This is a genomic window from Flavobacterium anseongense (assembly GCF_021608185.1).
GTDB classification, from domain to species: domain Bacteria; phylum Bacteroidota; class Bacteroidia; order Flavobacteriales; family Flavobacteriaceae; genus Flavobacterium; species Flavobacterium anseongense.
Window position 1 is genome coordinate 115,343 of sequence record NZ_JAKIHN010000006.1, and the last position, 57,671, is coordinate 173,013.

Below are 57,671 nucleotides of genomic sequence, written 5' to 3' on the forward strand. Positions count from 1 at the left end.
ATTGACGATGTATGATATGTTGAAACCTATTGATAAAAATGTTGAAATTTCAACCGTAAAATTGCTTCACAAAAAAGGAGGGAAATCAGATTATAGCGTCAAAGAAAATCTTAATCTGAATATGGCTGTTTTAGTCTGTTCCGACAGCGTTTCATCTGGAAAAAAGAAAGACAGCGCAGGCAAAATCATTACCGAAAAGCTAGAGAAATTTGGACTTACGATTTCCAACTACGATATCATTCCTGATGAAATAAGCGAAATCCAAAAAACAGTAAATCAGCTTTGCAAAATGAAAGCAGATTTAATTATCCTAACCGGCGGAACGGGTTTGTCTAAAAGAGATAATACTCCGGAAGCCATTATTCCTTTGATAGACAGAAGAATTCCTGGAATAGAAGAAGCCATTCGCTCCTACGGACAGGAACGTACGCCATTTGCCATGTTGTCCAGAAGTGTTGTTGGTTTCAAAGGCAATACGTTGCTTATGGCTTTGCCTGGCTCAACTAATGGCGCAGCAGAGTCTATAGATGCTGTTTTTCCGTCTGTATTGCATTTATTTCAATTGTTGAACGGATTTGATCATGGAAGGTAAAAATCTTTTGCAGGATGCGTTTGAGCGCAAACACGACTATTTGCGTATTTCAATTACTGAACATTGCAACTTGCGATGTACTTATTGCATGCCCGAAGACGGAATAAAGCTCACGCCCAAGGCACATTTAATGACAGCAGATGAAATTGTCTCTATAGCGCAAACCTTTGTCAATCTTGGCGTAACAAAGATTCGATTAACTGGTGGTGAGCCTTTGGTTCGAAAAGATGCAAAGGATATTATTTTGCGATTAGGTAAACTTGAAGTAAATTTATCCATAACAACTAACGGAATTTTAGTTGACAGATTCATCGAAACGTTTAAAGAAGCCGGAATTAAAACGGTAAACATCAGCATTGACAGTTTGGTAAAAGACAAGTTTAACTTAATTACCCGACGTGAATATTTTGATGTCGTTCAGAAAAATATCGATTTGTTATTACTGAAGAAATTTAATGTTAAACTTAATGTAGTTTTAATTAAGTCGTTTAATGACAATGAAATACTTGATTTTATTTCAATAACAAAAAATAAAAATATCCAAATTCGTTTTATCGAATTCATGCCTTTCAGCGGCAACCAATGGGACAAATCAAAATTGGTTTCCTATGCCGAAATCATGGAAACAATTCAGTCAGAATATAAACTTAGTGAGATTGAACGTTTACAGGACGCACCAAATGATACCGCAAAAAATTTCAAAATAAGTTCTCATTTAGGAAGCTTTGCCATCATCAGTTCAGTTACCAATCCGTTTTGCAGCACTTGCAACCGTATTCGTTTAACGGCCGACGGAAAGCTAAAAAACTGTTTATTCTCCAACTCTGAAACACCATTGCTCGAAACGTTACGCACAGGCGAATCTATCATTCCGTTAATCAAACAAAACCTGCTTTCCAAAAAAGCTGTACGCGCTGGAATGGATGATGATCTAAAATTCCAAAATCCGGAACTGTTTTCTCAAAACAGAAGCATGATTGCCATTGGAGGATAGACTTACTTCGTACTTCTAATTTCGTACATCGTACTTACATAATTAGTTCAGAACCTTGTTGATAAGTTTGCTTCAACTCATTTTTTACCAAGTAATTTCCTTTATAATTTTAGTTAACTAACCAATCGTGTTTTTCACGACTTAAAACTAAATTTATGAAAAAATTATTCGCAGAATTTTTTGGTACGTACTGGCTTGTCTTTGGCGGTTGCGGAAGCGCCTTGTTTGCAGCCGGAATTCCTGATTTAGGAATCGGATTTGCCGGTGTTTCTTTAGCCTTTGGATTAACTGTTTTGACAATGGCTTATGCTGTGGGTCATATTTCAGGAGGTCATTTCAATCCGGCTGTTTCATTCGGACTTTGGGCTGGAGGAAGATTTTCAGCAAAAGAATTGTTGCCTTACATTGTTGCTCAATGTGCCGGAGCGATTGCAGCCGCAGGAACACTTTTCTTCATCTGGTCCGGAAAATCCGGAAATGTTATCGACAATACCAAAGCCGGTGCTTTTGCCTCTAACGGTTTTGACGCTTTTTCTCCCGATGGCTATTCAATGATTTCCTGCTTTGCGGCCGAATTCGTTTTAACAGCATTCTTTTTACTTATAATTTTGGGAGCAACCGATAAATTTGCCAACGGAAAATTTGCCGGAGTTGCAATTGGTTTGGGCTTAACATTAATTCACTTAGTAAGTATTCCAATCACAAATACCTCTGTAAATCCGGCTCGTTCGTTGTCACAGGCTGTTTTTGCTGGTGGTGAACCATTAAATCAGGTTTGGTTGTTTTGGGTTGCACCAATTGCCGGAGCACTAGTTGGTGGTTTTATCTATAAAATGTTATTGCAAAAATCAGAATAAACCAATCAATAACTATTTTAAGTAAAAACGATGGAGTAATCTGTCGTTTTTTTGTTGGAAGAGGGAAGCGGCAAGATGGAAGTTAAAGAAGTTGAAGCACAACCACAGCTGTTTTCAGGAAGTATTGTCCCGCTGTCCGCACTACGCGGTAGTTTGCTACCATCGGGGCTATTAATCAAGTTTTCCTGTTTTCAGGACGAATAAATCTTCCAACTTCCATCTTCCAGCTTCCCAACTATTTTTTACTTTTGTGCTATGAATTCACTTTTCTCAAAAGAACCGTTACATTTTTCCTTGCCGGATGCCGACATTGAATATTATCCAAATTTCTTTGAAAGCAGTACAGCGAACGAACTTTTCGAGAAACTAAAAAACGAAATTCCGTGGCAGCAGGATAACATTACAGTTTTTGGGAAAACACATCCGCAACCCAGATTAACGGCGCTTTTTGGTAATGAAGGAAAGCCATACAGCTATTCCAATATTGTGATGCAACCCAATGCATGGAATCCGTTATTAATGTTCATCAAAAATGAAATAGAAGAAATTTGCAAAGAATATTTCACCACGGTTTTACTAAATTATTACCGCGATGGCAAAGACAGCAATGGTTGGCATGCCGATAACGAAAAGGAATTAGGAAGAAATCCGGTTATCGCTTCGGTGAGTTTTGGTGCCGAAAGATTTTTTCATTTGCAGCACAATGCCATCAAAGAACAAAAACTGAAAATCAAATTAGAACACGGAAGTCTGCTTATTATGAAAGGCACAACTCAGCATTTCTGGAAACATCAAATACCAAAAACGACTGCGGTTATTGGTCCAAGAATAAATCTCACTTTCCGGATTATCAAATAAGTTGTTTTAGTATATTTGAACTAAATACTTTAGCAATGAACGAGATAATCAATTACTTTTCCACGATTCCGTCTTCGCACCGAGCTTTGATTTTAGCTGGTGGAATTTCTTTTTTCTGGTTGGTAGAAACTGCCGTTCCGCTTTTTAAATTCAATTATAACAAATGGCAACACGCCGGAATTAATATCTTTTTTACGATTACTACAATGATTGTTAATTTCTGTTTAGCTTTGATATTATTAAAAGCAGCTGAGTGGGCAACTCAAAATCAGTTTGGACTTTTAAACTGGTTACCCGAATTTAATATCTGGATTTATACCATCATCGGTTTGTTGCTTTTAGATTTAATTGGCGCATATGTAATTCATCTAATCGAGCATAAAGTCAAATTTTTATGGCGCTTTCATCTGATACATCATACTGATACATGGATAGACACGACTTCGGCCAACAGGCATCATCCGGGCGAAAGCGTGTTACGGTTTATTTTTACAACTCTTGGTGTTTTGATTGTCGGTAGTCCAATGTGGATGGTTTTTTTATACCAAACCTTATCCGTTGTAGCGACACAATTCAATCATGCCAATATCACACTACCCAAAAAACTTGATAGAATTTTAAGTTATTTTATCGTTTCTCCCGATATGCATAAAGTCCATCATCATTATGTTTTACCATATACCGATAGCAATTATGGTAATATTTTTTCGGTTTGGGACCGATTGTTCGGCACCTTCAAAACACTCGACAGAGAGAAACTGGTTTACGGAGTTGATACCCATATGAAACCGGAAGAAAACAACAAACTGTCAAATTTATTGGTAATACCTTTTCAAAAAAGGCGTTCACCGAATTCTTAAGTTTTTAAAAAAATAATATTGAAGTTTGTAAACTAATTATTTTTTTTACTAATATTGAAATACGAATTAACCATTAACATTCATAGAATTTAAATGCTTTTACAGAAATGAAAAAAAGTAGACTAGTTGAACTTGACAATGAAGAATTAGAACGAGTTGTCAGCATGGCTCAAGATGAAAGGAAACCTTTTGAAGTAATTAAAGAGGAATTTGGACTTACAGAAAATGAAGTTACCGAATTAATGCGCAAACGATTACCCAAAGATAAATTTGAACTTTGGAAAAAGAAAGCTGCCGGAAGTAAGCCAAAACCAAAACCAATCATTGATGACTTTGATGATTTAGACAGTAAGTATTATATCAAAAATAAATTTGACTAATAATTAAACTCTTGCTTAGCGAGAGTTTTTTATTTAATACCATCCCTTTTAGTTAATCATATCTAAAAAAATAAAAAGGATTGTAACTAATGGTTACTTTTGGGGACATATTTCAAAAATAAATTTCTAGTAATGAACAAACTAATTGTAAGTGCCATTTTTGCTTTAACTGCTTTAGGTTATACTGCAAATGCTCAAAAGAAAGCAACGGTAAAAAAACTACCTGTTAAAGAACAAGTAAAAACGAATGTAAATTTAAATCAGATACAAGCTGTTATCGATTTAAATAAAATAAAAGACGATAAGGTTAATGTTACCATTACACCGCCAAAGTTCAGCTCTAACGAAATTGTTTTTCACTTTCCTAAAACCGTTCCGGGAACTTATTCTGCAGATAATTACGGAAAACTAGTCGATGAATTTAAAGCGTTAGATAAAAACGGAAAAGAGTTAACCGTTACCAAAGCGGATGATAATTCATGGAAAATTTCGAATGCAAAATCGTTAGCAAAAGTTACTTATTATGTAAACGATACTTACGATTCCGAAGTGGGGAAAGGCTTCATGAAAGAAGATATCTTTTCGCCATCAGGAACAAATATTTTAGAGGGTAAAAATTTCATGGTAAACAACCATGCTTTTGTGGGTTATTTTGAAGACAAAACGCAACTAACCGAAATCCCATACAAACTTACCATTCTTCATCCAAAGGATCTTACCGGTGCTACTTCTTTAGTCGATACCAATCCAAGCGATACCGAAGATACCTTTATGGCAAGCCGTTATTTTGATTTGACAGATAATCCGATTATGTATGCTAAAGCCGATATAGAAACCTTCAATGTTGACGGAATGGAGATTGTTTTTAGTGTGTATTCTCCAAATAATGTACATACGGCAAAGGAATTATTGCCAAGCTTAGAGAAAACAATGCGAGCTCAAAAAAAATTCTTGGGCTCTATCAATAACAACAAAAGATATACAGTTTTGTTATACTTATCGGATGTTGAAAAAAATGACGCTAAAGGTTTCGGAGCATTAGAACACCATACATCAACTACAGTGGTTTTCCCTGAAGCAATGGATGCAGCATCATTGGAAGAGCAAATGAAAGATGTAGTTTCGCACGAGTTTTTTCACATCGTAACGCCACTTTCTATTCATTCAAAAGAAATTCATGATTTTGATTACAGCAACCCAAAAATGTCAAAACATTTATGGATGTACGAAGGTGTAACCGAATATTTTGCCAATTTATTCCAGGTAAATCAAGGCTTAATTGATGCTGACGAGTTTTACCAAAGAATGGTTGAAAAAATTAGTCGAGCTGCTACATTAAACGATACCATGCCATTTACCGAAATGAGCGCCAATGTTTTGGTTGAACCTTATAAAGACCAGTACTTAAATGTTTACGAAAAAGGAGCCTTAATCGGAATGTGTATAGATATTATCATCCGTGAACAAAGCGGCGGACAAAAAGGAATTTTAAGTCTGATGAAAGATTTATCAAATCTGTATGGTGTTGATAAATCATTTGATGATGAAGAACTTTTTGGTAAAATAACCAAGTTGACTTATCCTGAAGTAGGAGCGTTTTTGAATACTTACGTTGCCGGAAAAACACCAATTCCGTATGATGAGTATTTTGCTAAAGTAGGTGTTACCAAAGCTAAAGTTCAGGTAGAAGCTAATCCGTTTTTGAAAGATCAAAAAATACCATTCATAACCGTGAATCCTTCTACAAAAGAAATCATGGTAGTTCCCGGCGGACAGTTAAATAGTTTTATGAATACTTTAGGGTTAAAAGGAGGTGATATTATCACATCATTTAACGACAAACCATATAATCTTGATAATATTTACGACCTTATAATGGTAAGCCAAGGTTGGAAAACAGATGATGCTATCAGCGTTAAAATTAAAAGAAACGGTGTAGAACAAACCATCACCGGAAAAGTAAAATTAGATTTTGATGAAGTCGAAGGATATACATTTACAGACGAATCAAAAAAAGCAATAAATAAATATTGGTTAAAGGGATAATTAACTTCGTTCCGTTCGTCTCGTCTTTAGGACGAGACTCGGGTCAAAATAAAAGCACTTTCAAATCCTCAATTTGTTCATCAGATTGAGGATTTTTTTTAGTATTATTGCCAAAAATTTAAAACATGCGTAGAATAATCATTGCCTTTTTTTCAATCCTAATTTTAGTAAGCTGTTCCGAAAAAGAATCAACCAAAGACGTTGTCTTAACAGGGAACATTAAAGGATTAAAAAGCGGTACTTTATACATTCAAAGATTCAAAGATTCACTTTTGGTCGCTATCGACACCATAAAAATAAACGGTGATTCTCATTTTACCAGTGAGTTTGATTTGCAGTCACCTGAAATGCTTTATTTGTTTTTAGACCGAGGTGTGACAAATTCATTAGACAATAACATTGCGTTCTTTGCCGAAAAAGGAAAGATGAATATCGAAACATCATTAGATTTTTTTACTGCCGATGTTAAAATCACAGGCTCTAAAAATCAGGAACTTTATGACGAATACAGAAAAGTGGTATCGAGATTTGTCGATCAGGATTTAGACTTGATTGAGAAAAAATACAATGCGATAATTGCCAAAAAGACAGATGAAGTCAATAAAATCGAGGAAGAGCAAAAAAGCGTTTTAAAAAGAAAATACCTGTACACTACCAATTTTGCTGTAAACCACGCTGATTATGAAGTAGCACCTTATGTGGCTTTGGCTGAGATTTACGACATCAATTTAAAGTTTATGGATACCATCCAAAAATCGATGACACCAAAAGTTTCTAAATCATTGTATGGTAAAAAGCTAAACGAATTTATTGCTGCCAGAAAAAAGGAAGAGAATGAATAAGTTTCCGGCAGCAATTTTTTGCTGTTAGTGTTGTGATAAGCTTGCAAATAATTCATCCAGACTGTTCAGTGTCATAGTAAATCCTTCTTTGAAGCCCATTTCAATCATTTTCTCCATGCGTTCAAGCGATTCATTGTAAATACTAATACTGACTTTTGTCTTTCCGTTTTGTTCGCTAAAATTTAAATCCCATTCCGAACCCGGTAATTGTGGATTTTCTGCTGCGTCTGCAAAAGCATTCAACATTTTGAAATTGGTTTTCGGACTGATAGAAGTATATTTCTGGATAGACCACATCTCATGTCCTTCCGGACTTACCATAGCATAAAATCTACGGCCGCCAACTTCAAAATTCATAACTTTTGTTTTGGATGCCCAAGGTTTTGGTGCCCACCATTGGTCAAGAATTTCTTGTGTGGTAAAAGCATCCCAAACCAACGAAAGGTCGGCAGCAAATTCTCTGTCAATACTTACCGTTTTTGTTGCTTTGTCAACGGTAAAATCAAATAGCAAATTGTTCATTTTTTCTGTTCTTTAATGGCCTGCCTGTCGGCAGACATGGTTGATAATACTTTGTCGAGTTGATTGAAACGGGTTTCCCAAATTTCCCTGAATTGGGTTAACCATTTATCAATCTCTTTCATTTTTTCAATTTCGAGTGAGTAGAAAATTTCCCTGCCTTGTTGTTCTTGTTTTACAATTTCGCATTCTGTTAGTATGCGAAGGTGTTTGGAAACCGCTTGTCGTGTGGTGTTGAAATTTTCAGCAATGGCGTTTGGAGTCATTGCCTGCATTGCAATTAAGGTGATAATGCCACGTCTTGTTGGGTCGGATATCGCCTGAAAAATATCTCTTCTCATAGTGTTTCGTTTTTAATTATGAAACCAATCAGTTGCAAATATATGTGCAACTATTCGGTTTCGCAAATTTTTTGCCATAAATTTTTCAAATTGTTGAAAAGTTCGATGAAATTGTGGGATTGGATGGCTATTTTTCTATTTGGTCAATCCAGTTATTTATGGCTTTTAGTAACAGGATTTCTTTTTTATTTACGTCTTCTACGCTAGTAATTTCAACAATCTTTCTGCCGTCGGGATAGTCTTTTCCGCCTAAGCCAATAGTGGCATCAATTTTATTTCCGGTTGGAAAAACAATTAGAATTTTGCCGCGATGCAAATTGATAACAGCCAAATCGCGTTTGTATTCTTTTGGATTAAACTCTTTCATTTCACCACCATAGAAGAAGCTGGGCGAATTCCATTTGATATGTTCCGCAATTTCCGGATTTGCATTAATAAAGATATCCCTTAGCTTTTGAACAATAGCCCGACTTGAAATATCTATTCCATTTATATGTTCGGTAACGGTTTGCGATTTTCTGTCTGACATTGTGTTGCTGATTTAGTGGTTCGCAGTTTACTATCGTTTCGGCTCGTAATAGAGTAAGATTGCCCCTGAACCAAAAATTTTGGTATCTGAAAGCCTGAAAATTGTTCTGTCGTTTATTTTGTCAAACAACGGCAGGCCTTTTCCTTCTATCATCGGATAAATACAAATCTGAAACTCATCAATTAAATTAAGGTTTAAGAGCTGAATGATTAAACTCCGGCTGCCAACTAAAATATCTTTACCTGATTGTTGTTTGAGTTCTAAAACTTCCTTTTCAAGTTCTTTTGTTGCCAATGTTGCACTGTTCCATCCGGTATTTTTCAAAGTGTGTGAAAAAACAATTTTTGGTATTCCGTCAATTGCTAAAGCAAAGTCATCCATCGATTTTTGACCCGAAGGATTTTCTAACAGCGTTTGCCAAAACTGCATAAGTTGGTATGTTGTCCGTCCATATAACAGCAGTCCGGCATTGCTTAACAGTTCGGAATAATGCTGATGTAAATCTTCATCGGGCATTCCTACCGTATGATCACAAATCCCATCAAGTGTCATGTTTATTGCTGCAATTACTTTTCTCATTTTTTTATCAGTTTGTAATGCAAATGTGTTGTTAAGTCGGAAGATTGTATTTCTACAATTTGAATATCATAAATGTCTTTGTCAATACCGTCAAACAATCGAATTCCACTGCCTAAAAAAACAGGTGCTATGTGAATGAAAAATTCATCAACTAGTCCAGAATTGAGAAATTGTTGAATAGTATTCGCTCCACCTTGAATTCTTATGTCTTTTCCTTTGGCTGATTGCTTTGCCTTTTCTAATGCACTGTGTATACCGTCATTAATAAAATAAAAAGTTGTTGTTCCTTTTTGAACCCATGGTTCTCGTTTTTCGTGAGTCAGCACATAAACATCTGCTTCGTATAAATTTTCAGGCCAAACTACTTCGCCTTCATCAAACATTCTTTTTCCCATGATGTATGAACCCGTTCTTGCAAAAACAGCATCAATTAATTTGCTGTCTTCGCCATATTCTTCACCACCTTCCATTTTAATGTGTTTCCAAAAAGCCTTTTGTTTAAACATCCAATTGTGGATTTTTGGTGAAACGCCTCCCATTGGGTTGCTTGGACTTCTATTGTCTCCCGCGAAAAAGCCATCAAGAGATATTCCGCTATCAAATATAATTTTGCTCATTTCTATTATTGGATTAGGGTATTAAATTTAACTAATCTGTTCAATTATTGAATGTGTTTTGCGTTTAACCAATGTTAGCAGCAGGTTTATTATTTCTAATCGACTTAATGTCCATATTATGTTTTGTTATGATGTTAATCAAACGTTTACATCAAAAAGATAACCCACAAAGGCAGAAAGTACCATTGCAATTGTACCCCAAATGGTAACACGTATTATTGCTTTCGAAACTTTTGAGCCGCCAGTTTTTGCAGATGTAGCTCCTAAAATGATTAGAAAGATAATTGTAAATCCATAAATCCAGTATTCCATTCCTTTAACAGGGGCGATAAGAACGACCAATAGAGGTAAAAGTCCACCGACGGTAAATGATGCTCCCGAAGCTAATGCAGCTTGTATTGGATTTGCCTGACTGATTTCATTAATTCCTAATTCATCTCTAATGTGAGCTCCCAAAGCATCTTTTTCTGTAAGCTCAATAGCCACTTGCATAGCCGTCTCTTTTTTAAGTCCTCTTTTCTCATAGATTTGAGCCAATATTTTTAGTTCTTCTTCGGGCATTTCAGCGAGTTCTTTTTTTTCTCTTTCAATGTCAGCTTTTTCAGTATCTGTTTGAGAACTTACAGAAACATATTCGCCTGCTGCCATTGATAAAGCACCGGCAACAAGTCCGGCTACTGTAGCTAGGACAATTGGTTCTTTTGTTGAACTTGCAGCGGCAACACCAACGGCAAGGCTTGATAGAGAAATTATACCATCATTAGCGCCAAGTACCGCAGCTCTCAACCAATTGCTTCGGTGAATGTAATGGCTGTCTAAATAGTTGTCAATTGTTATCATAGTTTTATTATTGTGGTGTTGTCAAAAATAGGTTTACGGTTCGTGGCTAATTGTAGTTGAGTTTTTTTTTATAATTATTTTAAAGATAATCAAAATTCAATTTAGTACTTTCCGGTTAAAAAAATAAATTAGCCATTGCGAAAAACCGTTGTCAGCAAAAGTTCTTTAAATTTAAATTGGAAATTATGATTGCTAATCAAAAACTTAATAATGTTCCAATAAGTATTAGATTTCTAAATATAAAAAAAATCGTTTAAAAAGGATAATTTTATAGAATTCGTCTAAAAGTACGAATGGGTTGTAATTTCTGTTGACTTGTATACATCCACTATATTTTAGCACTTATAACCTCTAAAATATAATTCTTTTTTATAAAAAATATAAAGTATTTTTGTTTGTCAATACGTCATAATGAAAGACCTACTGTTACTCACACCGCCTTTTACACAGCTCAACACACCGTATCCGGCAACAGCCTATTTAAAAGGTTTTTTAAATACCAAAAACATACCTGCCTTTCAAATAGATTTGGGTATTGAAGTGATTTTAGAATTGTTCTCAAAAGAAGGATTAACTTCGATCTTCTCAACCGACAACCGACAACTGACAACCGAGAACCTCCAACGAATCTATTCCTTACGCCAAGACTATATCAATACTATCGATTCAGTTATTACTTTTCTACAAGGGAAAAATCAAACACTGGCGCGACAAATCTGTGCCGGAAACTTTCTTCCAGAAGCTTCCCGTTTTGAGCAGTTAGACGATATGGAATATGCTTTCGGTTCGATGGGAATGCAGGACAAAGCCAAGCATTTGGCAACCTTATATCTCGAAGACTTATCCGATTATATAAAAGAAGTAGTTGATGAAAATTTTGGCTTTAGTCGTTATGCAGAGCGATTGGGCAGAAGTGCCAATTCATTTGACGAAATGTACAGTCATCTGCAAAATGAACTGACGTATATAGATAAAATTTCATTGCAAATTTTGGAAGAAAGACTGAAAGAAGTCCAGCCCAAATTGGTATTGATTTCGGTTCCGTTTCCGGGAAATTTATACAGTGCTTTTCGTTGTGCGCAATTCATAAAAAAACAGTTTCCTGAAATAAAAACTGCCATGGGCGGTGGTTTCCCAAATACAGAACTCCGCGATTTAAAAGACAAGCGCGTTTTCGAACTCTTCGATTTTATCACCTTGGATGATGGCGAATTGCCTGTGGAATTACTTCACTACAATATTTGTCACGCTGAGCCTGTCGAAGCGCTTTATAAGCGAACTTTCCTCCTCGAAAACAACGAAGTAATCTATAAAAACAATTCCACCAAGCCCGACTACAAACAAAGCGAAGTCGGCACACCCGATTATTCCGATTTGCTTTTAGACGACTATATTTCGGTTATCGAAATCGCTAATCCGATGCACAGTTTGTGGAGCGATGGACGTTGGAACAAGCTCACGATGGCGCATGGCTGCTATTGGGGAAAATGTACGTTTTGTGATATTTCATTAGATTATATAAAACTCTACGAACCCATAGCGGCGAAGACTTTGGTTGACCGTATGGAAGAAGTCATTGCCCAAACCGGAGAAAACGGTTTTCATTTTGTAGATGAAGCAGCCCCGCCGGCATTGATGCGCGAAGTGGCGTTGGAAATACTTCGCCGCAAACTAACCGTTTCGTGGTGGACAAACATTCGGTTTGAAAAAAGCTTTACGGCCGATTTGTGTTTGCTTTTTAAAGCATCGGGTTGCATTGCCGTTTCGGGCGGATTGGAAGTTGCTTCAGACAGATTATTGGAACTAATCCAAAAAGGAGTAACGGTAGAACAGGTTGCGCAGGTTACACGAAACTTCACCGAAGCCGGAATCATGGTACATGCGTATCTGATGTATGGTTATCCAACACAAACGATTCAGGAAACAGTTGACAGTTTAGAAATGGTACGCCAAATGTTTGAACTTGGAATTCTGCAATCGGGTTTTTGGCATCAGTTTGCCATGACAGCGCACAGTCCGGTTGGAATGTTTCCTGAGGAATTTGGCGTAATTCCCGAAATGAATGAGATAACTTTTGCCAACAATGATATACAGTTTAAAGACAAAACCGGAATCAATCACGATAAATTTAGCTTTGGACTAAAGAAATCCTTGTTCAATTTTATGCACGGAATCTGTTTTGAATATGAATTGCAGGACTGGTTCGATTTTAAAATTCCGAATACAACAATTCCTTCCGATTATATTGTTTCCTGTCTGGAAAATGAAAATCCTTTTGCGGCAAAACCTTCTGCAAAAATCATCTGGATAGGAGGAACTCCTCTAACGGAGACTTTTACAAAATCTAAAAAAAGTGATACTTGGGAAATGATGAAACTGACCTTTCATGACAAAAGAGAAACTGTTGAAGTTTCATTAGAAAAGGACAAAGCGGAATGGCTTATAAGTACCCTAAAATTGCTTGCTATTTCAAATCAGAAAATAACCACTTTTTCACAACTCAAAACCAGTTTTGAAAACCAGTTTGAAGATTTTGAGTTGTTTTGGTATTCAAAACCCTTGAATTCACTGAGAGAATTTGGTTTATTGGTAATTTAATTTTTTTATTAAATTCTTAATAACTTGTTAATTGTTTTTGTAAATCGCATCATTATCTCTGTTTTTTTGCTCTATTTTTAATGACTAAACAAAAGTCAATTTGCTGAGATAATTATGACAGTTAAAAAAACATTTCCAAAAATACTTTGGTTAATATTTTCTTCCAGTATATTTTTTATTTTATTATATTTTGCTTTATTCTATTATACCAAAAAGGCTGAAAAACAGGTCTATAAAGATACTGTTGAGCAGTTTGATAAACGAATAGATGAGCTGATACATTTGGAGTCAAAACCTATATTAGTTTCTATAAATAATGACACGAATTGGGATGAGTTTGTTGATTTTACTATTACAAAAGATAAGAATTGGTTCATAGAAACTATTGGAAATGAATTAGATATTTATAATGCGGATTATTTAGGTGCCTATGGTGCCGATAAGAACTTTATCATTAGAGTTCCAACACCAAAAATAAAGACCATCGATTTCATTCCGAAAGATGAGATGGAATTACTGAATAAAGTCGGGATAAATAAATTCTACATGAAAATTCCCGAAGGAGTAGTAGAAGTAACAGGTGCGGCCATTCACCCTTCTGATGATCCGTTGAAGAAAAAAACTAAAGCATCAGGTTATTTTTTTGTAGTGAGACTCATAGATACTAGCTTTATTAAAGATCTGGATAAGGCGACTATGGCAACTACAGCATTTTTAGAAACTAATCAAAGTTTACCAAAAGAAAAGAACAAAATTCATTCTGTTTATAAACTAAGAGATTATAAAAACAATGAAATAGGAGCGTTGGTTTTTAAAAGGGATTTTGATGTTTATTTCGAAAATATAACAAACATAATGTACGTCATTATTTTGTTTTTTATTATTAATCTTATCGTTAATTTAATCTATACCCGAAAACTGGTTTATTATCCATTGGATTTGGTTCGAAGAGCCTTAGAATCGGGAAACAGAAAGGCTATCAAAGAATTGAAAAATACTACTGGTGAGTTTAGTCACATTGGAAACCTATTCGAAGAAAACAGCAATCAAAAAATTGAGCTAATTAAAGCAAAGATAAAAGCTGAAGAAGGCGACCGATTGAAGTCGTCCTTTTTAGCCAACTTGTCACATGAGATTCGAACTCCTATGAACGCTATTAATGGTTTTACGGAATTACTTCTCAATACAGGAACCACAGAGGCAGAAAAACTCGAATATCTAAATGTAATTGAAAAGAGCGGAAAAAATTTGGTTGGTATTATTGATGATTTGATTGAAATGTCTAAAATTGATTCGAATCAGCTTACGCCGAATTTAACCGTAGTCAATTTAGAATCCTGCATTAATGAATTATACGAAACGGTTAAGATTACGATTAAAAACAAAGACATTGACTTTAAGTTGATACAACCCAAAAGGCCTGCGAAGTTCAATATCATAACTGATGATATTAAATTGAAACAGGTTATAATCAATTTGTTGACCAATGCGCTCAAATTTACAGAACGAGGTTCGGTTACTTTTGGATTTGAAATTGATGAAGAAAACGAGCTAATCAATTTTACCGTAAAAGACACCGGATTAGGGATTGATGAAGACAATCATAAAAATATTTTTGACCGATTCAAGCGTGTTGATAGTGATATTTCGATTAAAGTTGGTGGCTTGGGCTTGGGACTTGCAATTTCAAAAGCGTATGTCGATTTACTTGGAGGAACAATTTCTTTGGATTCAAAAGTTGGCGAAGGTTCTACGTTTTATTTTTCAATTCCGTTGAAATATTCAGTAGTAGAGCACATCACAGTAAAACAAATCAATAATGTTGAAATTCAAAAATCAGAAGGAGAAACCATTTTGATTGCTGAAGATGATAACATCAACTTCTTGTTGTTCCAAAAAATGATGCAGAACAAAAATTACAAAATCATCAGAGCTATAAATGGACAGGAAGCGGTTGACATCTGCCTCAATACGCCAAATATTGATTTGGTTTTGATGGATATTAAAATGCCAATAATGACCGGTTTTGAAGCCATGGAACAAATCAGACCAATGCGTCCAAATCTCCCAATAATAGCGCAGACAGCCTATTCGTCATCAGAAGATAAGATAAAAATTGAAGAAGCAGGATTCAACGGTTATCTAACAAAACCATTGAATAGAGAACATTTGTTTGAAATGATAAATACCTATCTGGATAAAGAAAATTATAATGAAATTTAAGCTGTCGGTTTTTTATATATTGTTTGTTTCAACCTCTATTTTATCTCAGGAAAACCAAACGCAAGTTGATTCGCTAAGCGTTGAAAAAGAGAAGAAGCTATCATTAAATATTGATATTGTCAGTCGATATCTGTGGCGTGGACAATGTTGGGGCGGAGATTATATTGCGGTGCAACCTACCATAGAATATGAGATTTCGCCAAAGTTAGCATTCGGTTTTTGGGCGACAACTAATTTTCAAAGTGATTATTTTTATCCGGATGGTGAGACAGCATACAAAGGTTATCAAGAGATTGATTTTTATGCAACGTATCAGATAAACGACTTTTTGCAGTTGCAGGTTTGGGATTATTATTGGCCATCGGTAGAAAAAGTGGAAGGCGTTGATAACGGTTTCTTGAACTATGGAAAAGATGGAGTGAAAACTGTCGATGCCATGTTGTATTTTGATTTTTCGGAAGGATACAAATATCCGTTTAATGCTACGATAAGTATGCTTGTTGCCGGAAATGATTTCCGTTATGACAGCAACGGAGAAAACGCAAAGCAAAACTATACAACCTATCTTGAGTTGGGTTATACTTTTACACTGTTTGAAAAATCAACTTATAAAGCCATACAGGGAATAACACTTGACCCAGTTATTGGCGCAGTTTTGAATAACAAAGCAGCTTATTACAGTTATGCAGATTATGACAAGGTTTCGATTTGCAATTTGGGAATCAAGGCTACCAAAGAAATTGATTTAGGAAAAGGAATTACAATGCCATTGTCTTTGAATTACGTTCATAATGGAGCAACACAGAATACGGAAGCCTTTGGTAAAAATTTTGTTATAGCCGGAATCAGTTTTAGCTATTAAGCGGGTTCGCCATAAAGATCAAACTCGGTTGCATCAATAATCTTCACATTGACAAATTCACCCGTTTTCACATAGAATTTAGATGCGTCAATTAGGACTTCATTATCCACATCCGGACTGTCAAATTCGGTTCTTCCGATAAAATACTGACCTTCTTTTCTATCTATAATGCATTTGAAAGTTTGTCCTACTTTTTCCTGATTTAAATCCCATGAAATCTGTGATTGTAAATCCATTATTTCGGCAGCACGCGCTTGTTTTACTTCTTCGGGAACATCATCTTCCAATAAATAAGCATGGGTGTTTTCTTCGTGAGAATAGGTAAAGCAACCCAAACGTTCAAATTTCATTTCCTGAACCCAGTCACGCATGATTTCAAAATCTTCCTGAGTTTCGCCCGGATAACCAACGATTAAAGTAGTTCTGATAGTCATTCCCGGAACGGCAGCACGGAAGTCTTTTAATAGTTTAGTCGTTTTTTCTTTGGTTGTTCCACGACGCATCGATTTCAAAATGTTATCTGAAATATGCTGTAGCGGAATATCTATATAATTACAGATTTTTGGTTCGCGTTTCATCAAATCCAAAACGTCCATTGGGAAACCTGTTGGGAAAGCATAATGCAAACGAATCCATTCGATACCATCTACTTTTACTAAGTTTTCTAACAACTCGGCAAGGTTTCTTTTTTTGTATAAATCCAAACCGTAATAAGTCAAATCCTGAGCGATAAGAATCAATTCTTTTACACCGTTTTTGGCTAACCCTTCGGCTTCTTTTACCAATTTCTCAATTGATTGCGAAACGTGTTTGCCACGCATAATCGGAATCGCGCAAAAGCTGCATGGTCGATCGCAACCTTCGGCAATCTTTAGGTAAGCATAGTTTTTTGGAGTAGTGGTTAAACGTTCACCCAATAATTCGTGTTTATAATCGGCACCAAGCGCTTTTAATAAAAGTGGTAAATCGGTTGTGCCAAAATATTGGTCGACGTTTGGGATTTCTTTTTCTAAATCGGGACGATATCTCTCGGACAAACATCCGGTAACGAAAACCTTATCTACGATGCCATTTTCTTTTTTATCAACGTACTCCAGAATAGTATTAACCGATTCTTCTTTGGCATTATTAATAAAACCGCATGTATTGATTACTACAATATTACCTTCCTGTTCGTGCACCACATCTTTTCCGCTGGCTTTTAATTGCCCCATTAAAACCTCACTGTCGTAAGTGTTTTTGGAACATCCAAGTGTGATAACGTTGATTTTGTTTTTCTTTAATGACTTAGTTCTCATAAACTTAATTTCGATTATTTAGAAGGCGTGCAAAATTACGTTTTTTATTTCGAATTAAATGGTTAAAATAAAAAACCACCTCGAATGAAGTGGTTTATTGATTTTGTTTTGTCAAAATTAGAAGTTAACAGAGTAACTAATAATGATGTTGTTATTGTATCTGCTTATTCTTGCCGGGTCAGGCTGACCGGAAGAAATTAATGGCTGATTCATATTTCTGTGTTCATAAGAATACGCCAGGTCTATTTTGCTTTCACCAAAACTATAACCTACACCGGCAGAATATCCGGTTAAATCGCCAAAAGTTTGGTCAACTTTATATGGACTTTGATCAAAATGATAACCGCCTCGTAGAGAAACTTGTTTGATTTTATATTCGCCTCCAACTCTGACTTCAACAGCATTTTCTAAATTATTTTTCATAAATTGATTTAAACCGGCATATGGATATTCATTTTTTGGTTTGAATCGGGTAGTGCTATAATCTTTAGTTGACACATCTACGCTCACTATTCCTTTCTTGCCAAAAAGATATGCCATGCTTCCTGTCCATTTTGAAGGTGTTTGTATTTTGTATGGCGCATAAACATTTATAATGTCAGGATCGGCAACGTAGGTATTTGAAACAGAGTTAGTACTATAATCCGAGTCAACATATTGTGCTAGTTCATCTGTCAATCGGTACCAAGTTGGAGATTCATAGGCTAAACCTACTCGGAATTGCGGAACTATTTTAACTATAGCGCCAAGATTAAATGAAAAACCTGAACCATAGGTGTGAAGTTGATTGTCAAATCGGATATAAGACACTCCGTTTGCAGCCAAACCGTCATTTTGCTCACGTAAAGATGTTGTTCTTACATAGTCTGTAAAATGCGCATTGATATTCAGCCCCAAAAACAAAATATCCTTGTATTGTGTAGCAAAGTTTCCTGTAATCTTGCCATTGTATCCTGTTGAAGTGTAATAATTTTGCTGTGAATAATTAGCCGCAGGCACATTACTGTTGTATGTGTTTGGTGAATTAGAATCAAATAAATAGGTTGTATATCCTAAAAATGCCTGTTGTGCCTGAAAACCACTTACATTAGGATAGCTGGCATCGGGCAGTGTGCCTAAATAATCATACAACTCATAAAAAGTTTCACCAGGTTGTAATGTCAATAATTCCAATGGAATTCCGCCATTAGCGTTTGCCTGATTTACAAAATAATTCCCAATAGAATTATACTGATTTGTTCCGGCAGAAAAGATACTATTGTTAAAGTTGTTTGTATTTTCATAATTGAAAGCTATAGCAATTTTTTTCCAATTGCTTTTTCCACTGGTATCATTAAATACAAAAACAACTCCAGCCTGATTTAAGTCTAATGAACTATCATTATCTTTTGTTCTTGTGCCGTTGTATAATGAGCTGTTTTTAGTGTTGTTAATACTTGCTGTTGCTGTTGCATAATTGTTATTGAAGAATAACGAACCAGCCGGATTCTGGTTTAAAGCAGATAGATCTCCACCTACAGCTCCAAAAGCACCACCCATTCCTCTAAAGCGTGCAGAACCTGTTATGTTTTCTACGGCGTATCTAAGGGCATCTTCCGGTGTTGTTTCTTGAGCTTTTAATGCTGAAAAAGTTAATACGGCAATGATAATAGTAATGTGTTTTTTCATAGTATTTTTATTTTTTAGTCAAAAAAATATCTATGCAATTTGTTAAATTACATAGATATTTTTGTTTTGTTTTTTATCTTCTTCCGCCTCCTGAAGATGATCTTCCGCCACCGCTGCTTCCACCTCCGTAACTTCCGCCGCCATAACTTCCTCCACCATATGAAGAAGATGATCTGGTAGAACTTGGAGTATAGGATCGAACAGGAGCTGATTCACTTGCACTGCTTCTTGTTGGTTGTGAAGAATTATAACTTCTTGTAGGTTGTGAAGTGTTGTTACTTCTTGTTGTAGTGTAATTATCGTTTCTAAAAGTACTGTTTGAAGATCTTGTGGTGTAATTTCTGGTACCTGGAGCTGTAGAATAGCTTCTTCCGTTTGTGTAATATGAATTTCTGGTACCGTTTCTGGTGCCATATCTATTCCCATTTGAGGAGTAAGCATAACCAGAACCTCTTCTGCCACCATTATAATAATAGTTGTTATAATGATTTCCGTACCAATTATTATAATAGCCGCCCCAATAACCTCCATACCAATTACCCCAGCCTAAATTCCAACCAATGCCCCAACTCGGACCATACCAACTATTCCAACCCCAACCCCAACTTGGACCATACCAGTTATTCCAACCCCAGTAATTTCCGTACCAGTAATTATTCCAATAACCATAACCCCAATTGCTGTCATAAACATTTACGGTTACGCTTTGTGGATTATTTCCCCAACTCGAATTATTTGAATTATAATTTTCTGTCCTAATACTATCGTTATTTACAGTGCTGTAATTGTCAATATTGGTAAATGCTTGGGAATCTTTATTTAAATCGCTAAAGTATTCTTGGTATTTATTGCTTTGAGAATTGTCTTTATTTGAAACTTCTCTCTTGTTTTGAGAGTTTCCGTAAACGCCATCATTATCATAATAAGAACTATTCTGATAGGAACCACATGAGGAAACTACAACTGCGATTAATCCAAATAGTGAATAAATGGATAATCTTTTACCGGAAAAATAATAAGTTTTCATATCTATAGCATTTTTATTGTTGGACTATACAAAAATAGTTAGTTTTGCCGAACTATTTAGTTAAAATTAGTTAAACAATTTTTATGCCAAAGTATTCAATATGAGCAAGGAGTTAACAAAAAGAGCAGAAGATTATTCAAAGTGGTATAACGAGCTAGTTGTCAAGGCCGATTTGGCCGAAAACTCTGGTGTTAGAGGTTGTATGGTTATCAAACCATACGGCTATGCTATATGGGAAAAAATGCAGGCAGAATTAGACAGAATGTTCAAAGAAACCGGACATAGTAATGCCTATTTCCCTCTTTTTGTGCCCAAAAGTATGTTTGAAGCTGAAGAAAAGAATGCAGAAGGATTTGCTAAAGAATGTGCGATTGTTACTCACTACAGATTAAAAAACGATCCTGATAAACCAGGAAAATTAATGGTTGACCCAAATGCTAAATTGGAAGAAGAGCTCATTGTTCGTCCAACCAGTGAGGCGATTATTTGGTCTACTTATAAAAATTGGGTTCAGTCATACAGAGATTTACCATTGCTTATTAATCAATGGGCTAATGTGGTGCGATGGGAAATGAGAACCAGATTATTTCTTAGAACGGCTGAGTTCTTATGGCAGGAAGGACATACAGCTCATGCTACTAAGGCAGAAGCTATCGAAGAATCTGAAAAAATGATGCATGTCTATGCTGATTTTGTCGAAAACTTTATGGCAATTCCGGTAATCAAAGGATTGAAAACCGAAACAGAGCGTTTTGCCGGAGCAGAAGAAACCTATTGCATAGAAGCTTTAATGCAGGACGGAAAAGCATTGCAGGCAGGAACGTCACATTTTCTTGGACAAAATTTCGCTAAAGCTTTTGATGTAAAGTTTGCCAACCAGGAAGGAAAACAAGAACATGTTTGGGGAACATCATGGGGAGTTTCTACCCGTTTAATGGGAGCTTTAGTGATGACGCATTCGGATGATAATGGGTTGGTATTGCCACCAAATTTGGCTCCGATTCAAGTGGTAATTGTTCCAATTTTTAAAACAGATGAAGAGTTTGATGCTATTTCAGCTGTTGCCAATGATTTAGTAGCTCAATTCAAAAAATTAAGAATTTCAGTTAAGTTTGATAACAGAACTACACAAAAACCTGGATTTAAATTTGCCGAATGGGAATTAAAAGGTGTTCCGGTTCGAATTGCTGTTGGACCAAAAGATTTAGAAAACGGAACTTTTGAAATTGCAAGAAGAGATACTTTGTCCAAAGAAGTAAAATCAAAAGAAGGAATCGTAAACTACATTTCAGATTTATTAGAGCAAATACAAAGTGATTTATTTAATCGCGCTTTGGACTACAGAAATACACATGTGACTGAAGTAAATACTTTTGAAGAATTCAAAGATGTTTTGGAAAATAAAACAGGCTTTATCGCTGCGCATTGGGATGGAACTCCGGAAACGGAGGAAAAAATTAAAGATTTAACCAAAGCAACTATCCGTTGTATACCATTAAACCGAGTAGAAGAGGAAGGAAAGTGTATTTTTTCCGGAGCTAAATCTACTGGTAGAGTGTTGTTTGCAAAGGCTTATTAAAAAAATATAGAAAAAAATTATCCAGTCTCTTGCGAAAATAAAAAATAGTTGTATTTTTGCATCCGCATTGAGAAAGATGGCCCGTTCGTCTATCGGTTAGGACGCCAGGTTTTCATCCTGGTAAGAGGGGTTCGATTCCCCTACGGGCTACAAATTAGTTGTAAATTAGTTTTATAAAACAAAAGTTCAGTGTCTCGAAATTTTGTTTTATTAGTTAAAACCAAAGTGATTATTTTAATTGTGGGAGGTTTTTCTTTTTTAACTAGTATTTTATTAATTACAATTAAATTTAAATTACAAGAAAATGGCAAATCATAAGTCAGCTTTAAAAAGAATTAGAAGTAACGAAAAGAAAAGAGTATTAAACAGATACCAACACAAAACTACTCGTAATGCAATCAAAGCATTAAGATTAGCTACAGATAAATCAGATGCTTCTGCAAAATTATCTGCTGTTGTTTCTATGATAGACAAATTAGCTAAGAAAAATATCATTCATGATAACAAAGCAGCTAACTTGAAATCTAAGTTAACTAAACACGTTTCAAAACTATAATTGAAACTACCAGAATAAAAAAAAGCACTCAATTTTGGGTGCTTTTTTTATTTATGGAAATTGAGTTTTTAAATTTTCTAACATCTCTTTGGTTATTGGTTTTGATAAAAAACCTATAACAGGATAAGTCTTAGATCTATTTATGTCATAAGGGTCAATAGAGGAAGAAAGAACAATGAATCGGGTTGAAGTAAATATGTTATCATAATCTTTACGCATATACGTTTCCAAAAATTCCCATCCATCCATTACGGGCATGTTTAAATCTAAAAGCACCAACTTAGGGTATACAATTGCATCGTTGACTTTGCTTTCTTCAAATAAAGTATCGAAGTATTCAATTGCTTCTACACCATTTTCAGCCGTAATTATTTCTTTGGCAAATTCAACCCTCTCAACCACTTTTTTACAAAGCATGAGCGTAATCGGGTCATCATCTACACAGAGTATTTTATCTAACATAAATTACTTAATTATACTTAAAAACAATTGTAAAAGTAGTTCCTTTTCCGACAGTACTCGCGACTGAAATAGTTCCGCCCATACTTTCAACTTGTGATTTAACTAAATATAACCCTAATCCTTTACTGTCAGGGTAATTGTGGAATCGTTGGTATAATCCAAAAATCTTATCCATATTCTTTTCTAAATCTATACCAATTCCGTTGTCTTTGAATGTTATGATTAAGTTGTCGTCAACGACTTTTGTTGCAATAGTAACTCGTAATTGTCTATTCGGGTCACGGTACTTTATTGCATTCGTTAGTAAATTTAGAAAAATACTTTCTAAATACGACTTGTTTATATCTAAAATAGTGACGTCTTCTAAATCAATTTTTAGAATTGGTTTGTTGACACTAATAAGAAAACTCAACTGATTAAAAACATTTTCGAAAACATCTTTAATCAATACTTTTTCTTTTTGTATCGAAGGATTGTCTTTGATTATGATTACCTTAACTAAATCGTTTATCGTTTCATTTAGCAAATGCGTTGATTTTGAAAATCCGTTGATTATTTCTTTTAGTTCAGGATCTTCAATAGTAATGTCTTCAATAAGGTTCAGCAATCCGGTTAAATTGGATAATGGCGCTCTCAAATTATGCGAAGTAATATAGGAGAACTGTTTTAAGTCCTTATTATTTTGTGTCAATTCTCTAATAAGCTGTTCTCTTTCTTTTTCCTTTTCTTTCTCTTCGGTTACATCTCTTTGAATTGAAATCCAGTGCGAATGTTCTCCTTCTTTATCAGTTACAGGAATCATCGAAAAGTTAATCCAAAACTCTTCACCAGTCTTTTTGTAACTAATCGTTTCAACAAAACATTCTTTATATTCCTGAATGGCTGTTTTGAGTTTGTCAAATTCTAAAATATCCGATTTTTTTCCAAAGAACATCTCAGGCGATTTTCCAATAACTTCTTCGGCAGGATAACCTGTCATATCAGTAAAAGCAGAGTTGACAAATATAATATTCGGAATAGCATTTTTTGAAGTGTCAATATCCGTAATCATAACGGCATCTTTGGTTTGAGTAATTACCGTTTCCAGGAGTCGAAGTCGTTGTTCTTCTTCTTTTTGTTTAGTTACATCCTGAATGGCTCCAATCATTCTGATAGGTTTTCCACTGGCATCTTTAACCAAAAAACCTCTATCAAAAACATATTTATAACTACCGTCAGCACATTGAAATCGGTATTCATCCTGCCATTTCTCCGTTTTTTGTTCCAGAAATGAATACAGTTTAACCGACATTTTTAAACTGTCTTCGGGATGAATCCGGTCAAACCACCATTTCGATGTTTTACCTACATCCTCTTTCTTGTATCCAAAAACTCCCTGAATTCCTTTATTCCAAATAAAACTGTCGTCTTCCATTTTCCAATCCCAAATGGTATCACTGGTCGCTTTGGCAACAATGTCATATCGCTCGTTTGATTCTTTGATTTCAATATTGGTAAGCTGTAGTTTCTCAAAAACCGATTTATTCCTCATTTCATTCTGATGCAAAATGAATTTCAGAATTAACCCGGAAAAAACAATGTAGAGTAAATCTTTTAAGTAATCGTATCTGAATATGGATTCATTATCCGAAGCTGAAAAATAAGAGACAAATAACTTATGGCCAATTATCGCCATAAACATTAATATAAGGACATAAATTAATGTGATTCTATTTGAATTATTTTTCATTACTCCAAATATATAGAATTTCAAATAAGTTTAAAAATTTAACCGAAAACTTATTAAGGATTTTATAAACCCAACTTCCTTTTTTATTAAAAAGTAAACTAATTGGTTATTGGTTTTTTATCTGAAAATAAAGTGTACCTTTGCACCTTCAAAAAAACACAGATGGAATCTATTAGAAACATTGCTATTATTGCTCACGTTGACCACGGAAAAACAACTTTGGTTGATAAAATTATGTATCACTGTCAACTATTTCGTGAAAACGAAAATACAGGCGATTTAATTCTTGATAACAACGATTTAGAGCGAGAAAGAGGAATTACCATTACTTCTAAAAACGTTTCGGTTGTTTACAAAGGAACCAAAATTAATATTATTGATACTCCGGGTCACGCCGATTTTGGTGGTGAAGTAGAACGTGTATTGAATATGGCTGACGGAGTTTGTCTTTTAGTAGATGCTTTCGAAGGTCCAATGCCACAAACACGTTTCGTGTTGCAAAAAGCAATCGACTTAGGTTTGAAACCATGTGTAGTTATCAATAAAGTAGATAAAGAAAACTGCACTCCGGAAGAAGTGCACGAAAAAGTTTTTGATCTAATGTTCGAATTAGGAGCTGAAGAATGGCAGTTGGATTTCCCAACCGTGTATGGTTCAGCAAAACAAAACTGGATGTCAGATGACTTCAGAAATGTAACCACAAACATCGAACCTTTATTAGATATGGTTGTCGAACATGTTCCGGCACCAAAAGTTTCTGAAGGTACACCTCAAATGTTAATCACATCATTAGACTTCTCTTCATTCACCGGTCGTATCGCGATTGGTCGTTTGGAAAGAGGCGAATTAAAAGAAGGAATGCCAATTTCTTTGGTAAAAAGAGATGGCAAAATCATAAAATCAAGAATTAAGGAATTACACACTTTTGAAGGTCTTGGCCGTAAAAAAGTAGAAAGCGTAATTGCAGGAGATATTTGTGCTATCGTTGGAATCGAAGGATTTGAAATTGGTGATACTGTTGCCGATTTCGAAAATCCTGAAGCATTGCAGACCATCGCAATCGACGAACCAACAATGAGTATGTTATTTACCATTAACGACTCACCATTCTTTGGTAAAGAAGGAAAGTTTGTAACATCGCGTCACATTAGAGACAGACTGACAAAAGAGCTCGAAAAAAACCTGGCAATGAAAGTAGGTGACACTGATTCAGCGGATAAATTTATGGTTTTCGGTCGTGGCGTTCTTCACTTATCGGTTTTAATTGAAACCATGAGAAGAGAAGGTTACGAATTGCAAATCGGACAGCCACAAGTAATCATCAAAGAAGTTGACGGCGTTAAATGTGAGCCAATCGAAGAATTAACAATCGATTTACCGGAGCATTTATCAGGAAGAGCAGTCGAGTTCGTTTCGGTTCGTAAAGGAGAAATGCTTTCTATGGAAGGAAAAGGCGAGCGTATGATTGTAAAATTCAATATTCCGTCACGTGGAATAATCGGATTGAGAAATCAATTGCTTACGGCTACAGCAGGTGAAGCTATCATGGCACACCGATTCATTGGTTATGAACCATACAAAGGAGATATCCCGGGAAGAAACAACGGTTCGTTAATCTCTATGGAAAACGGAAAAGCAATCCCATATTCTATCGATAAATTACAAGACAGAGGTAAATTCTTTGTCGATCCAAACGAAGATATCTACGAAGGTCAGGTTATCGGCGAAAACACACGTTCCGATGATATGACGGTAAACGTTACCAAAACTAAAAAACTGTCAAACGTACGTTCGTCAGGTGCTGACGATAAAGCGAGAATCATTCCGGCTATCAAATTCTCCTTAGAGGAAGCATTAGAATACATCCAAAAAGATGAATACGTAGAGGTTACGCCAAAGTCGCTTCGTCTGCGTAAAATCTACCTGAACGAAAACGACAGAAAACGTTTTAAAATCTAAATAAAAAGAAACCCTTTCAGTAATGAGAGGGTTTTTTATTAGGATTTATTCTGAATTTATTTCAGAAGCTGTTTCCGGCTTTCCGTTCTATCTTTTATACCTTTCAGGTTTTTAAAAACCTGAAAGGTATAAAAGGATGCCACTGCAATCCGGGCTAGGGCTATTTCTTCAATAGAAACTCTAACGGAATATTCAACCGTTCCTTCCAGGCATTTTCAGAATGATCCTTTCCGGGAAAGAATTTGGTTATCCAGTTTGTTGCTGTAAATCCCTTTTCATACATGATATAATCAACCATTTTCTGTAAAGATGGATATAAAGCATCCAAAGTCTGGTCGCCAAAGTCAAAGTAAATTTTGTGATTTTTCGGATTTGGCAAATGATTTTTTAAATAGTCACAAAATGAAGCCGGCACCGGATTATTGTCAATTTGGTAAATTCCCGACCAATGTGTCGAAAGACAGGCAGCACCACTAAAAACTTCAGGATATTCACAAATGGCATACATCGATATCAATCCACCCATACTCGAACCGGCGATAAAAGTATTCGCTACATCCGTTTTGGTCGAAAAGGTTTTGTCTATAAAAGGCTTTAATTCGGTAACAATAAACTTTAAATAGTTATCAGAAACAGGATGAAAGGCAACATCAATTTTTCCTTTAGACAAATATTCATTCGAAACAAATTCCTGTTTTTCGGCACTAAGTTGTTCAAAAGCTTTCTGCGGAAAATATTCAGCATGGCGTTTTATACCGTTATTCCAAATGCCAACTACAATAAACTTCTGGGTTTTATTTTCTGCAATTAATTTTCCGGCTGCATCATCAACATCCCAAGCCTGTTTGTTCCAGGTTTGGTCAGCATCATAAAGCGCTTGTCCGTCGTGCATGTAAAGAACAGCATATTTTTCTTTAGGTGAATAACCATCAGGCAACCAAATATCTACATTTCGGGCATCGACATATTGTGATTTGAAATTTGGTAAACGCTCAATTTTTCCTGAGTTAACTTTTATTTCCTGAGCACTTGAAACCATTCCAATAAATATAAAAAAAGCAGCTATTTTCATAATTGTATTATCGTTTTAAAGTAAAATGACCTTTGGCACTTCTTCCGTCTTCAAATTTGATATTATACCAATAATCATCCGCAGGCATAGCGTGGCCGTTAAATGTTCCATCCCAACCTAAACCGGTTGTACCGATTTGTTTTAATAATTTTCCAAAACGATCAAAGATATAAATCGTAGAACGGTAATTAAATTGGGCACTAACTCCTTTTACATTCCAATAATCATTATAGCCATCACCATTTGGTGTAAAATAATGCGGAACGCCAAGAACGGCTACAGCAACTGGTCCAACCGAACCGCAACCGTTTTTGTCCCGAACATAAATTTCGTGAAGTCCCATTGGTACATTCTCAAAGAAATTGCTGTCGCGATAAGGTCCGTTGACATCATCAAGCGCAAATTCATAATCACCTGAGCCGGTTACGTTAACAGTTATTGTGTTAATCTCGGCCAAATCGACCACATCAATAGATTGAATGCTGGCGATTTCTGAACCGGTAACCGTAATTACTCTGGTTTTGGTGCAACCATAAATATTGGTAACATCAACACTATAAGTTCCGGGTGTACTTACTAATAGCGTTGGACTTGTAATACCATTCGATACATTATTGACATACCATTGAAACTGATAGTCAGATGTTGGCGAGCCATCGAGAATTCCGGCGTCAATCAAAGCTTGTGTTGCCGGTAGACAGATGATAATATCTTCCTCTAAATCGATTTTTGGAGTTGGATAAACAATAAATGGTAAGGTTAGTTGCGCTGTACATGCTGTATTGATAGGATTTTCAACAACGACTCTTACATTTTGTGTCCCAGTTGTAAAAGGATTTGGCAACGGACTCGGCAACGGATTATTATTTTCATCAAAATAATACACATTTAAACCGGTTTGACTTCCAAGAATCGTAGATTGAAATGTTGAAGTGTCAAAATCGTGTAATCCGTTTTGGTCAACAGGATTAAGCTCTTCATCACAAATTGAAGTTAGATTCGTAGAAACTGCAAATGCCTCAGGTAAATCATCCACAATGAACTCTAGCGTTTCATCATCAAAACAAGGTTGTCCTCCGGTTTGCGTGCTATTGTTTTCTACTCTGATAGTAATAATTTCCGAACCGTTTACGTAGAATGGATTTGGTAATGGAGTCGAAAGTTGGACACCGCTAGCTCTAAAATACTTTACATTTACACCTGTTTGACCATTCAAAACAGCAGCCTGAATTGCCGATGTATCAAAGCCATAAATTCCATCCTGATTGTCATCACAATGGCGAAGAATATTTAGTGCATTAACCGGATGGGCAGTTGGCAAAGCTTCTACAACAACATTGAAAGTTTTAAATCCGTAACACGAATTATCTAAAGTGCTTTCAACACGAACCCAAATCGTTTGCGAATTTGGAAAACCAATATTTCTATAATTTGTTGTATTGGTTATTGCCAATGAATTTCCTGAAGCATCTGTTTCGGCAAGGAAATCGGCTTCGGTTTTATAATATTGGATACTGTAATTAGCGCTTGGACCTGGTAGAAAAGCCAGTAAATTATTGGTAATGCTGGTGAAATTATATGGGCCCGAAATTCCGTCTCTGTCATCATTAACGGCATCCAAATAATCATCACATAAATATTGGTTTGGAACAACATAACTTGCCGGAATTTGCGTTACCGAAACCAGTAAATCAATTCGGGCAACTCTAAAACAGCCATCGCTGTTTTCAACTCTTGCATAAACACTGCTGCTTCCGGTTGTGTAAGCTATTGGATTTGCAATTAAAAATGTATTGTTTTGTGTATTTGCAGCGGCAAGTGTTGTATAAAAAGTAAAGGTTTCATTCAAATAGTTAGCTGAAATAACATCGTTTTTTTGCGTCAGATTGAAAGTTGAAATGCCATCTGTATCATCATCGCACTGTTTTAAAGAGATTGGTGTTGTAATGACTGGCAAAGGATAAGTTGTAAGTAAAGCCGAATTAGAATATAACCCGCAGGCATTTCCGTTTTTCATTAAGAAAACACGATAAAGATAACCAACCATTGATGGTGTTACATTCGAAACTGTCAATGCATTTGTACTTGCACCAGCATAGGTAGCATTGTTAAAAATAAGTGACCAGGTAGCTCCACTATCGGTTGAAACCTGCCACTGATAAGTGGATACGGTATTCGTAGTGATAGTAAAGGTTACGCTTTGTAATTCGCAGGCCGTACGGTTTTGCGGTTGTGTGTTAATTACAATTGGTGCAGCGGTTATATAATCCGGATTTGGATTTCCGTAACCAATTCCGCTAGTTACCACCCCGTTGTTATTAATTGTTGGAGGCGTTGTTCCTCCCAATAAGCCATCAGTGTTGCTGTCTAAATAACCGGCTTCGATTACGTCATTACATAAATCGTTATCACTATCTAGTTCAATGGCATTATAAATTCCGTCAGCATCTGTGTCGGCAAGAACATAAATTGGTTTAATGATTCCGCTATCAGCAGCAGTTTCTAATGCATTAAATAATCCGTTGCTACCAAAATTGCCACCATCTATTACACCATTACTATCAGCATCTGTAACACTAAATCCGGCTTCGTCTAAATCGTGAATTCCATCATTGTCTGAATCTAAATCTAAATAATTCAGAATTCCGTCACCATCAGTGTCAGCCAGAACGATTCCACTACCAAAAACATCGTCAATTCCGTCTCCATTAACATCAACATTCGAGAGTGCTATACTACTTTGAGCTTGCGCTTCGTATAAATCGGCAATCGAATCATTGTCACTGTCATAATCGTTTTGATCTGCAACCCCATCAGCGTCGGAATCTTTTGGAATACAAGTAGCAATTAATCGCAATGCAACTCTACTCGTGCTTGAGTCAGAAAGATTGATATTGGTTATGATAATCGAATTTATCAAATTTCCTCTGATAGAAAAAGTCCCTGTTCCTGCGGCCAAAGAAACACTGCTATTCAATCGGAATCGGATTTCAAAAGAAGAATATTCTGTGATGCCGCTTTCAAAAATTCCATCATAATTGGTATCAATCAATAGTTCATTGTTTGGATTTAAAACAGTCAATGTTTTATTTACCGGACATGTTATTCTGATTTCTGTTGAAGCAGTAAATAAATCAGTAGTATTGGCAACGGTTGCATATTCGATAGCTAAACTTATAGGTGAGGTAAAATTTGATACGGTATAACTCACCGAGTTTTCTTTTCCTTGAGCTGCTTCTGTTACAAAATTTCCAGCGGCATCACCAACAATAGGAGTAGTAGAAGGTATTGCTGTTCCCGAAAAACTAATTGCTCCGGTATAAGAATTACTATAACTGCCGGCTACAGCAATTGTCCCTACGGTTGTATTTGTCAAATCAAAATTTTGATTACCAAATGATTCAATACAATTTGTAATTCCGTCATTATCATTATCAAGATCAGCATTATCATTAACACCATCATTATCACTGTCATTTGGGCAAGAGCTAACAGGAATATTATCAGAATCTTTTGGAGTGGTACAACCTGCTATTGTGGCTGAAACATAATAATATCCCGGACCAAGACCTGCCGGAGTATTTAAAGGTTGGTAGGTATTATTTGTTGCGCCCGGAATAAGACTTCCATTAAAATACCATTGAAAGACATCAAAAGGGCTTAGTGAATTTACACTTAAAATTGAGTTTGGAATACAACCCAATTGAGTTACATCTACTTCGTTAAAGGATATTTCGGGTTTGAAAGTAAAACCAGAATAATACCCGCCAAAGGTTGCGGCTTGTTCAGAGCCATAAGCAGCTAAATATAATTCACCTGTTGAATAAACAGAAACATTACCAGTTAAGCCAGTCAGGACATAGGTTTCATAATTTGCATTTCCGGTCACGGTTAATGGTCCAACTACATTAACTCCAATTCCGGCCAAACCTGCCAAAGTGTAGTTTGTACCATTAATGATAAAATTGAGAGTAGCACCGGTAGTTGTAACTAAAGTTACTCTTCCTGTAAACTGACGAGTACCAACAAAATCAATAAATGGAATATTGTCAATTACCCTTGGAGTTTGACAACTTAATGGAGGTACAAAAAACAGTTCCTGATTTCTTTGATCTACAGCACTACCATCGCCAACACTTTGATAGGCAAAAATTTTATGGGTTGAACTAACATATAAGTTTCCATTGGCAGAATAATCAGCTCCTGTTAATGCTAAATATTCACCGGCAAGGATATTATAAACAGGTGCAGAGCCGTTTAATGTTATCTGAGTGTCTTCATCAGCTACCAAAAGAATTTTTTCTACTGCGTCAATTCCGGTGCTTTTTATAAAAATATAATCATTAGTAATCAATCGTTCTGCAGGAACTATTTGATCAAAACCTAAATCAAGATTTCCTGTGGCATTGGTTCCACCAAAAGAACCGCAGTTTACCGCAATTGGCTTATCTGCTAATACCAAAGAACCAATTAACCCATTCCTATTGGCATCATTTGGACCTTGAACCGCCATGACATAACTTTCGCCTCTGTTTAAAACGATGCTGTAAGGGTTGCTGCCTGTTCCGCTATTAATTAATTGCACTCCGGTTCTAATGCCACTAAAATTGACAGTTGTGTTATTCTCCGTTGCTAAAACAGTAACAAAAGTATAATGAATTTCAGAATAACCAGGTACTAAATTATTTTCAAAGGCTCCAATTCGGAAGCGAAGTCCCAGTGAAGCCAAACCTTTTGAAACTAATTCTCCAGCTTGATTACCACTTACGTCAGTAACTCTGGCAGAGACATAAACTAAATCATCAGCTTCAACAATATATCCTTTATTGTTTAAAACAGAACTTACTAAACTCGGGTCAACACTCAATTGAGTACCACTGCCAAAACCAACACTATATACATAAGGAACATTTCTGGAAACAGTTCCTGTGATTACATTACCTCCAATTTCTATAATCCTGAAATTGACCGGATTTATGTTTGGTGTTGAGATGTATAAAAATTGTTCATCAGGAGTTACATTTGACGAGCAGGAAAGTGCCGGGATATAATGGGTTTTACTAAATTGTGAAAAACAATTCAACGAAAAAAGTAAAACAAAAAGCAAATAGTAGGACTTCATTTTCATTCGCTAAAATTAGCAAATAAATAAGAAAACATAAAAAGAACTTAGTCTATTTATGTTTTCTTTAAGAATTGATTTTTTCCGCTGCGCTCCAAACAATTCGGCTTTGCCTCGGGTAATGATTGAAAATTGAACTATAAATCTCTTTTTTTGATGATTTTGTAGGATAGAAAAACAAATAAACCTGACCAAATCAAAACGATTAGAATGGAACTGAAATGGACGCTATAATCTTTCATATTTGTTTCACCAACAGCGGTTTGAATATTTTTTATAACACTCAATCGTGTAAACGGTTCCACAATTAAATTGCTCATAGACTCTAATGGAAAGAATTGAGTGATTTGTGACGCTGTATCACTTTTTGGAAAAATTTTGAAGGTTAAAAGTCCATTAGCGATGCCTTCAATAATATTCCATACAAAAAGGAATCCTATCGCAAAAGCGGAACGTTTTACTAAAACTCCCAAAAACAAACAGAAAGAGAAAAAACCAACCAGTTTAACAAAGTAGCCAAGTAAATAGTCCATTTCAGAAAACACAATGCCCAACTCAGTATAAGAAGAAAAGCTAAAGCCTAAAATCAAAGACATTATAAAAACAAAAACTGTGGAGACAAAAGCAAAAAGAACAACGGTCAGGAATTTGGAAAGTACAAATTCTTTTTTGCTCATTCCGTCAATGAGGTTTTGTTTTAATGTGCCGTAACTATATTCATTGGCCATCATCGACACTATTACAATGGCTAAAAAGAATTTAAGAATTGCCGCAATGTAAGTATTGAAATGCCAGATAAAAGGAAAATTAAAAATTCCCATTTCGGCAAAATGCAATTGGAAATTTCCAATTTTAATATTAATCGAAGCTATCAGTGCGATAAACGACAATATCACAAAATAGCTTATTGTTAAAACTCTGCTGGCGCGATTTTTCCAGATTTTTTGTAATTCTATGGCGAGTAATCTTTTCATATTAGTTTTTTGTTAATTCAAGAAATTGTTCTTCTAAGCTCATTTTTTTATACACTAAATGGTTGAGATAAATTCCTTTCTCAGCCAAATAGCGATTCAAAAGTGAAGCTTCAAATTGGGTTTTAAAATGAACAATAACTTTTCCTTCTGCTTCTGAAACTTTTTCAACTTCGGGATGATTTTTTAGAATTTCTATAAGTTTTGAATTGCTGTCTGCCTGCAATTCAAAAAAGCCAGCTTTGTTACTCATGCCGTCAACTGAACCGCAATAAAGCACTTCGCCAAAGCGTAAAACCAAAACATGACTACATACTTTTTCGACTTCATCCAGTAAATGGGAGGCCAATAGTATCGTTGTTCCTTGCGAAGCAATCAAACGGATAATATCGCGAATTTGATGAATTCCCTGTGGGTCTAAACCATTTGTAGGTTCATCCAAAATTAAAATTTCAGGATCATTTAAAAGGGCAGAAGCAATGGCTAATCGTTGTTTCATTCCCAAAGAAAAGGTTTTGAATTTGCTGTCTTTTCTGTCGACAAGTCCAACAATTTCAAGCTTTTCATTTACTTTAGAATAATCGATATTTTTTATTTTACAGACCAATTCCAGGTTTTCTTTGGCTGTCATGTATGGGTAAAAATTAGGACGCTCAATAATAGCCCCCACTTTTTTTAGTGCTTCATGGGTTTGCAATGTTCCTTCAAACCAACTGTATTCGCCAGAGGTTTTGTTGACAACATTTAGCACAATACCCAAAGTAGTAGATTTTCCAGAACCATTTGGTCCAAGAATTCCGTAGACATTGCCTTTGTGTATTTCGAGAGAAACGTTATTAACGGCGTGAATTTTACCGTAACGTTTGTGAAGATTTTTGATAGAAAGAATGGTAGATTCCAACGACTAGTTTTTTAAGGTTTTCGAATAGGACGATGCAAACCTTATTTTGTTACTAGTCTTTACGAAAGTAAAATTTCGAAAGAAATTGTTTCTTTAAATTTAGATAGAAAAGTGTTTCGTTGATGTCTTTTAGTTTTGATGTCAATGTGATTTTTTGACCTCTCATATCGTTTGTTACCTGCATTTTACAAATTTTACATTCAAACTCACTAAAATGGGTATTTATTTTTTTAGTTTCTATAAAACGGTGTCCAAGTAAGGAACAGCGATAATTTTTTTTCACCATTCCATCTGTTATGTAATTTGTTTCCATATAATTAGGGTATAGGTTTGGTGAAATAAACTTACTAAGATATTGATAAAATGACAAAATTAATCGACGAAACGCACTATTTTTGTATTTTTAGTATAATATGCTTACAAATTATAGGTCTAAAGCATCCGCTATCTTAATTATAAGGAACTATTGTTGGTTCACCAATTTGGAAATCAGGCAAGGATAAATCATTGTTTTTAAAAGTATTAGTTTTAAAAACATTAGAACCCTGAAAAGGAATGGAAGGATAAAAAGAGAATGAAATTTGAAAACTATTGAAAACCAAATAATCATTATTTATCAAAACACCCAAACTAAAAATAGAGTAGACTTTGTCATTAAAAAATCGGTTAGTTTCATCGCCAAGTAAGCCCAAAGTCATGTTAAAAAATGGACTAAAATGGAAGCCGTGCCAATTTCCAGGAAGATAAGTTTGGGTCTGAAAGGAAGTAAAGACTTTTTTTGTTCCGTTAATCAATGGATTGTCAAAACCTGAAATTCCGTTTCCTTCAGAAATCGTAACACGATCTTTTATGATTGGTGCTCTATGATTTCCGAGAACTAATGTTGGTTTAATAAATTGTCTTATTCTCCAACTACCAATAGAAAGCAAGCTTGTAAAATAATTGGCTTCAATTCTTAGCGTAGTTTCCTCGCTGCGACCACTGTTGATAAAACTTCCCCATTCGATATTGGTTCCCAAATAACCAAAGTTGAAATAATTCCCATAAGCGAATCTTCCGCTGATATAGGCTCTTCGGTTATTGTTTTTATCCTGTAAGCCGGCAGTTATGGCATAAACTTGACCAAAGGGAACATCTTCAATAATGCCAAAATTGAATAAATATTTGTCTTCGGCAAATTTTCGGGTATTAAGGCCAATAGTTGCTAAGTATAGTTTTTCGGAAGCAAAAAACTTTGATGGATCATACTGTAATGTAGGTTTATCGTAGTAAGCGATGTTTTTGTACCCTAAAGTCGTAACAAGATTTGTAGTTCTGAAATCTTCATTTCTTCCTCCAAAGATTTTAAATGAATGGCCAAGCCAATATTGTTGTGTTTGTAATTTGAAAATTTGATTTGAAAAAGTCCCGGTAGCATCAGGAAGTGAATCGACATAAAACCTGTTTTCAAAATAAGCACCACCTGCCAGCCTTGTCAACGGAGAGAAAAATTGTCTTTCGATACGAGCGCTTCGGGTTATATTATCATTCAAATCATTCATATAAGCAAAGGTTGTTTTTATGAAAGTATTTTTGATGTTATTGATGGTATATTTTGCTTCGTAAGCTCTTTTTTGATCATCAAATCTCCTGATAAAATTATTCTCGATTTCATGACCTAATCCAAAAAAATTTCTCTCGGTTAAGTCGAAATTTCCTTTTGAACCAGAAACAGCACCGGTTGGAATCAAACTCCAAGAATCTAAAACACGCACAGAAATATCAACAGAATCTTTGCTGTTTGGTATTTCAACAGGTTTAATAATTACGCTTCTAACATAGCGTTGCCTTCTGATTAAACGCTCTGATTCTTTGGCTACAAGAGAATCTAAAGGGTCATTTTTTTTGAAAAGCAATAAATTTCGAATAGTCCAATTTTTAGTTTTCATGTGCAAAGCGTTTCCGAATTTCTCGAGTTTTTTTTCGGGAACATCTTTATAATTATCAACAGCATAGCCAAACGGATCTAATGTTTCAATTCTGATATCACGAATAATTTTACCTTCGTTTCTGTCGAATGATTTTTTGATAAAAAACCTTTTTCGGGCATTTTTTTGTGTTGCCGCCGAACTTCTTTTGGATTTGAATAGCAAACGATAAACAAACTTATTGAACTTACTTTTTTTAGAAAGATCTTCAATGTTTTTATAAACTTTAACCGAGTCGTTGCCACTGTTTTTTACCTGCGCTTGAGAAATTTGGCAGGAAAAGAATAAAAGTAAAATAAAGTAGAGAAACTTAAATTTCATAGCATGTATTCGGAATGAACAAATATAGTAGCTTTTGATAATCTTAATTTATATAATTCACGGTTTTATTTATATCAATAATTAAAAAATCCCCAACTGATTTAACAATTGGAGATTTCTATTTTTAAAATTTGAACTGCTGACTGCTACCGCAAACCTGCCTGCCGGTAGGCAAGCTGAACACTAACTTTTTTGTTCTTTATTGAAATAGACTAAGTAGTAGTACATTTGTTTTTCTTCATCCCAACCTTTTTCTACAAATCGTTCAGCACTTTCCGGATTGATAAAATCGAGTTTGATTTGGATGTTTGTATCTAAATTAATTACGTTTTTTATAGCTTTTCGTGCATCAGAAACCGCAGCGTTGGCAATCGGGAATGAGGTCACATCTTCGATGCTGTATTTTTCGCCTTTGTCGACTTTATAGTTTTTGAATTCCGGAATTAAATCAGGATTATCCAAAACTTCATTCAGGAAATTGCTTTCTTCAAACTGATCGTTTTTGGCAAAATAATTCACCGAACGATTCATAAACATTACTTCTTCCTTCTTGTCTTCGGCAGGAAAAACAACGTCTTTGGCAAAGCCCTGACAGAATTTCAAATACTTTTTGGTAATGAAATTTTCATCCTGAAACGCATCAACTGAAAGGAAATGCTCTAACCAATAACGTGTGTCATAACGGTTGCTGTCGACGCTTAAAATCTTATAACCTTCTTCTTTTTTGTAGTTGAAAATCAGACAACCTTTATCCAGTTTATTCAGATTGATGCCTTGTTGCAAAATCATTTCGAGTGACTTTCCTTTCTCTTCAAACTGCATAAAATCAGACATGATTTCACTTTTGAAAACACCAATAGCATCAACAACATTATTGTCGATACTTAAGTTCGTGAAATATGCCACATAAACTTCTCCATTCTTAATATGCGGATGATTTGATTGCTCAAAAAGATGTGTCGTAATTTTCTTCGACACTTCGTGAATGTTGCTCGGATTCGTAAAAATTTCCGTTGCCAAATTGAACATATCATTGTATTCCAGATCAACTTCGTGGGCAAACTGAAAATAGTTTTCCTCTTTTTCGCGAAATGATTTGAAGAAATATTCCTTTAACAAAGGGACGATTTCATCATTTAAGTTATAAGGCAGTTCCGAGAGAAATACGGATTCATTTCTGCTTTTGTTTCCAACTCGGTGTATGGATAAACTCTCAATGTGAGTGTTAAATAGGTTGATCATTTTTTAGCGGTCTGCTATCAGCAATTAGCTTTTAGCAATTTTTTATTAGAAATTATTTTATAATGCTGAAAGCTAAACGCTAACAGCTAAATGCTTAACTAGTTCCAATTCTCTTCAAATCCGTAATCTTCAAAACTGTCATCACCGCCAAAGGCATCTAAATCATCATCGTCTAAATCGTCTTCAAATTCAGAATAAAAATCTTCACCTTCAGCTTCGAATTCCTTTTCAGGCGCAATGGCTGGCAATTCACCATGAGAAAACAATAAACTTGGATAGGTTTCTCCGGCTTCTGGTTCTTCAATGGCGGCAAGTTCAACTAAGAACGTCCACATATTGATAAAATCATACACATAAATAATCTTGGTTTGGTCTTCACCAAGCAATTGATTTAAGGTATAATCGCTCATTATTTTTTGCTCACCCGGAACATCACCGGTATCAAACATCGGAATTTCTTCTTCCTGATTCCACGTGTCATCACAAGTATAAAACGAAGCCACTTCTAAGCCGTCAAAACCAAAAGCATTAACGATAGCGTTGTGTAAATCTTCTAAAGTATCTTCTTCCTGAATGGCAATATCTCTGAAAACATCTTCTTCTGCATCAAGAATAGCTCTGAATTTATAAATCATAATCGTAATTTTTATAAGCGAGCAAAGATAAATTATAATTCATCAATTACGAATTACGAAATGCTAATTGTTGAAAAGATTTTGAGTCCAAAAAAACATCGACGAAAAGCACCAAATTTGTAATAAATGTTACTCTATCGAGTTTTACGGCAGTTTAACGATTAAGTTAGATTTAGAATTAACGAACAACTAATTTAGCCTTAGTTAATTAGATAAACAACAAGAAAACTACCGAGTAGCTTTCTTTTAAAGATAAATATCCTGTCAGATAATTAATAATTCAAACTAAAAAAACCTGTTCACTAGCGAACAGGTTTTTTTTTGCAGTTCATCCTCAAAAAATAACAGTTCGGTAAACTTATATTGTATAGTTTTAGTCCTTGATACAACTTTGCTGCATCAAAACTAAAACACATGAAAACCTTTTACACTTTCACACTTTTACTTCTTGCCTGTATCAGCAACGCACAACAAACCATTTCTGGAACTGTAGTCGATGAAAAAAACAAAGCTGTTGTTGGTGCGAATGTTTTTATAGATGGAACATATGATGGAGCTTCGACAGATGAAAAAGGGAATTTTAATTTTAAAACCACAGCAACAGGAAATCAACTTTTAGTGGTTAGTTTTTTGTCGTATGAGACTATTAAAGTTTCGATAGAAGTTGAAAAATTCCAGAACCAAACCGTTAAACTTAAAGAAAGTGTCAATACGCTAGATGCTGTTGTGATAACAGCCGGAACGTTTAGTGCCGGAGAAAAAAGCCGGGTTTCGGTTTTAAAACCTTTGGATATTGTAACCACTGCCGGTTCAGCCGGAAATATTATTGCAGCTTTACAAACTTTACCGGGAACACAAAACGTTGGTGAAGATGGTCGATTATTTGTTCGTGGTGGCGAAGCTGATGAAACCCAAACTTTTGTTGACGGAATTCGGGTAGCACAACCTTATGGTGCAACGACTAATAATTTACCAACTCGTGGGCGATTTTCACCATTTTTGTTTAGCGGAATTTCATTTTCTACAGGAGGTTATTCGGCTGAATATGGAGAAGCTTTGTCGAGTGTTTTATTATTAAATACACAAGACGAAGCCGACCAAAACAAAACAGATATTTCGTTGATGACTGTTGGTTTAGGATTGAGCAATACGCAAAAATGGAAAAAAAGTTCGTTGAGTGTCAATACAGCTTATATTGATTTAGCGCCATATCAAGCAGCAATTCCGCAGGATGTTGACTGGAACAAACCTTTTCAATCGCTGTCTGGTGAAACAGTCTATCGCTATAATTTTGCCAATGGAATTTTTAAAGCATATGCTGCTTTTGACGCTTCGCGTTTCGATTTAAATCAGGAAGATATCAATCAGCCTGATAAAGTGAGAGTGAATTTGAGAAATAATAATTTCTATTTCAACAGTTCGTATAAAGGAAACTTTAGTGGCAACTGGCAAATCTTTACCGGTTTGAGTTATGGTTATGGTCAGAATAAAATCGGCATCGATGACAATGATTTAAAAAATGCCGAACATGCTTCACATCTAAAATTGAAATTCACCAAAAAACTTTCAGATAAAGTAAAGCTGAATTTTGGAACCGATTATTTCATCAGCAAGTTTGATGAAGATTACAATACAACTTTCAAAAGCGGTTATGATTCCAATATCGCAGCTGTTTATACCGAAGCTGATATCTTCTTCTCTAAAAAGTTTGCTGCAAAAGTTGGAGTAAGGGTCTCGACGAATGATTATATAAATGAAAACGGTTTTTCGCCAAGAGCTTCTTTGGCGTATAAAGTTTCAAAAAACAGTCAGTTTGCATTTGCTTATGGGAACTTTGAGCAAACGCCGCGACAAGAGTATTTGAAATATTCAAATGATTTCAAAACCGAAAAGGCTGCACACTATATTTTGAATTATCAATATGCAAAAGGTAATAGAACGCTTCGCACTGAGGTTTACTATAAAGGATATTCGGATTTGGTAAAATATGATACAGAAAATGTGCAATTTGATTCGCAGTTTTCAAATGACGGACAAGGTTATGCCAAAGGATTGGATGTTTTTTGGAGAGACGGCAACAGCATCAAGTATTTAGAATATTGGATTTCCTATTCGTATATCGATACCAAAAGAGATTATAAAAATTATACTGCTGAAGTAACGCCAAGTTTTGTATCAACACACAGTTTGTCATTGGTAACTAAATATTGGATTAATGATTGGAAATCACAAGTTGGTTTTACGCAACAGTTTAGTTCAGGACGACCTTTTAATAATCCGAACGAAGCGGCTTTTATGAACGGTAAGACAAAATCGTATAGCAGTTTGAGTTTCAATTGGGCTTATTTATTGTCACAACAAAAGATATTGTATTTCTCGGTTTCGAATATTTTAGGAACACAAAATATCTTTGGTTACAATTATGCTGATACACAAAATGGAAACGGAGTTTATGACAGAAAAGCCATAATACCAACAGCAGATAGATTTTTCTTTATAGGTTTCTTTTGGACGATTAGTGATAATAAGAAAGACAATCAACTTAAAAATCTTTAAGGGATAAGGGACTAGGGAAAAGGCATTAGAAAAAACTTATCCCTTTTACAACTCATCCATCAAAATCAACAGTTCGGTTACTATAAATTTTATAAGAGTTACATCCATAATACTTTTACATCAGAATTAAAAACAGGGTTTCATTCATCAAACAATTAAAAAAAAATCTAAAACATGAAAACAATTATCACATCAATCGCAATTTTTATCTGTTCACTTTTATCGGCACAAACACAATACGAACAAGGAATGGGAAAAGCCATGCAACTTTGGGGCGAAGGAAATAACACCGAAGCAGTCGCTACTTTTGAACGCATTGCATCAGTAGAAAAAACAAATTGGTTGCCAAATTACTACATCGCTTTCATCAGCACTATAGAAGTTTTTGGCGCTAAGGACAAAACTAAAATTCCGGCACTTTTAACTAAAGCACAGGATGCTATTGACAATGCAACTGTTATTAGCCCGAACAATCCCGAAATCATGGTAGTTCAGGCAATGCTTTACACAGCAATATTGATTCAGGATCCAATGACTAACGGACAAAAATATGGTGGTTTGGCAATGGAGCAATATAACAAAGCATTAGCGATAGATCCAAAGAATCCAAGAGCTATGTTCTCTAAAGCCGAGTTTGAAATTGGCGGTGCTAAATATTGGAAAACAGACACTAAACCAATGTGTGAAGCAATCGCTAAATCAATTGAACTTTTTGCTAACTTTAAACCTGAAACTCCTTTTCATCCAAATTGGGGTGCAGACAGAGCACAACAAGCTTTGATAAGTTGTAAATAAACCTAAACCTTTAAATAATATAAACCATGGAAAATCAACAAAAAGACACTAACAAAATCGCAGGAACCATCTTCGTAGGATGTATGTTCATCGGAATTGCAGGAGGAATGTTAATGCATAAAACTGGAGTTGGAACGCTAATCGGAATAGGCGTTGGATTTTTAGCTTCTGCTTTGTACAGGTCAGAAAAGAACAAATAAAATTTTAAAAATTTCAGAAATGAAGCAATTAGTGAAGGAAATTCCAAGAGCCATTATTTTATCAATAGTCATTTTTTTTGTGCTGTTGTTGATAAGGCTTATAACAGGAAATACTATTCAGTTTGACAAATCATTGTTGGTGAATTTTGGTTACAATATGTTATATGGACTTTCATTATACTTTGCTAATGCTGCAATTTTCATCTATTTAGACAACGTTTTTAAAGCCAATCGATTTACACCCAAAAGGATATTAATTGGTTTCTTAGCTTCTTTTCTGGTTTCAATTGTGGTTATTTTTTTACTGCGTATTTTTGAAGATGTACTAGTCGAAGGAGTTTCATTCAGCACATTCTTAGGTAAGGAACAGTTGTCCAATTATCTTGTTTCTATCATTTTGACTTTCATTGTTACTTTGGCTTTCCACGCATTTTATTTTTATAAAGCTTACGCTGAAAGCAAAGTCAAAGAACAAAAGATTATAGCCGGAACGGCTTCAGCACAATTTGAAAGTCTGAAAAACCAAATTGATCCACATTTTCTGTTTAACAGTTTGAATGTGTTGAGTTCATTGATAGAAGAAAACCCGGATAACGCACAAAGATTTACCACTTCTTTATCTAAAATATACCGTTATGTATTAGAGCAGAAAGATAAAGAACTGGTTTCGGTTTCAGAAGAATTGGCTTTCGCCAAAACGTATATGAATCTTTTAAAAATGCGCTTTGAAAACAGTATCACTTATGAATTGCCCGAAGATTTTGATAATCCGGAAGCTAAAGTTGTGCCGTTATCATTACAACTTTTATTAGAAAACACGATCAAGCACAACGTAGTAAGTGAGCAAAAACCATTGCATATAAAGATTTACATAGAGAACAATTATCTTATAGTTGAAAATAATCTGCAGAAAAAAGAAGTGCTACAAGATAGGAGAGGAGTTGGCTTGCAAAACATTGTCAACCGTTACGGACTCATTTCGGAACGCAAAATGCTGATTGAAGAAAGCCCTGAATTTTTTAAAGTAAAAATTCCAATATTAACAAAACAGATTGCTTTTATGGAAACACAAAATATATACAACGAAAACATGGCGTTTATGCGGGCCAAAGAACGCGTAGAAAAACTCAAAGGATTTTATGGCAATTTGATTTCGTATTGCTGTGTGATTCCGGTGCTGGTATTTATAAACCTAAAATCCGGCGGATTTCAATGGTTTTGGTTCCCAATGTTTGGTTGGGGAATGGGATTAACGTTCCATGCATTCGAAACTTTCGGCTACGGAAAATCCTGGGAAGAAAAGAAAATCCGCGAAATTTTAAACAAAGACAAACAAACTAAATGGAATTAACTTAAGTAACTAAGTGCCTAAGTTCCTGAGTAACTAAGTTTCTCAGCAGCTCAGTCACATAGCTACTCAGCAACTCAAAAAATATGGAACAATTTAATCAGGAATTTGAAAGATACCAACGTGCTCAAAAGCAGGTTGAAGAAATTAAAGGTTTTTATGGACATTTGCTTTCTTATGTATTAGTGATGCTATTTCTTATATTCATCAACTTAAGATATTCACCACAATATTTATGGTTCTTTTGGCCAATGTTAGGCTGGGGAATAGGGCTGTTATTTCATGGACTAAAAGCGTTTAACTATACGCCATTCCTGGGAAAAGAGTGGGAGCAAAGAAAAATAAAAGAATTTATGGATCAGGAAAAACAAAATAAATATGAATAGTTATAACCTAAGTCCGGACGAAATAAAATACCAGCAGGCATTAAAACGTGTCAAAAGAATCAAAGGATTTTACTCGCATTTGGTGGTATATGTTGTCATCAACGTGTTACTGCTGATTGTGAATTATAAAAGTTCAAGTGAAGGTTGGAGATGGGAAATGTTTGTTACTCCTTTCTTTTGGGGAATTGGTGTACTGGCGCACGCACTTTCCGTTTTTCTTCCAACAATACTCATGGGTAAAGACTGGGAAGAAAGAAAGATTAAGGAACTGATGGAAAAAGAAAAACAGAATAAATGGGAGTAATTATTAAGGGATAAGGGAAAAGAAATAAGGCAAAAGTTAATTTCATTCCAAATAACCAAATAACCGCATAACCAAATGAACATAATAATTATCGAAGACGAAAAACCGGCAGCACGATTGCTTCAACGTAAAGTTGAGAAACTGGGTTTGCAGGTAAATCAAATGCTGCATTCTGTAGAAGAATCTATTCATTGGTTTAATTCGAATCCACACCCAGATTTGATTTTTCTGGATATACAATTGTCTGATGGTTTGTCGTTTGAAATTTTTGAGACCATTGATATAAAAAGCGCAGTGATTTTCACGACGGCTTATGACGAATATGCGTTGCGTGCTTTCAAGCTGAACAGCATTGATTATTTGCTAAAACCGATAGACGAAGATGATTTAGAAATCGCCGTCAACAAATTCAAAGCAAGAAATATAGCAGCTCCTAATTTGTCATTGGATTTTGAAATGATAAAGAAAATGTTGGTAAATCCAATAGACAGAAACTATAAAAAACGTTTCACCATCAAAATGGGACAGCAGCTTAAGATGATAAACATTGATGAAGTAGAATGTTTTTACAGCGAAAACAAAGGAACCTACCTACATACTTTTGATAATCGCGATTATCTTTTAGATAATACTTTGGAACAACTCGAAACCGAACTTGATCCGAAGGATTTCTACCGCATTTCCCGAAAATTCATAATCCCAATGAAAGGCATTAAGGAAATCCAGATTTACAGCAACTCCAGATTAAAAGTCATTCTTCCCACTTACAAAGACGATGAGATTATAGTCGCCCGAGAGCGTGTGAATGATTTTAAGGAATGGTTGGGATAATAGATTAAAGTACTTTTAAGGATGACTTAGTCGTTAAAGTAATGGTAAAATTTTGTTAAGTAGTTTTAAACCTTAACGTTAAGTTAGTAAATTCGTCAGGCTTAACTTTTTCAATGAAACGACTTTTACTTATACCTTTTTTTTTAGCCTTTGTTCAAACTTCGATAGGGCAGCAATTTGTGGTATATGATAAGTTTGCCGATTTTGAAAAAGCCATTATCAAAAATGATGATAAGATATATGTGGTTAATTTTTGGGCAACTTGGTGCGCACCCTGCGTTAAAGAGTTACCGTATTTTGAAAAACTGCATCAGCAAAATAAAAACGTAATAGTAATTCTCGCCAGTCTTGACAGCAAAAAAGATATCGAAAAAAAACTTATTCCGTTTGTCAAAAGGAAAAAAATAACTGCTCAGGTTGTTTCTTTAAATGATAAAGATTACAACACCTGGCTTCCCAAAATAGACAAAGATTGGTCAGGTTCTATTCCGGCAACATATATTTTCAGCGGAAATCAAAAGCTGTTTGCCGAACGTGAATTTGATAATTTCAACGAACTCAACGACTATGTCAACACATTTATTAATCAAAAAAAATAATTTATTATGAGAGCTATTCCATTAGTTTTTGCATTTGTTTCTTCCTTTTTAATAGTGGAAAGTATGGTTTCTGAAGGATATCAACCCGGAGACAAAGCCACTGATTTCAAATTAAAATCAGTTGACGGAAAAACCTATAGTATGTCCGATTACAAAGACGCTAAAGGTTTTATTGTAGTGTTTACGTGTAATACGTGTCCGTTTGCGATTAAATATGATGACCGTGTTAATGCTTTGGCTAAAAAATACAAACCCAAAGGCTATGTGCTCTTAGCCATAAATCCGAATGATCCTGATGTGCAGCCAAAAGACGCTTACAATTTGATGCAGGCTAAGGCCAAAGACAAAGGATTTGTTTTTCCGTATTTAGTTGATGAAGGACAAAAGATTTATCCGCAATATGGTGCAACGAAAACGCCACATGCCTTTTTACTTGATAAAAATTTAGTGGTTAAATACATCGGAGCGATTGATGATAATTCGGATGATGTTTCAGCAGTGAAAGAGAAATATCTGGAAAATGCCATCGCAGCATTGGAAAGTGGAAATGATCCATCTCCGGCAACGACAAAAGCCATTGGCTGTTCGATAAAAACAAACAAGAAAGTATAAAAAAGTCCCGATTAAATCGGGACTTTTTTTTGTTAACCTTGCTAACCTATCTAAAGCAACCGTTTATTTAATCAGTATTTTTTTAGTGATGATTCCTTTATCTGTACTTACTTTTACAACATAAGTTCCCGTACTAAGACCCGAAGTCGATAGTTGAATACTATTTTGGTTTTCTTTGTCCGCTGTCCAATTCATTATATTTTGCCCTACCATATTGAACAGGTCAACCGATTTCACATTGGTGTCCTCCAACTCATTTTTGATGTTTATCATATTGTCCGCCTGCGAATGGGTAAGCACAATTCCATAGTTTACTGTATCATCCTTTAATGTACTAAGTGACGCTGGGCTCTGCATAAATCGCAATGAAAATCTGTTTTCAAAGGTTCCAACCGGCAAACTAACTTTAAAATTTTCTGATTTAATACTGTTGTAGGTGTCGTCTTCACTGTCATAAATGTATATCTCCTGACGGTCATTAAAATTTTCCAGTGAATCGAGTCCAATAGTAACAGTTCCTGCAGTGGCGTTTTTAACACCCAAAGGATAAATGTTGTTCGGATTGAAATAACCATCTCCGCTAATGTTTAATTTATTAGCTCCGTTAATGAAATACATATCATTAGTAAGCGTCTCAATGCTTAAACCATCATAACCTGCATCATATCCTGAAGTGGCATGTTCGTTCATAAAACCTAATAGGATTTGTCTATGATAATTGTCCTTTGAAGTATATCCTAATCTAATTTTTGTAAATTGTTCCTGCTCAATAGGGTCAGGCGTATTGTTATGCATCGGATCAGCAACAACATCCCTTCCTCCTCTATCCATTTTGAACATAGTATAAGAATTGACTTCGTCTTCTTTGATAAAGAACCTTTGACCATTGTTAAATGTAATTGTTCCACCACTGGCCGAACCTGTTACAAAGAATCCCTGCCCAACCGGAATGAATCTTTTTGGAGTTTTACTACTTGAACCCGCTCCACTTATCCCTGCCGGAGCAACCGGTGCTGTTCCGCCCGTTTTTGTATAGGTGGCATAACCGCCCTGATATTGAATAGTCATATGCGAAGTATTTGTATTATAATGCTCCCACAGGTATAATGTTCCTGTTATGCTCGAAGCATTGTCATCAATAAACTGATCAGCATCAATTGCTGATGGATAAGGATTTCCGCAAAGGTTCAGGTTATTGGGACCAACAGTCGAAGTAATAGCCCCATTATTTGGTTTACCCACAAAAGTATAATTTTGATTAACTGCTGCCGAACCGCATCCTTTGAGAGTATATCCTTGTCCCGGCAATAATGTTCCGTTAGGTCCCACCTGCGCCCAGTTGGCATAGTTATTTGTTGAGTTTTGGAATTTAAATATCCAATAGCTGCTTAGGGTGATTGGTGTCGTTGGTGATCCATTATAACCACTAACCCAAGTAATGTTTTGTGGGGTTGATGTAGTACCGTCTTTCATAACCCCTCCAACTGTATAGCCATTGTTGTTTGATGTTGTGTTGATAGTACTAACAGGAGAACTCCAATAGTTGTAATTGTATAGATTTGATTGTCCTTGTTGGTCTCTTTCTATATAACCGGAACTAGTAACATCTAAATCACTTTTGCTATTTTGTATTAATTGTGATTTTCCTACCAAATCTATTTTCCCATTTAATGACAACCACCAAGTATTATTTAGAGCTTGGTCACCATTTACAGTCAGACTTTTGCCTGCATCAACAACTAAACCAACGTCGGTTCTGGAAACAGTGGTGGTGTTATTATGTTTAACATTTACAATAGTACTGTAATTATTAACATCTGTTCCCTGAATATCTTTAGTAACATCTGTAACTGCTGTTGCTAAATCTCCATCAGCAATTGTTACAAAAGGCATTGGAGCTTGTTGCAAATAGATGTTTTTATGATTGTATATTTTTGTTCCTGTAACATCAACTGTGGTAGTGGTTAAATCATCAAGAACATCATCTTTATACGCATCCATTCTATAATAACGTAGTAGATTAGTAAAAGTTAAGGTTCCTGAAGTTGAGGTAGTAAGGTCTTGGGCGATTTCTTTTCCTGTAATATAAGCTCCTGTTAAATTTGTATTGGTACTTAATTCTTGGTATACCATTCGCTGTACTTGATCGTCTGTTAGTCTAACATTAAATACACGTACTTCATCTACTTTTCCTTTAAAGAAATTGGTGCTATTACTTGGACTTCTGCCTATTGTTAATAATGAGGCATCAACAATAGTACCTGTTGGTGTTGCTGAAGTTGCAACTTTAACTCCGTTAACATACAAATTTAAATTGTTTGCACTATAAGTTGCTGCAACATGATACCATCTTGACACATCTAAAGCAGTTGGAGAACTTATTGTAGTACCATTACAGGTTACTTGTACAATTCTACTGCTATTCACTTTCAAATTGAAACTATCTTGCCCAACTATAAAACCTGTACTAGAAAAAGCACTATTTAGGTCAATCCAAGCCATTAGAGATCCTGCAGAACCTGCTAAAACGGCTACGTCTTGAGCGTAATCATTTCGACCATCAAAATCCAGGAATAGGCTTTTGTTTAAATTTCTTGGTGAGCCTTTAGCAGTTGTGTCATTATCAAAAGAATCCAAAATACCATCTTTGTCTATATCTGTAGAACCATCAAGAATACCATCATTATTTGCATCTATAACTTTTGGGGCATATATTAATTTATTGTTGGCAATATCGTAGATTCCTGCACCACTTGATGTGATATCTAAATAATCAGGAGTTCCATCTCCATCTGTGTCTTTTGTAATTGCTTGATTTAGATTTCCGTATTGGTCGCTGAAAGAATTTCCAGCACCTAAACTCTTGTCAAATAAATCTAAAATACCATCTCCAATAAGCTCTGCAGTTCCATTACCATCAGTGTCTTTGGATCTGAAAGTTTCTGTATCTGATCCATCTCCCAGACCATTGCCAGTGATATCTCCATCTCCATTGGTGAAAGTTGGTATTCCAGTATTATCTGCTCCTTCATCTACATCAAAGACACTGTCATTATCACTGTCTAAATCTAAATAATTAGGTACACCATCTCCATCAGAATCTATTGCTGCTATTGCAGCTGAAGCTTCGGCACTATTATGAAGGCCATCTGCATCAGCATCTGTCCATGCTGCATCAATTTTTCCTCTTCCGTTACTTAAACTTCCTAATCCTGCTTCAACTACATCAGAAACACCATCATTATCACTGTCTAAATCAAATATATCGGCAACTCCATCATTGTCATAATCACATAAGGATTGTGTAATTAAGATGTCGTCAATAGCTAAGTCGTTTCCAGCACCACCAGGGGCATTGTTGATAAATACCACTTTGAATGAATTTACACTTAAGTTTAAAGAAGCAGTAAATTGCTTCCAGTCGGTAGAGGAAGGTGTAGTAGCAGATGGTGCAATATCACCAGTATTTATGGTTTGCAATACAACATCGCTCATGTCTCTAAATTCTACTTTAATATTAGGTCTTGTTCTAGAACCAATGCCACTTGCATCGGCACGGTCTAAATTTATAACCCAAAAGCTGTAAGTAATTGGTACACCAGGTAAAGCACCTGTGATTGTGGCTGTGTAGAATGTACCAGCAGTTGCAGCAGCATTAAACATTGCCATTCTACCATTTGTATCTCCTGTTGTATGGTCTTCTCCAGTATACCATTGTCCTGCTGCCCATGTTGCAATTTGTGCACTTGGTCCTACGGTGTATTCTCCGTCATCTAAATTAGTACTGGTTGTACTTGAACAAGTTGCCCCACTACCAGTACCGGCTTCATAGCAATAAGTGGTTTCTGCTGTATAGGTAGTATTAATAGTTACTCTGCTTGCTCCTGCTCCAAAGTCTTCATTTAAGAATTTATAATTGGCCTTGGTTCCATTGGCCAGATTACAATTTGTTTCTTCCGTAGTATCTGTTATTCCATCATTGTCATCATCTGTGTCAATATTGTCATTGATGCCATCACCATCACTGTCATAGAAGGTTTGGCTTCCTACACCTTGTATGTCAAAATTATAAGGATTTTCGTTAGCGTCATTATTTACAATAGTAATTGACGCTACTTTTGTCCCTGTACTGCTTGGGTCAAATGTTATTGTAAAAGTTGTACTTGCTCCTGCTGCTACTGAGGCACTTGTTGATGTCGTATTGACTGAAAATTCGGCTGCACCAGTTCCGGATAATGTAATGGTTCCAATTGTTAAAGAACCAACTCCTGTATTTTGAATAGTGTAAGTTTTTGTTATTGATCCTATAGTGTAATCTTGTGATCCAAAATCAGTATAATCAGTTGTTGTTGGGGTTGTATCTCCATCAACTATTGTTGTCGAATTGCCTACAACATTTATCTCTTGTTCCGCACCTGTTCCCTGGATGTTGAAATTATACGGATTTTCATCAGCGTCATTGTTTACCAAAGATATTGCAGCGGTTCTTACTCCCAAAGCACTAGGGTCAAATGTTATAGTAAAAGTCGTACTTGCTCCCACCGCTACAGAAGCACTTGTTAATGTAGTGTCTAATGTAAAATCTGCAGCATGAGTTCCTGATAATGTAAAGGCACCAATTGTTAGAATATCTCCTCCAGTATTTTGAATAGTATAGGTTACTATTTTTGTTCCTGAAGTATAATTTACTTGACCAAAATCGGTATTGTCTGTAGAGGAAGGAGTTGTATCTCCATCGGTAATTGATGTTGCATTTCCTTGAATGTTTATTTCCTGTTCGGTTCCTGTTCCTTGTAAAGCAAAATTATATGGATTTTCATTTGGATCATTATTCACAATGGATATTGCGGCAGTTCTTATTCCTACAGCACTTGGATTGAATGTTACTGAAAAGGTTGTAGAACCACTTCCTCCTAATGAAGCAGCTGGAGCAGCCGTAAGGGTGAAATCAGCAGCATTAGTTCCTGAAAATGAAATGGCACCAATCGTTATCAGACCACCACTGCCCGTGTTTTCAATGGTAAAAGTTTTTACAACTGTTCCTGAACTGACACCTGTTGGACCAAAATCAGTTCCTTTAGTTAAACTTGTGCCGGTGTCTCCATCTGTAATACTTGATCCATTGACTCCGACAACATTTATATCTGCGTTACCAGATAATGCTGTAAGGGTAAAGGTGTACGGATTTTCATTACTGTCATCATTTGGTATTGATATGATTACTGTTCTTAAACCAGTTGACGAAGGAGTGACTGTTACTACAAAAGTGGCACTTGCTCCGGCAGCTATTGCAGTTGAAGTAGGAACAGAAGCTGAAAAATTAGCTGAGTTGGTTCCGCTAAAAGTAATAGCTCCAGTAATATTTAATGTCGCCCCACCAGTATTTTGTATAGTGAATGTTCTCGTATATGAAACGCCACTGGTTACAGGTCCAAAATCAGTATAATCGGTAGTAGAAGTAGCACTATTACCGCTTGGGATTGAAGTTGGAGTTGAACCTCCTTGAATATTAATTTCTGCAGGACCTGTTGATCCTGTTCCTGTAAGGGCAAAATTATACGGATTTTCGTCCCCATCATTGGTCACAATAGAAATAGTTGTAGGATGAGTTCCAGTAGCAGCTGGCGTATAGGTTACGGTAAATGTAGCACTACCACCACTAGTTATAGGGGAACTTGGAGATGTGTATGTGTAATTGGTAACATCGCCTAAAGTTATTGCACCAATAGTCAAATCAGCTCCTCCTGTGTTATATATAGTGAATGTTCTTACTACTGGTGTAAGAACGGCTGTAGAACCAAAATCAGTATGATTGGCTAATGATGTTCCTGCAGCATTATCAACAATGTTAGCACCGTTTCCTTGAATGTTAATTTCAGGCACTGCTGTTCCTACTCCTGTAATATAAAAATTATATGGATTTTCGTCAGTGTCATTTGTTACGATAGATATAGTTGAATCTTTTGTCCCTCCAGTTGTAGGGTTGAAAGTAACTACAAAAGTGGTCGATCCTCCGCCAGCTACCGAGGCAGCTGGTAGAGTTGTAACAGTATAGTTTGTAGGATCTCCAAAAGTTATCGCTCCTACTGTTAAAGTGCCAGTGCCTGTATTTTGTATGGTATAAGTGCGGGTTACGCCTGTTCCAGTATTGGTTGTCCCAAAATCAGTATGATTTGTTGTTGAAGCTGTTCCTGCTCCAGAGTTGTCAACTATATTCGTGCTGTTTCCTTGAATATTTATTTCTCCGGGTGATGAATTATCTATTACTTGAATTTTAGCAATCTCCATAGTATTACTACAATATACATAAATTGTCCCTGCACCGCCTGTGTAGGTAGCCGTTAGAACATTCGTATATGGAGATGGACTAGCAGAGGTGTATGACGCTAAAACAGAAGTGCCATCAGAAATAGAAGCTGTACGGCCAGTTGAACTTGTTCGCACCCATATTTTTACAGTAGATGCTCCTGTAACTGAAAAAGACACGGCACGGTTTGTCGGTAATGGTCCTGTTACACCCGCAAATGTCATAGCTCTTGTAGAAGTAAAACCATCACTATAAGTATATGCAGAAGCAGCAATAGCACCTACAGTTGACCCAGATGAAATTATATTCAAGCCAGTGCCTAAATAATTAGTAGTATTAGTGCTAACACCTGTTGTTGATGTCCAGACACTTGTATCGGAAAAATCCCAAGTTCTATTTTGAGCGTTTGATAATGCTGTTGCTAACAACATTAGTAATATCAATAAAAGTAATTGTTTTTTCATAATCGATATACATAAAAGATAATGAATGCTTATTTGGTTACTTTCTTAAAATAAATTATGGAATGTGTTTTTATTTCATCTTAAAAAGATTATGCAATCGATTGCATTAAAATTGCAACTGTTACAAACTTAAAAAAAATATTGCTTGAAAATTATTATTTGTGCATTATTTATTAACAATTTTTTTAAATAATGTTTTTTTTTATTTAAAATAATGAGATGTAGTCAGAAAAAAATGATTTTTTATGAGAATAGGGTAAGTGAATAGCTGTAAAAAATAAGAAATAGTTCCCAAAAGTCTAGTTATTTGATACTAAACTTTTTAAGATGAAGTTATGATGAAATAAAGATTTTTTTACTTACTCAAGCGATGTAAGGTAAATGTCATAGCAGTAAGTAAGAAAAACGCAGTAATTTGATGAACCAATCCCAACCAAAGTGGAACGCTATATAGCAAAGTGAGAACGCCTAAAGTGAATTGCAAAAAGACAATTAAGACTAAAGAGTTCAATCCGTTTTGTTGTTGAGCAGTTAAAGTATATTTTTTGCTTTTGAAGTATAAGAATAAAATCAATCCAACGACAATATAGGCCATGGTTCTGTGTACAAACTGAACACCGCTTTTGCCTTCAGTGAAACGTGCTAACCAAGAATCTTTTTCTAAAGAAATGCTATCGTGGAAAAATTGTCCGTCGCTCATCAATGGCCAATGATTGTGTATCAAACCGGCATTTAAACCAGCGACAAAACCGCCATAAATAATTTGAATTAAAAGAATAATGAAGGTAATCTTAGCCAATTTTTTCAACTCAACAACCACAAATTTCTTTTCAGGATAAATCAAATCCAATGCAACCCATAGTGTATAGGCAAAGGTGATGAAAGCAAAAGTTAAGTGCAAAGCCAAACGAAAATGACTCACATCAGGATTATCAACCAAACCGCTTTTTACCATAAACCAACCAAAGAAACCTTGTAAAGCACCCATTCCAAGCAGAATGAAACATTTATTTAATGTGGCTTTATCGATTCGTTTTTTAATCAGAAAGTAGAGAAAAGGAACTATAAAAACCAATCCAATGATACGTCCTATAAAACGGTGAAACCATTCCCAGAAATAAATAAACTTATAATCCGAAAGCTGAAAGTCGTTATGAATGTTGATTTTTTGGTACTCAGGAAACTGCTTGTATGCATCAAAAGCCTGTTGCCATTTTTCTTCGGTTAAAGGAGGAAGCGTATCGGTAACCAAATGCCAATCGGTCATTGACAAACCCGAATTCGTCAAACGGGTAATTCCACCAACAACAACCATTATAAATACTAAAATGCAACCTGAGAGTAGCCAGTAAATTATCGCTTTGTCTTTTTTCATTGCCATTAAAATGTTTTTACAAAATTAGCTATTGAATATCTAACCAAACATTCAACAATAGTTAATCTATAACCAATTTAAATTACTTTTTTTAATCCCAATTTTTCAGCTCTTGCCAAAACAAATTCATATGCTGCCTGATATTCATTTGGTATTTCACCTTCTAAAATTGCTTCTTTTACGGCTTCTTTTAAAACGCCAATTTCACGGGAAGGTTTTAAATTGAAGATTTCCATAATTTCTTCACCCGAAATAGGTGGCTGAAAATTACGCACATGATCGCGTTCTTCTACTTCAATTATCTTTTTGCGGACGATATCAAAATTGTTGTGATACTTTTTAAATTTCGTTGGATTCTTTGTCGTGATATCCGCTTCACATAATGTCATTAAATTTTCTACATCTTCACCGGCATCAAACACCAATCGACGCACAGCCGAATCGGTAACAGTATCTTCTGAAAGTACAATTGGTCTTGAACTCAGCATCACCATTTTGGCAACAAATTTCATCTTATTGTTTAATGGCATGCGCAGTCTTTCAAAGATTTTCTTGACCATTTTTCCGCCAAGGAATTCGTGTCCGTGAAATGTCCAGCCTTGTTTTTTATTGAATTTTTTGGTTGGCGCTTTTCCAATATCATGGAGTAAAGCCGCCCAACGTAACCAAATATCGTCGGTATTGGGACAAATGTTATCAACGACTTCAAGTGTGTGATAAAAATTGTTTTTGTGAGTATGACCTTCAATTTCTTCTACGTTGTTTAATGCAGTCAATTCGGGAAGAATGATGTCTAAAAGTCCGGTTTTGTATAAATGCAAAAAGCCAATAGAAGGTTTATCAGTGGATAGAATTTTGTTTAGTTCATCCACAATTCGTTCACCCGAAATAATCTTGATTCTGTCTTTGTTTTTTTCAATAGCATTCAAAGATTCTGTTTCAATGGTGAAATTCAATTGCGTTGCAAATCGAATCGCACGAAGCATTCGAAGTGGGTCATCAGAATAAGTAATGTCAGGATTTAAAGGCGTTTTAATTATTTTATTTTCCAAATCAGTTAAACCATTAAAAGGATCAACCAAATCACCATAATTGTTTTCATTCAATGAAAAAGCCAAGGCATTAATGGTAAAATCACGACGATTTTGATCGTCTTCTAAAGTACCATTTTCAACTATAGGATTTCGACTATGTTCGGCATAACTTTCTTTACGCGCACCAACAAACTCGATATCAATTTCCTTGTAACGAAGCATTGCCGTTCCATAATTTTTGAAAACCTGAACTTTTGGTTTGTGTGGCAACAATTCGGAAACTTTTAAAGCCAAATCAATTCCGGAACCAATGGCTACAATATCAATATCTTTTTTAAAGTCGCGCTGCAATAAATAATCACGTACAAAGCCGCCAATAACATAGCTTTCATGTCCAAGCTGTTCACTAGCTTGAGCAATGATTTTAAATATCGGGTTTTCTAATGCTTTGATGTAATTCATATTAATTTGAAAATTTGAAAATTAGATAATTTGAAAATTAATTAGCTCATTTTCAAATTTCCAAATTTTCAAATTGTTTTACTTGCGAATAATTTTTACCTGATTGTCTAACGAAAGCTTAATAATCGTTGATGGTTTATCGCAAATTTTTTCGTGATGCAAATTTACTACATAGTCCACACCTTTTATAATTTCGGGTGCAATTTCTTTGAAAGATTTTGGGGTGAACATTCCTGAAATATTTGCGGAAGTCGAAACCAATGGTTTTTTCATGCGTTCCATCAGTTTGAAACAAAACGGTTCTTTCACTAATCTGACTCCAAGTGTTTTATCATCGGCAATAATATTAGCTGCTACATTTCTTGGATTATCCAAAATCAAAGTTGTTGGTTTCTCAGATAAGTCAAGAATTTGCCAAGCCGTTTCCGGGATTTCCTTAAAAACATTGTACATCATTTTTTCGCCATTCATCAACACTATCATACTTTTACTTTCTTCGCGTTGTTTCAAAGCATAGATTTTTTTTACCGCTTCAGCATTGGTCGCATCGCAGCCAATTCCCCAAACAGTATCAGTAGGGTAGAGGATTATCCCGCCATTTTGTATAACTTCGAATGCTTTGTGTACTTCAGAATTTATATCCATCATTTACTTTTTTTTGTTTTTAGATCGTTGCCTTTCATTGTATAATACCAGGCCAAAGCCATCAGCTTGTTGTGCTTCAACTCTAAATCGCTTCTTTTAAAACTGGTTTCTTTGAAAGTCGTTAAATCAATTTTTTCGATGTTGGCACCTTTTGGGAAATAATACAAATCATTTCCGTCAATCATTTTATCGAAAGCAATACCTTCGTTTTTCCCTTTGGTAAACATCGATTCACCAAAGCTGTAATATTCAAAACCTTTTGGCGCAATCATTTCGATAAGTGTCGGCATGATATCAATATGGCTACCGGGAGTCAAATTGAGAGATTTTGGAATTGATTTTCCATACATAATATATGCAACAGATGACTTTTCATAAAGATTTGGCTTGCTGTTAGGAAACTTTCTGCCAAAATGGTCTCCGGTAAAATTGAAGATACTTTCAGTAAACTCTTTTTCTGCCTTTCTGACAAAATCGCCAATCGCTTTGTCGCCATACCAAAGATGCCCCAATTCTTTTAGATTCATCGCGCCATCATAGTATTTCTTCATTGCTTGCGGAAAATCATCAGTTGATTTATATGGGAAACCTTTGGCTTCTAAATCAACGGTATATGGTGCGTGATAGCTTGTCGTTAGGATTATATTTAGCGAATATTTATCTTTATCTGTGTGCTGCATCACCAGATTGAAAAGTTTTTCATCTTC

The 57,671-nt window shown here is 35.4% G+C and carries 47 protein-coding genes and 1 tRNA gene (2 of these 48 running past the window's edge); 24 read left to right on the forward strand and 24 right to left on the reverse strand.

The genetic code is table 11. The features are described from left to right. From moaCB to L1S35_RS09935, 8 genes are all read left to right on the forward strand, one after another. Nucleotides 1-592 carry the 3' portion of a bifunctional molybdenum cofactor biosynthesis protein MoaC/MoaB gene (gene moaCB / locus L1S35_RS09900; protein WP_236400187.1) on the forward strand. Its footprint begins 323 nt before the window's first position, so only the last 592 of its 915 coding nucleotides appear in the window; the start codon falls outside the window, past its left edge; it ends in the stop codon at nucleotides 590-592. After that, a complete protein-coding gene (gene moaA, locus L1S35_RS09905; RefSeq protein ID WP_370641063.1) occupies nucleotides 579-1,586 on the forward strand; it encodes a GTP 3',8-cyclase MoaA in 1,008 nt (335 codons plus the stop codon). The genes moaCB and moaA overlap by 14 nt, the downstream gene beginning before the upstream one ends. 155 nt (nucleotides 1,587-1,741) lie before the next feature. Beyond that, nucleotides 1,742-2,443 carry an aquaporin Z gene (gene aqpZ / locus L1S35_RS09910; protein WP_236400192.1) on the forward strand — a complete coding sequence of 234 codons (702 nt, stop codon included), beginning with the start codon at nucleotides 1,742-1,744 and terminating at the stop codon, nucleotides 2,441-2,443. 255 nt (nucleotides 2,444-2,698) lie between these two features. Further along, a complete protein-coding gene (locus L1S35_RS09915; RefSeq protein ID WP_236400195.1) occupies nucleotides 2,699-3,301 on the forward strand; it encodes an alpha-ketoglutarate-dependent dioxygenase AlkB family protein in 603 nt (200 codons plus the stop codon). A gap of 35 nt (nucleotides 3,302-3,336) precedes the next feature. Beyond that, on the forward strand, nucleotides 3,337-4,161 hold the full coding sequence (locus L1S35_RS09920; protein ID WP_236400198.1) for a sterol desaturase family protein: 825 nt from the start codon (nucleotides 3,337-3,339) through the stop codon (nucleotides 4,159-4,161). Between the two features lie 107 nt (nucleotides 4,162-4,268). Beyond that, nucleotides 4,269-4,541, forward strand: coding sequence for a TIGR03643 family protein (locus tag L1S35_RS09925; protein WP_236400200.1), 273 nt, complete (start codon nucleotides 4,269-4,271; stop codon nucleotides 4,539-4,541). 132 nt (nucleotides 4,542-4,673) lie between these two features. Beyond that, nucleotides 4,674-6,587, forward strand: coding sequence for a M61 family metallopeptidase (locus L1S35_RS09930; RefSeq protein WP_236400202.1), 1,914 nt, complete (start codon nucleotides 4,674-4,676; stop codon nucleotides 6,585-6,587). Nucleotides 6,588-6,712: 125 nt separating this feature from the next. After that, nucleotides 6,713-7,429 (forward strand): DUF4369 domain-containing protein, encoded by a 717-nt coding sequence (locus L1S35_RS09935; protein ID WP_236400204.1) that lies wholly within the window; start codon nucleotides 6,713-6,715, stop codon nucleotides 7,427-7,429. Between the two features lie 24 nt (nucleotides 7,430-7,453). On the opposite strand, the gene L1S35_RS09940 is transcribed toward L1S35_RS09935, so the two are convergent. From L1S35_RS09940 to L1S35_RS09965, 6 genes are all read right to left on the reverse strand, one after another. Beyond that, complete coding sequence (locus L1S35_RS09940; protein ID WP_236400207.1) at nucleotides 7,454-7,951, reverse strand: SRPBCC family protein; 498 nt, start codon at nucleotides 7,949-7,951, stop codon at nucleotides 7,454-7,456. Then, on the reverse strand, nucleotides 7,948-8,289 hold the full coding sequence (locus L1S35_RS09945; protein WP_236400209.1) for an ArsR/SmtB family transcription factor: 342 nt from the start codon (nucleotides 8,287-8,289) through the stop codon (nucleotides 7,948-7,950). The genes L1S35_RS09940 and L1S35_RS09945 overlap by 4 nt, the downstream gene beginning before the upstream one ends. 127 nt (nucleotides 8,290-8,416) lie before the next feature. Then, entirely contained in the window at nucleotides 8,417-8,818 is a 402-nt protein-coding gene (locus L1S35_RS09950; protein WP_236400211.1) for a DUF1801 domain-containing protein, read from the reverse strand. 30 nt (nucleotides 8,819-8,848) lie between these two features. Beyond that, the gene (locus tag L1S35_RS09955) at nucleotides 8,849-9,397 is read right to left on the reverse strand and encodes a dihydrofolate reductase family protein (RefSeq protein WP_236400213.1); all 549 of its coding nucleotides are present in this window, start codon (nucleotides 9,395-9,397) and stop codon (nucleotides 8,849-8,851) included. Then, entirely contained in the window at nucleotides 9,394-10,014 is a 621-nt protein-coding gene (locus tag L1S35_RS09960) for a dihydrofolate reductase family protein (RefSeq protein ID WP_236400215.1), read from the reverse strand. Before L1S35_RS09960 ends, L1S35_RS09955 begins: the two co-directional genes overlap by 4 nt. A gap of 138 nt (nucleotides 10,015-10,152) precedes the next feature. Beyond that, a complete protein-coding gene (locus L1S35_RS09965; protein ID WP_236400217.1) occupies nucleotides 10,153-10,854 on the reverse strand; it encodes a VIT1/CCC1 transporter family protein in 702 nt (233 codons plus the stop codon). A 411-nt stretch (nucleotides 10,855-11,265) separates the two neighbouring features. On the opposite strand from L1S35_RS09965, the gene L1S35_RS09970 reads away from it, so the two are divergent. From L1S35_RS09970 to L1S35_RS09980, 3 genes are all read left to right on the forward strand, one after another. Next, complete coding sequence (locus tag L1S35_RS09970) at nucleotides 11,266-13,452, forward strand: B12-binding domain-containing radical SAM protein (protein WP_236400218.1); 2,187 nt, start codon at nucleotides 11,266-11,268, stop codon at nucleotides 13,450-13,452. 114 nt (nucleotides 13,453-13,566) lie between these two features. Then, a complete protein-coding gene (locus L1S35_RS09975; protein WP_236400221.1) occupies nucleotides 13,567-15,675 on the forward strand; it encodes an ATP-binding protein in 2,109 nt (702 codons plus the stop codon). Continuing rightward, a complete protein-coding gene (locus L1S35_RS09980; protein WP_236400224.1) occupies nucleotides 15,665-16,537 on the forward strand; it encodes a TorF family putative porin in 873 nt (290 codons plus the stop codon). Before L1S35_RS09975 ends, L1S35_RS09980 begins: the two co-directional genes overlap by 11 nt. On the opposite strand, the gene rimO is transcribed toward L1S35_RS09980, so the two are convergent. From rimO to L1S35_RS13320, 3 genes are all read right to left on the reverse strand, one after another. Next, nucleotides 16,534-17,835 (reverse strand): 30S ribosomal protein S12 methylthiotransferase RimO, encoded by a 1,302-nt coding sequence (gene rimO / locus L1S35_RS09985; protein WP_236400226.1) that lies wholly within the window; start codon nucleotides 17,833-17,835, stop codon nucleotides 16,534-16,536. The two genes, L1S35_RS09980 and rimO, sit on opposite strands and share 4 nt — an antisense overlap. A 117-nt stretch (nucleotides 17,836-17,952) precedes the next feature. Further along, nucleotides 17,953-19,503 carry an OmpP1/FadL family transporter gene (locus L1S35_RS09990; protein WP_236400228.1) on the reverse strand — a complete coding sequence of 517 codons (1,551 nt, stop codon included), beginning with the start codon at nucleotides 19,501-19,503 and terminating at the stop codon, nucleotides 17,953-17,955. 73 nt (nucleotides 19,504-19,576) lie between these two features. Next, nucleotides 19,577-20,530, reverse strand: coding sequence for a hypothetical protein (locus L1S35_RS13320; protein ID WP_305070386.1), 954 nt, complete (start codon nucleotides 20,528-20,530; stop codon nucleotides 19,577-19,579). A 100-nt stretch (nucleotides 20,531-20,630) separates the two neighbouring features. Here L1S35_RS13320 and proS point away from each other — a divergent pair, with 100 nt between their 5' ends. The 3 genes from proS to rpsT all read left to right on the forward strand — a co-directional run bounded on the left by proS (nucleotide 20,631) and on the right by rpsT (nucleotide 22,665). Then, on the forward strand, nucleotides 20,631-22,109 hold the full coding sequence (proS, locus tag L1S35_RS10000) for a proline--tRNA ligase (protein ID WP_236400229.1): 1,479 nt from the start codon (nucleotides 20,631-20,633) through the stop codon (nucleotides 22,107-22,109). A gap of 78 nt (nucleotides 22,110-22,187) precedes the next feature. Next, a tRNA-Glu gene (locus tag L1S35_RS10005) sits at nucleotides 22,188-22,259 on the forward strand. A 154-nt stretch (nucleotides 22,260-22,413) separates the two neighbouring features. Then, nucleotides 22,414-22,665 (forward strand): 30S ribosomal protein S20, encoded by a 252-nt coding sequence (gene rpsT / locus L1S35_RS10010; protein ID WP_236400231.1) that lies wholly within the window; start codon nucleotides 22,414-22,416, stop codon nucleotides 22,663-22,665. A gap of 51 nt (nucleotides 22,666-22,716) precedes the next feature. Here the strand turns inward: rpsT and L1S35_RS10015 are convergent, their stop codons facing one another. Both L1S35_RS10015 and L1S35_RS10020 read right to left on the reverse strand, forming a co-directional pair. Continuing rightward, nucleotides 22,717-23,127 carry a response regulator gene (locus L1S35_RS10015; protein ID WP_236400235.1) on the reverse strand — a complete coding sequence of 137 codons (411 nt, stop codon included), beginning with the start codon at nucleotides 23,125-23,127 and terminating at the stop codon, nucleotides 22,717-22,719. Between the two features lie 7 nt (nucleotides 23,128-23,134). Beyond that, nucleotides 23,135-24,856, reverse strand: a complete 1,722-nt coding sequence (locus L1S35_RS10020; RefSeq protein WP_236400237.1) for a PAS domain-containing sensor histidine kinase — start codon at nucleotides 24,854-24,856, stop codon at nucleotides 23,135-23,137. A 162-nt stretch (nucleotides 24,857-25,018) separates the two neighbouring features. Between L1S35_RS10020 and typA the strand changes: the two genes are divergently transcribed. Beyond that, on the forward strand, nucleotides 25,019-26,815 hold the full coding sequence (gene typA, locus L1S35_RS10025) for a translational GTPase TypA (protein ID WP_236400239.1): 1,797 nt from the start codon (nucleotides 25,019-25,021) through the stop codon (nucleotides 26,813-26,815). 160 nt (nucleotides 26,816-26,975) lie between these two features. On the opposite strand, the gene L1S35_RS10030 is transcribed toward typA, so the two are convergent. The 8 genes from L1S35_RS10030 to L1S35_RS10065 all read right to left on the reverse strand — a co-directional run bounded on the left by L1S35_RS10030 (nucleotide 26,976) and on the right by L1S35_RS10065 (nucleotide 39,046). Continuing rightward, nucleotides 26,976-27,887, reverse strand: a complete 912-nt coding sequence (locus tag L1S35_RS10030; RefSeq protein ID WP_236400242.1) for an alpha/beta hydrolase — start codon at nucleotides 27,885-27,887, stop codon at nucleotides 26,976-26,978. Nucleotides 27,888-27,894: 7 nt separating this feature from the next. Then, complete coding sequence (locus L1S35_RS10035) at nucleotides 27,895-33,015, reverse strand: FIDD domain-containing protein (protein WP_236400244.1); 5,121 nt, start codon at nucleotides 33,013-33,015, stop codon at nucleotides 27,895-27,897. Between the two features lie 131 nt (nucleotides 33,016-33,146). Next, complete coding sequence (locus L1S35_RS10040) at nucleotides 33,147-33,983, reverse strand: ABC transporter permease (RefSeq protein ID WP_236400246.1); 837 nt, start codon at nucleotides 33,981-33,983, stop codon at nucleotides 33,147-33,149. A 1-nt stretch (nucleotide 33,984) separates the two neighbouring features. Beyond that, nucleotides 33,985-34,881, reverse strand: coding sequence for an ABC transporter ATP-binding protein (locus tag L1S35_RS10045; RefSeq protein ID WP_236400248.1), 897 nt, complete (start codon nucleotides 34,879-34,881; stop codon nucleotides 33,985-33,987). Between the two features lie 52 nt (nucleotides 34,882-34,933). Then, nucleotides 34,934-35,194 (reverse strand): DUF1660 family phage protein, encoded by a 261-nt coding sequence (locus tag L1S35_RS10050; RefSeq protein WP_236400251.1) that lies wholly within the window; start codon nucleotides 35,192-35,194, stop codon nucleotides 34,934-34,936. 136 nt (nucleotides 35,195-35,330) lie between these two features. After that, entirely contained in the window at nucleotides 35,331-37,169 is a 1,839-nt protein-coding gene (locus tag L1S35_RS10055) for a hypothetical protein (protein ID WP_236400252.1), read from the reverse strand. A gap of 183 nt (nucleotides 37,170-37,352) precedes the next feature. Beyond that, nucleotides 37,353-38,411 (reverse strand): nucleoid-associated protein, encoded by a 1,059-nt coding sequence (locus tag L1S35_RS10060; protein WP_236400255.1) that lies wholly within the window; start codon nucleotides 38,409-38,411, stop codon nucleotides 37,353-37,355. Nucleotides 38,412-38,509: 98 nt separating this feature from the next. Then, the gene (locus L1S35_RS10065; protein ID WP_236400256.1) at nucleotides 38,510-39,046 is read right to left on the reverse strand and encodes an IS1096 element passenger TnpR family protein; all 537 of its coding nucleotides are present in this window, start codon (nucleotides 39,044-39,046) and stop codon (nucleotides 38,510-38,512) included. Between the two features lie 414 nt (nucleotides 39,047-39,460). Between L1S35_RS10065 and L1S35_RS10070 the strand changes: the two genes are divergently transcribed. The 9 genes from L1S35_RS10070 to L1S35_RS10110 all read left to right on the forward strand — a co-directional run bounded on the left by L1S35_RS10070 (nucleotide 39,461) and on the right by L1S35_RS10110 (nucleotide 46,677). After that, a complete protein-coding gene (locus L1S35_RS10070) occupies nucleotides 39,461-41,602 on the forward strand; it encodes a TonB-dependent receptor (RefSeq protein WP_236400258.1) in 2,142 nt (713 codons plus the stop codon). A 174-nt stretch (nucleotides 41,603-41,776) separates the two neighbouring features. Next, complete coding sequence (locus L1S35_RS10075) at nucleotides 41,777-42,397, forward strand: tetratricopeptide repeat protein (RefSeq protein WP_236400260.1); 621 nt, start codon at nucleotides 41,777-41,779, stop codon at nucleotides 42,395-42,397. A 26-nt stretch (nucleotides 42,398-42,423) separates the two neighbouring features. Then, nucleotides 42,424-42,597 (forward strand): hypothetical protein, encoded by a 174-nt coding sequence (locus L1S35_RS10080; protein ID WP_236400262.1) that lies wholly within the window; start codon nucleotides 42,424-42,426, stop codon nucleotides 42,595-42,597. 19 nt (nucleotides 42,598-42,616) lie between these two features. Then, a complete protein-coding gene (locus tag L1S35_RS10085; protein WP_236400264.1) occupies nucleotides 42,617-43,948 on the forward strand; it encodes a 2TM domain-containing protein in 1,332 nt (443 codons plus the stop codon). An 83-nt stretch (nucleotides 43,949-44,031) separates the two neighbouring features. Further along, nucleotides 44,032-44,331, forward strand: a complete 300-nt coding sequence (locus tag L1S35_RS10090) for a 2TM domain-containing protein (protein ID WP_236400265.1) — start codon at nucleotides 44,032-44,034, stop codon at nucleotides 44,329-44,331. Next, nucleotides 44,324-44,635 (forward strand): 2TM domain-containing protein, encoded by a 312-nt coding sequence (locus L1S35_RS10095; RefSeq protein WP_236400267.1) that lies wholly within the window; start codon nucleotides 44,324-44,326, stop codon nucleotides 44,633-44,635. The genes L1S35_RS10090 and L1S35_RS10095 overlap by 8 nt, the downstream gene beginning before the upstream one ends. Nucleotides 44,636-44,710: 75 nt before the next feature. Further along, the gene (locus L1S35_RS10100; RefSeq protein ID WP_236400269.1) at nucleotides 44,711-45,466 is read left to right on the forward strand and encodes a LytR/AlgR family response regulator transcription factor; all 756 of its coding nucleotides are present in this window, start codon (nucleotides 44,711-44,713) and stop codon (nucleotides 45,464-45,466) included. Between the two features lie 113 nt (nucleotides 45,467-45,579). Next, nucleotides 45,580-46,065: a TlpA family protein disulfide reductase gene (locus L1S35_RS10105; RefSeq protein ID WP_236400271.1), complete on the forward strand. Its 486-nt coding sequence runs from the start codon at nucleotides 45,580-45,582 to the stop codon at nucleotides 46,063-46,065. Nucleotides 46,066-46,071: 6 nt separating this feature from the next. Beyond that, a complete protein-coding gene (locus L1S35_RS10110; protein WP_236400273.1) occupies nucleotides 46,072-46,677 on the forward strand; it encodes a thioredoxin family protein in 606 nt (201 codons plus the stop codon). A 63-nt stretch (nucleotides 46,678-46,740) separates the two neighbouring features. Here L1S35_RS10110 and L1S35_RS10115 read toward each other — a convergent pair whose 3' ends face one another. From L1S35_RS10115 to L1S35_RS10135, 5 genes are all read right to left on the reverse strand, one after another. Beyond that, complete coding sequence (locus L1S35_RS10115; protein WP_236400275.1) at nucleotides 46,741-53,448, reverse strand: T9SS type A sorting domain-containing protein; 6,708 nt, start codon at nucleotides 53,446-53,448, stop codon at nucleotides 46,741-46,743. A gap of 355 nt (nucleotides 53,449-53,803) precedes the next feature. Continuing rightward, the gene (locus L1S35_RS10120; RefSeq protein ID WP_236400339.1) at nucleotides 53,804-54,823 is read right to left on the reverse strand and encodes a COX15/CtaA family protein; all 1,020 of its coding nucleotides are present in this window, start codon (nucleotides 54,821-54,823) and stop codon (nucleotides 53,804-53,806) included. A 77-nt stretch (nucleotides 54,824-54,900) separates the two neighbouring features. Further along, the gene (locus tag L1S35_RS10125; protein ID WP_236400277.1) at nucleotides 54,901-56,319 is read right to left on the reverse strand and encodes a CCA tRNA nucleotidyltransferase; all 1,419 of its coding nucleotides are present in this window, start codon (nucleotides 56,317-56,319) and stop codon (nucleotides 54,901-54,903) included. Between the two features lie 78 nt (nucleotides 56,320-56,397). Further along, on the reverse strand, nucleotides 56,398-56,964 hold the full coding sequence (locus tag L1S35_RS10130; RefSeq protein ID WP_236400341.1) for an L-threonylcarbamoyladenylate synthase: 567 nt from the start codon (nucleotides 56,962-56,964) through the stop codon (nucleotides 56,398-56,400). Further along, on the reverse strand, nucleotides 56,964-57,671 hold the 3' portion of the coding sequence (locus L1S35_RS10135) for an LTA synthase family protein (protein WP_236400279.1). The gene runs 1,260 nt beyond the window's last position; the window shows 708 of its 1,968 coding nt (coding positions 1,261-1,968); its start codon lies off the right edge, out of view — the gene reads right to left on this strand; its stop codon occupies nucleotides 56,964-56,966. Before L1S35_RS10135 ends, L1S35_RS10130 begins: the two co-directional genes overlap by 1 nt.

Coding starts and splice junctions, on each gene's coding strand:
- L1S35_RS10015 (WP_236400235.1), bottom strand. CDS start 23,127: ATGTTAGATAAAATACTCTGTGTAGATGATGACCCGATTACGCTCATG.
- L1S35_RS10090 (WP_236400265.1), top strand. CDS start 44,032: ATGGAACAATTTAATCAGGAATTTGAAAGATACCAACGTGCTCAAAAG.
- L1S35_RS09930 (WP_236400202.1), top strand. CDS start 4,674: ATGAACAAACTAATTGTAAGTGCCATTTTTGCTTTAACTGCTTTAGGT.
- rpsT (WP_236400231.1), top strand. CDS start 22,414: ATGGCAAATCATAAGTCAGCTTTAAAAAGAATTAGAAGTAACGAAAAG.
- typA (WP_236400239.1), top strand. CDS start 25,019: ATGGAATCTATTAGAAACATTGCTATTATTGCTCACGTTGACCACGGA.
- L1S35_RS10085 (WP_236400264.1), top strand. CDS start 42,617: ATGAAGCAATTAGTGAAGGAAATTCCAAGAGCCATTATTTTATCAATA.
- L1S35_RS09950 (WP_236400211.1), bottom strand. CDS start 8,818: ATGTCAGACAGAAAATCGCAAACCGTTACCGAACATATAAATGGAATA.
- L1S35_RS09980 (WP_236400224.1), top strand. CDS start 15,665: ATGAAATTTAAGCTGTCGGTTTTTTATATATTGTTTGTTTCAACCTCT.
- L1S35_RS10060 (WP_236400255.1), bottom strand. CDS start 38,411: ATGATCAACCTATTTAACACTCACATTGAGAGTTTATCCATACACCGA.
- L1S35_RS09920 (WP_236400198.1), top strand. CDS start 3,337: ATGAACGAGATAATCAATTACTTTTCCACGATTCCGTCTTCGCACCGA.
- L1S35_RS09965 (WP_236400217.1), bottom strand. CDS start 10,854: ATGATAACAATTGACAACTATTTAGACAGCCATTACATTCACCGAAGC.
- L1S35_RS09955 (WP_236400213.1), bottom strand. CDS start 9,397: ATGAGAAAAGTAATTGCAGCAATAAACATGACACTTGATGGGATTTGT.
- L1S35_RS10115 (WP_236400275.1), bottom strand. CDS start 53,448: ATGAAAAAACAATTACTTTTATTGATATTACTAATGTTGTTAGCAACA.
- L1S35_RS13320 (WP_305070386.1), bottom strand. CDS start 20,530: ATGAAAACTTATTATTTTTCCGGTAAAAGATTATCCATTTATTCACTA.
- L1S35_RS09990 (WP_236400228.1), bottom strand. CDS start 19,503: ATGAAAAAACACATTACTATTATCATTGCCGTATTAACTTTTTCAGCA.
- L1S35_RS10075 (WP_236400260.1), top strand. CDS start 41,777: ATGAAAACAATTATCACATCAATCGCAATTTTTATCTGTTCACTTTTA.
- L1S35_RS10055 (WP_236400252.1), bottom strand. CDS start 37,169: ATGAAATTTAAGTTTCTCTACTTTATTTTACTTTTATTCTTTTCCTGC.
- aqpZ (WP_236400192.1), top strand. CDS start 1,742: ATGAAAAAATTATTCGCAGAATTTTTTGGTACGTACTGGCTTGTCTTT.
- L1S35_RS10110 (WP_236400273.1), top strand. CDS start 46,072: ATGAGAGCTATTCCATTAGTTTTTGCATTTGTTTCTTCCTTTTTAATA.
- L1S35_RS09960 (WP_236400215.1), bottom strand. CDS start 10,014: ATGAGCAAAATTATATTTGATAGCGGAATATCTCTTGATGGCTTTTTC.
- L1S35_RS10095 (WP_236400267.1), top strand. CDS start 44,324: ATGAATAGTTATAACCTAAGTCCGGACGAAATAAAATACCAGCAGGCA.
- L1S35_RS09940 (WP_236400207.1), bottom strand. CDS start 7,951: ATGAACAATTTGCTATTTGATTTTACCGTTGACAAAGCAACAAAAACG.
- L1S35_RS10070 (WP_236400258.1), top strand. CDS start 39,461: ATGAAAACCTTTTACACTTTCACACTTTTACTTCTTGCCTGTATCAGC.
- rimO (WP_236400226.1), bottom strand. CDS start 17,835: ATGAGAACTAAGTCATTAAAGAAAAACAAAATCAACGTTATCACACTT.
- L1S35_RS09935 (WP_236400204.1), top strand. CDS start 6,713: ATGCGTAGAATAATCATTGCCTTTTTTTCAATCCTAATTTTAGTAAGC.
- L1S35_RS10040 (WP_236400246.1), bottom strand. CDS start 33,983: ATGAAAAGATTACTCGCCATAGAATTACAAAAAATCTGGAAAAATCGC.
- L1S35_RS10120 (WP_236400339.1), bottom strand. CDS start 54,823: ATGAAAAAAGACAAAGCGATAATTTACTGGCTACTCTCAGGTTGCATT.
- L1S35_RS09925 (WP_236400200.1), top strand. CDS start 4,269: ATGAAAAAAAGTAGACTAGTTGAACTTGACAATGAAGAATTAGAACGA.
- L1S35_RS10035 (WP_236400244.1), bottom strand. CDS start 33,015: ATGAAAATGAAGTCCTACTATTTGCTTTTTGTTTTACTTTTTTCGTTG.
- L1S35_RS10100 (WP_236400269.1), top strand. CDS start 44,711: ATGAACATAATAATTATCGAAGACGAAAAACCGGCAGCACGATTGCTT.
- L1S35_RS09970 (WP_236400218.1), top strand. CDS start 11,266: ATGAAAGACCTACTGTTACTCACACCGCCTTTTACACAGCTCAACACA.
- L1S35_RS10125 (WP_236400277.1), bottom strand. CDS start 56,319: ATGAATTACATCAAAGCATTAGAAAACCCGATATTTAAAATCATTGCT.
- L1S35_RS09915 (WP_236400195.1), top strand. CDS start 2,699: ATGAATTCACTTTTCTCAAAAGAACCGTTACATTTTTCCTTGCCGGAT.
- L1S35_RS10080 (WP_236400262.1), top strand. CDS start 42,424: ATGGAAAATCAACAAAAAGACACTAACAAAATCGCAGGAACCATCTTC.
- L1S35_RS10020 (WP_236400237.1), bottom strand. CDS start 24,856: ATGAAAAATAATTCAAATAGAATCACATTAATTTATGTCCTTATATTA.
- L1S35_RS09975 (WP_236400221.1), top strand. CDS start 13,567: ATGACAGTTAAAAAAACATTTCCAAAAATACTTTGGTTAATATTTTCT.
- proS (WP_236400229.1), top strand. CDS start 20,631: ATGAGCAAGGAGTTAACAAAAAGAGCAGAAGATTATTCAAAGTGGTAT.
- L1S35_RS09945 (WP_236400209.1), bottom strand. CDS start 8,289: ATGAGAAGAGATATTTTTCAGGCGATATCCGACCCAACAAGACGTGGC.
- L1S35_RS10105 (WP_236400271.1), top strand. CDS start 45,580: ATGAAACGACTTTTACTTATACCTTTTTTTTTAGCCTTTGTTCAAACT.
- L1S35_RS10065 (WP_236400256.1), bottom strand. CDS start 39,046: ATGATTTATAAATTCAGAGCTATTCTTGATGCAGAAGAAGATGTTTTC.
- L1S35_RS10130 (WP_236400341.1), bottom strand. CDS start 56,964: ATGGATATAAATTCTGAAGTACACAAAGCATTCGAAGTTATACAAAAT.
- L1S35_RS10050 (WP_236400251.1), bottom strand. CDS start 35,194: ATGGAAACAAATTACATAACAGATGGAATGGTGAAAAAAAATTATCGC.
- L1S35_RS10030 (WP_236400242.1), bottom strand. CDS start 27,887: ATGAAAATAGCTGCTTTTTTTATATTTATTGGAATGGTTTCAAGTGCT.